57 protein-coding genes and 2 pseudogenes (1 of these 59 running past the window's edge) are annotated in these 57,671 nt (G+C 40.5%); 40 read left to right on the top strand and 19 right to left on the bottom strand.

The features are described 5' to 3' along the window. A protein-coding gene (locus ACFSUO_RS08100) for a nucleotide sugar dehydrogenase (RefSeq protein WP_382392884.1) crosses the window boundary here: on the top strand, positions 1-837 show its 3' portion. 480 nt of this gene lie to the left of the window's left edge; only the last 837 of its 1,317 coding nucleotides appear in the window; the start codon falls outside the window, past its left edge; the stop codon is at positions 835-837. A gap of 347 nt (positions 838-1,184) precedes the next feature. Here ACFSUO_RS08100 and ACFSUO_RS08095 read toward each other — a convergent pair whose 3' ends face one another. Together ACFSUO_RS08095 and ACFSUO_RS08090 are read right to left on the bottom strand one after the other, a co-directional pair. Continuing rightward, positions 1,185-1,574: a hypothetical protein gene (locus ACFSUO_RS08095; protein WP_382392882.1), complete on the bottom strand. Its 390-nt coding sequence runs from the start codon at positions 1,572-1,574 to the stop codon at positions 1,185-1,187. Further along, positions 1,537-1,758 carry a hypothetical protein gene (locus ACFSUO_RS08090; protein WP_382392880.1) on the bottom strand — a complete coding sequence of 74 codons (222 nt, stop codon included), beginning with the start codon at positions 1,756-1,758 and terminating at the stop codon, positions 1,537-1,539. Before ACFSUO_RS08090 ends, ACFSUO_RS08095 begins: the two co-directional genes overlap by 38 nt. 662 nt (positions 1,759-2,420) lie before the next feature. On the opposite strand from ACFSUO_RS08090, the gene ACFSUO_RS08085 reads away from it, so the two are divergent. The 4 genes from ACFSUO_RS08085 (at position 2,421) to tnpB (ending at position 6,395) form a co-directional block, all read left to right on the top strand. Further along, positions 2,421-4,379, top strand: a complete 1,959-nt coding sequence (locus ACFSUO_RS08085; protein ID WP_382392878.1) for a TRAP transporter permease — start codon at positions 2,421-2,423, stop codon at positions 4,377-4,379. 99 nt (positions 4,380-4,478) lie between these two features. Then, the gene (locus tag ACFSUO_RS08080) at positions 4,479-5,471 is read left to right on the top strand and encodes a TAXI family TRAP transporter solute-binding subunit (RefSeq protein ID WP_382392876.1); all 993 of its coding nucleotides are present in this window, start codon (positions 4,479-4,481) and stop codon (positions 5,469-5,471) included. 432 nt (positions 5,472-5,903) lie between these two features. After that, positions 5,904-6,107: an IS66 family insertion sequence element accessory protein TnpA gene (tnpA, locus tag ACFSUO_RS08075; protein ID WP_382392874.1), complete on the top strand. Its 204-nt coding sequence runs from the start codon at positions 5,904-5,906 to the stop codon at positions 6,105-6,107. Between the two features lie 105 nt (positions 6,108-6,212). Continuing rightward, positions 6,213-6,395: an IS66 family insertion sequence element accessory protein TnpB gene (gene tnpB / locus ACFSUO_RS08070; protein WP_382392872.1), complete on the top strand. Its 183-nt coding sequence runs from the start codon at positions 6,213-6,215 to the stop codon at positions 6,393-6,395. Between the two features lie 111 nt (positions 6,396-6,506). Here the strand turns inward: tnpB and ACFSUO_RS08065 are convergent, their stop codons facing one another. Beyond that, on the bottom strand, positions 6,507-6,746 hold the full coding sequence (locus ACFSUO_RS08065) for a hypothetical protein (protein ID WP_382392870.1): 240 nt from the start codon (positions 6,744-6,746) through the stop codon (positions 6,507-6,509). A gap of 939 nt (positions 6,747-7,685) precedes the next feature. Between ACFSUO_RS08065 and ACFSUO_RS08060 the strand changes: the two genes are divergently transcribed. Beyond that, positions 7,686-8,630 carry a glycine betaine ABC transporter substrate-binding protein gene (locus ACFSUO_RS08060; RefSeq protein WP_382392868.1) on the top strand — a complete coding sequence of 315 codons (945 nt, stop codon included), beginning with the start codon at positions 7,686-7,688 and terminating at the stop codon, positions 8,628-8,630. Positions 8,631-8,932: 302 nt separating this feature from the next. Here ACFSUO_RS08060 and ACFSUO_RS08055 read toward each other — a convergent pair whose 3' ends face one another. Both ACFSUO_RS08055 and ahlS read right to left on the bottom strand, forming a co-directional pair. Beyond that, positions 8,933-10,057, bottom strand: coding sequence for a zinc-dependent alcohol dehydrogenase family protein (locus tag ACFSUO_RS08055; protein ID WP_382392866.1), 1,125 nt, complete (start codon positions 10,055-10,057; stop codon positions 8,933-8,935). A gap of 21 nt (positions 10,058-10,078) precedes the next feature. Continuing rightward, a complete protein-coding gene (ahlS, locus tag ACFSUO_RS08050) occupies positions 10,079-10,927 on the bottom strand; it encodes an AhlS family quorum-quenching N-acyl homoserine lactonase (protein ID WP_382392864.1) in 849 nt (282 codons plus the stop codon). Between the two features lie 640 nt (positions 10,928-11,567). On the opposite strand from ahlS, the gene ACFSUO_RS08045 reads away from it, so the two are divergent. Continuing rightward, complete coding sequence (locus tag ACFSUO_RS08045) at positions 11,568-11,759, top strand: hypothetical protein (RefSeq protein ID WP_382392862.1); 192 nt, start codon at positions 11,568-11,570, stop codon at positions 11,757-11,759. Beyond that, the gene (locus ACFSUO_RS08040) at positions 11,749-13,170 is read left to right on the top strand and encodes an amidase (RefSeq protein WP_382392860.1); all 1,422 of its coding nucleotides are present in this window, start codon (positions 11,749-11,751) and stop codon (positions 13,168-13,170) included. Before ACFSUO_RS08045 ends, ACFSUO_RS08040 begins: the two co-directional genes overlap by 11 nt. A 346-nt stretch (positions 13,171-13,516) precedes the next feature. Here the strand turns inward: ACFSUO_RS08040 and ACFSUO_RS08035 are convergent, their stop codons facing one another. The 4 genes from ACFSUO_RS08035 to ACFSUO_RS08020 form a co-directional block, all read right to left on the bottom strand. Beyond that, positions 13,517-14,515 (bottom strand): CobW family GTP-binding protein, encoded by a 999-nt coding sequence (locus ACFSUO_RS08035; protein ID WP_382392858.1) that lies wholly within the window; start codon positions 14,513-14,515, stop codon positions 13,517-13,519. 13 nt (positions 14,516-14,528) lie between these two features. Beyond that, positions 14,529-14,870, bottom strand: a complete 342-nt coding sequence (locus ACFSUO_RS08030) for a hypothetical protein (protein WP_382392856.1) — start codon at positions 14,868-14,870, stop codon at positions 14,529-14,531. Between the two features lie 64 nt (positions 14,871-14,934). Further along, a complete protein-coding gene (locus ACFSUO_RS08025; protein ID WP_382392854.1) occupies positions 14,935-15,813 on the bottom strand; it encodes a polysaccharide deacetylase family protein in 879 nt (292 codons plus the stop codon). A gap of 17 nt (positions 15,814-15,830) precedes the next feature. After that, positions 15,831-16,799 carry an asparaginase gene (locus ACFSUO_RS08020; protein WP_382392852.1) on the bottom strand — a complete coding sequence of 323 codons (969 nt, stop codon included), beginning with the start codon at positions 16,797-16,799 and terminating at the stop codon, positions 15,831-15,833. Between the two features lie 360 nt (positions 16,800-17,159). On the opposite strand from ACFSUO_RS08020, the gene ACFSUO_RS08015 reads away from it, so the two are divergent. After that, complete coding sequence (locus ACFSUO_RS08015) at positions 17,160-18,611, top strand: sigma-54 interaction domain-containing protein (protein ID WP_382392850.1); 1,452 nt, start codon at positions 17,160-17,162, stop codon at positions 18,609-18,611. Positions 18,612-18,851: 240 nt separating this feature from the next. Here the strand turns inward: ACFSUO_RS08015 and ACFSUO_RS08010 are convergent, their stop codons facing one another. Beyond that, positions 18,852-19,382, bottom strand: coding sequence for an amidase family protein (locus ACFSUO_RS08010; protein WP_382393160.1), 531 nt, complete (start codon positions 19,380-19,382; stop codon positions 18,852-18,854). 242 nt (positions 19,383-19,624) lie between these two features. Between ACFSUO_RS08010 and ACFSUO_RS08005 the strand changes: the two genes are divergently transcribed. Both ACFSUO_RS08005 and ACFSUO_RS08000 read left to right on the top strand, forming a co-directional pair. Further along, positions 19,625-20,830 (top strand): ATP-binding protein, encoded by a 1,206-nt coding sequence (locus ACFSUO_RS08005; RefSeq protein WP_382392848.1) that lies wholly within the window; start codon positions 19,625-19,627, stop codon positions 20,828-20,830. 16 nt (positions 20,831-20,846) lie between these two features. Continuing rightward, the gene (locus ACFSUO_RS08000; RefSeq protein ID WP_382392846.1) at positions 20,847-21,689 is read left to right on the top strand and encodes a PD-(D/E)XK nuclease domain-containing protein; all 843 of its coding nucleotides are present in this window, start codon (positions 20,847-20,849) and stop codon (positions 21,687-21,689) included. A gap of 174 nt (positions 21,690-21,863) precedes the next feature. Here the strand turns inward: ACFSUO_RS08000 and ACFSUO_RS07995 are convergent, their stop codons facing one another. Next, on the bottom strand, positions 21,864-22,496 hold the full coding sequence (locus tag ACFSUO_RS07995) for an amidase family protein (RefSeq protein WP_382393158.1): 633 nt from the start codon (positions 22,494-22,496) through the stop codon (positions 21,864-21,866). A gap of 321 nt (positions 22,497-22,817) precedes the next feature. On the opposite strand from ACFSUO_RS07995, the gene ACFSUO_RS07990 reads away from it, so the two are divergent. The 13 genes and pseudogenes from ACFSUO_RS07990 (at position 22,818) to ACFSUO_RS07930 (ending at position 31,266) form a co-directional block, all read left to right on the top strand. Continuing rightward, on the top strand, positions 22,818-24,110 hold the full coding sequence (locus ACFSUO_RS07990; RefSeq protein WP_382392844.1) for a S8 family peptidase: 1,293 nt from the start codon (positions 22,818-22,820) through the stop codon (positions 24,108-24,110). A gap of 119 nt (positions 24,111-24,229) precedes the next feature. Beyond that, positions 24,230-25,171, top strand: a complete 942-nt coding sequence (locus ACFSUO_RS07985; RefSeq protein WP_382392842.1) for an endonuclease I family protein — start codon at positions 24,230-24,232, stop codon at positions 25,169-25,171. Positions 25,172-25,503: 332 nt separating this feature from the next. Continuing rightward, positions 25,504-25,656, top strand: coding sequence for a hypothetical protein (locus tag ACFSUO_RS07980; RefSeq protein ID WP_382392840.1), 153 nt, complete (start codon positions 25,504-25,506; stop codon positions 25,654-25,656). A gap of 4 nt (positions 25,657-25,660) precedes the next feature. Further along, positions 25,661-25,810 carry a hypothetical protein gene (locus tag ACFSUO_RS07975; RefSeq protein WP_382392838.1) on the top strand — a complete coding sequence of 50 codons (150 nt, stop codon included), beginning with the start codon at positions 25,661-25,663 and terminating at the stop codon, positions 25,808-25,810. A gap of 24 nt (positions 25,811-25,834) precedes the next feature. Continuing rightward, entirely contained in the window at positions 25,835-26,143 is a 309-nt protein-coding gene (locus tag ACFSUO_RS07970) for an ATP-binding protein (protein ID WP_382392836.1), read from the top strand. Between the two features lie 89 nt (positions 26,144-26,232). Further along, positions 26,233-27,243 (top strand): hypothetical protein, encoded by a 1,011-nt coding sequence (locus ACFSUO_RS07965; protein ID WP_382392834.1) that lies wholly within the window; start codon positions 26,233-26,235, stop codon positions 27,241-27,243. 1 nt (position 27,244) lies between these two features. Next, a complete protein-coding gene (locus ACFSUO_RS07960; RefSeq protein ID WP_382392832.1) occupies positions 27,245-27,421 on the top strand; it encodes a hypothetical protein in 177 nt (58 codons plus the stop codon). 90 nt (positions 27,422-27,511) lie between these two features. Next, on the top strand, positions 27,512-27,682 hold the full coding sequence (locus tag ACFSUO_RS07955; RefSeq protein WP_156418734.1) for a hypothetical protein: 171 nt from the start codon (positions 27,512-27,514) through the stop codon (positions 27,680-27,682). 362 nt (positions 27,683-28,044) lie between these two features. Further along, entirely contained in the window at positions 28,045-28,338 is a 294-nt protein-coding gene (locus ACFSUO_RS07950) for a magnesium chelatase domain-containing protein (protein ID WP_382392830.1), read from the top strand. 215 nt (positions 28,339-28,553) lie between these two features. Further along, a pseudogene (locus ACFSUO_RS07945) lies at positions 28,554-28,733 on the top strand (DUF4160 domain-containing protein); the annotation flags it as partial. A gap of 13 nt (positions 28,734-28,746) precedes the next feature. Beyond that, complete coding sequence (locus ACFSUO_RS07940; RefSeq protein WP_382392828.1) at positions 28,747-29,055, top strand: DUF2442 domain-containing protein; 309 nt, start codon at positions 28,747-28,749, stop codon at positions 29,053-29,055. A 484-nt stretch (positions 29,056-29,539) separates the two neighbouring features. Next, a complete protein-coding gene (locus ACFSUO_RS07935) occupies positions 29,540-30,292 on the top strand; it encodes an HIRAN domain-containing protein (protein WP_382392826.1) in 753 nt (250 codons plus the stop codon). A gap of 230 nt (positions 30,293-30,522) precedes the next feature. Beyond that, a complete protein-coding gene (locus ACFSUO_RS07930) occupies positions 30,523-31,266 on the top strand; it encodes a YecA family protein (protein WP_382392824.1) in 744 nt (247 codons plus the stop codon). Between the two features lie 180 nt (positions 31,267-31,446). Here ACFSUO_RS07930 and ACFSUO_RS07925 read toward each other — a convergent pair whose 3' ends face one another. Beyond that, positions 31,447-31,803 carry a SpoIIAA family protein gene (locus ACFSUO_RS07925; RefSeq protein ID WP_382392822.1) on the bottom strand — a complete coding sequence of 119 codons (357 nt, stop codon included), beginning with the start codon at positions 31,801-31,803 and terminating at the stop codon, positions 31,447-31,449. A 539-nt stretch (positions 31,804-32,342) separates the two neighbouring features. Beyond that, entirely contained in the window at positions 32,343-33,218 is an 876-nt protein-coding gene (locus ACFSUO_RS07920; RefSeq protein WP_382392820.1) for a LysR family transcriptional regulator, read from the bottom strand. Positions 33,219-33,403: 185 nt separating this feature from the next. Here ACFSUO_RS07920 and mmgD point away from each other — a divergent pair, with 185 nt between their 5' ends. The 3 genes from mmgD to prpB all read left to right on the top strand — a co-directional run bounded on the left by mmgD (position 33,404) and on the right by prpB (position 36,991). Then, positions 33,404-34,513 (top strand): citrate synthase, encoded by a 1,110-nt coding sequence (mmgD, locus tag ACFSUO_RS07915; RefSeq protein WP_382392818.1) that lies wholly within the window; start codon positions 33,404-33,406, stop codon positions 34,511-34,513. Positions 34,514-34,618: 105 nt separating this feature from the next. Continuing rightward, the gene (locus tag ACFSUO_RS07910; RefSeq protein ID WP_382392816.1) at positions 34,619-36,052 is read left to right on the top strand and encodes a bifunctional 2-methylcitrate dehydratase/aconitate hydratase; all 1,434 of its coding nucleotides are present in this window, start codon (positions 34,619-34,621) and stop codon (positions 36,050-36,052) included. 21 nt (positions 36,053-36,073) lie between these two features. Next, the gene (prpB, locus tag ACFSUO_RS07905; protein WP_382392814.1) at positions 36,074-36,991 is read left to right on the top strand and encodes a methylisocitrate lyase; all 918 of its coding nucleotides are present in this window, start codon (positions 36,074-36,076) and stop codon (positions 36,989-36,991) included. A gap of 91 nt (positions 36,992-37,082) precedes the next feature. On the opposite strand, the gene ACFSUO_RS07900 is transcribed toward prpB, so the two are convergent. Beyond that, positions 37,083-37,244, bottom strand: coding sequence for a hypothetical protein (locus ACFSUO_RS07900; protein WP_382392812.1), 162 nt, complete (start codon positions 37,242-37,244; stop codon positions 37,083-37,085). 648 nt (positions 37,245-37,892) lie between these two features. Between ACFSUO_RS07900 and ACFSUO_RS07895 the strand changes: the two genes are divergently transcribed. The 3 genes from ACFSUO_RS07895 (at position 37,893) to ACFSUO_RS07885 (ending at position 40,600) form a co-directional block, all read left to right on the top strand. After that, on the top strand, positions 37,893-38,381 hold the full coding sequence (locus tag ACFSUO_RS07895; RefSeq protein ID WP_382392810.1) for a hypothetical protein: 489 nt from the start codon (positions 37,893-37,895) through the stop codon (positions 38,379-38,381). Positions 38,382-38,647: 266 nt separating this feature from the next. Next, entirely contained in the window at positions 38,648-39,838 is a 1,191-nt protein-coding gene (locus ACFSUO_RS07890) for a coenzyme F420-0:L-glutamate ligase (RefSeq protein ID WP_382392808.1), read from the top strand. Positions 39,839-39,952: 114 nt separating this feature from the next. After that, the gene (locus ACFSUO_RS07885; protein WP_382392806.1) at positions 39,953-40,600 is read left to right on the top strand and encodes a cyclase family protein; all 648 of its coding nucleotides are present in this window, start codon (positions 39,953-39,955) and stop codon (positions 40,598-40,600) included. 281 nt (positions 40,601-40,881) lie between these two features. Here ACFSUO_RS07885 and ACFSUO_RS07880 read toward each other — a convergent pair whose 3' ends face one another. Beyond that, positions 40,882-41,994 carry a class II histone deacetylase gene (locus ACFSUO_RS07880; RefSeq protein WP_382392804.1) on the bottom strand — a complete coding sequence of 371 codons (1,113 nt, stop codon included), beginning with the start codon at positions 41,992-41,994 and terminating at the stop codon, positions 40,882-40,884. Between the two features lie 300 nt (positions 41,995-42,294). On the opposite strand from ACFSUO_RS07880, the gene ACFSUO_RS07875 reads away from it, so the two are divergent. The 3 genes from ACFSUO_RS07875 (at position 42,295) to ACFSUO_RS07865 (ending at position 45,707) form a co-directional block, all read left to right on the top strand. Beyond that, positions 42,295-43,344, top strand: coding sequence for a M14 family zinc carboxypeptidase (locus ACFSUO_RS07875; RefSeq protein ID WP_382392802.1), 1,050 nt, complete (start codon positions 42,295-42,297; stop codon positions 43,342-43,344). 664 nt (positions 43,345-44,008) lie between these two features. Beyond that, positions 44,009-44,857, top strand: a complete 849-nt coding sequence (locus ACFSUO_RS07870; RefSeq protein WP_382392800.1) for a glycerophosphodiester phosphodiesterase — start codon at positions 44,009-44,011, stop codon at positions 44,855-44,857. Positions 44,858-45,137: 280 nt separating this feature from the next. Then, complete coding sequence (locus ACFSUO_RS07865; protein WP_382392798.1) at positions 45,138-45,707, top strand: glycerol-3-phosphate responsive antiterminator; 570 nt, start codon at positions 45,138-45,140, stop codon at positions 45,705-45,707. 2 nt (positions 45,708-45,709) lie between these two features. Here the strand turns inward: ACFSUO_RS07865 and ACFSUO_RS07860 are convergent, their stop codons facing one another. Genes ACFSUO_RS07860 through ACFSUO_RS07845 form a run of 4 tightly spaced genes read right to left on the bottom strand, consistent with a single transcriptional unit; the run spans position 45,710 to position 50,407 of the window. Next, on the bottom strand, positions 45,710-46,492 hold the full coding sequence (locus ACFSUO_RS07860) for an HAD-IIA family hydrolase (RefSeq protein WP_382392796.1): 783 nt from the start codon (positions 46,490-46,492) through the stop codon (positions 45,710-45,712). A gap of 25 nt (positions 46,493-46,517) precedes the next feature. Continuing rightward, the gene (locus ACFSUO_RS07855; RefSeq protein ID WP_382392794.1) at positions 46,518-48,218 is read right to left on the bottom strand and encodes an ABC transporter permease; all 1,701 of its coding nucleotides are present in this window, start codon (positions 48,216-48,218) and stop codon (positions 46,518-46,520) included. Continuing rightward, a complete protein-coding gene (locus ACFSUO_RS07850; protein WP_382392792.1) occupies positions 48,215-49,336 on the bottom strand; it encodes an ABC transporter ATP-binding protein in 1,122 nt (373 codons plus the stop codon). Before ACFSUO_RS07850 ends, ACFSUO_RS07855 begins: the two co-directional genes overlap by 4 nt. 15 nt (positions 49,337-49,351) lie before the next feature. Next, entirely contained in the window at positions 49,352-50,407 is a 1,056-nt protein-coding gene (locus tag ACFSUO_RS07845) for an ABC transporter substrate-binding protein (protein ID WP_382393156.1), read from the bottom strand. 413 nt (positions 50,408-50,820) lie between these two features. Between ACFSUO_RS07845 and ACFSUO_RS07840 the strand changes: the two genes are divergently transcribed. The 7 genes and pseudogenes from ACFSUO_RS07840 to ACFSUO_RS07810 form a co-directional block, all read left to right on the top strand. Further along, the gene (locus tag ACFSUO_RS07840; RefSeq protein WP_382392790.1) at positions 50,821-50,997 is read left to right on the top strand and encodes a hypothetical protein; all 177 of its coding nucleotides are present in this window, start codon (positions 50,821-50,823) and stop codon (positions 50,995-50,997) included. 308 nt (positions 50,998-51,305) lie between these two features. Beyond that, positions 51,306-51,587 (top strand): hypothetical protein, encoded by a 282-nt coding sequence (locus ACFSUO_RS07835; protein WP_382392788.1) that lies wholly within the window; start codon positions 51,306-51,308, stop codon positions 51,585-51,587. Then, positions 51,533-52,552: a hydantoinase/carbamoylase family amidase gene (locus ACFSUO_RS07830; protein WP_382392786.1), complete on the top strand. Its 1,020-nt coding sequence runs from the start codon at positions 51,533-51,535 to the stop codon at positions 52,550-52,552. The genes ACFSUO_RS07835 and ACFSUO_RS07830 overlap by 55 nt, the downstream gene beginning before the upstream one ends. Positions 52,553-52,584: 32 nt before the next feature. After that, entirely contained in the window at positions 52,585-54,015 is a 1,431-nt protein-coding gene (locus ACFSUO_RS07825; RefSeq protein ID WP_382392784.1) for a M20 family metallopeptidase, read from the top strand. A gap of 18 nt (positions 54,016-54,033) precedes the next feature. Then, positions 54,034-55,545: an AbgT family transporter gene (locus ACFSUO_RS07820; RefSeq protein ID WP_382392782.1), complete on the top strand. Its 1,512-nt coding sequence runs from the start codon at positions 54,034-54,036 to the stop codon at positions 55,543-55,545. Between the two features lie 24 nt (positions 55,546-55,569). After that, positions 55,570-56,859: an amidohydrolase gene (locus tag ACFSUO_RS07815; RefSeq protein WP_382392780.1), complete on the top strand. Its 1,290-nt coding sequence runs from the start codon at positions 55,570-55,572 to the stop codon at positions 56,857-56,859. Positions 56,860-57,374: 515 nt separating this feature from the next. After that, a pseudogene (locus ACFSUO_RS07810) lies at positions 57,375-57,632 on the top strand (acetamidase/formamidase family protein); the annotation flags it as partial. Positions 57,633-57,671 lie beyond the last annotated feature (39 nt).

Here is a 57,671-nt window from a genome sequence, read left to right as displayed (position 1 = left end):
AATCCCGGCGATAAAGTCAACCGGCTGACAAGCATTATTAAAATCGTGTCCGGATCGGATGGGGAAGCACTGCGCGAAGTTTCCAATGTCTATGACTCGATCATTGAAGCCGGTGTACATGAAGCCGAGTCCATCAAAGTTGCTGAAGCCGCCAAAGTGATCGAAAACTCACAGCGGGACATCAACATCGCATTCATGAACGAACTCTCGATGGTGTTTAACAAAATGGACATTAATACCAAAGCGGTTCTGGAAGCAGCCGGCACCAAATGGAACTTCTTAAAGTTCACCCCAGGTCTTGTTGGCGGGCACTGCATTGGTGTTGACCCGTATTATTTCACATATAAAGCGGAACAGCTTGGACATCATTCGCAAATTATCCTTTCCGGCAGAAAAATCAATGACGATATGGGAAAATACATTGGTTCCAACATCATTAAAAAAATGATCCATGCCAAACATGAAATCAGCGGCGCCAGGGTAGGAATCCTGGGCATCACATTTAAAGAAGACTGCCCAGACGTGCGTAACAGCAAGGTAATCGACATCATCGAAGAACTGAAAGACTATGGCGTTGACGTCCTTGTTCATGACCCGCACGCCGACGCGGCAGCAGTGTACGACGAATTTAACATAGAACTAGTCGAAAAAGATCAGCTTCATGACTTGGACTGTGTCGTCATGGCAGTCGGTCACCAGGAATTCAAAGAACAGTACGACCTGGACATGCTCGACACCCTGTATAAGAATAACGACAAAAAAGTCCTCATCGACGTAAAAGGCATCATGGACCGTAGCGGATGCGAAGCCCACGGTTACCACTACTGGAGCTTGTAACGCCAGGACGTGGGCGGGATGTGGGGACAAGCTTTTTGTCCCACCAAATTTGGGCAAGTTTTGGCGGGGGTACGAGCAGGATTTTGTCCCGTTAATGAGAATTGAATGATTTTAGCTTTATGACCTCCATGATGGGAGGAGTCGAGATACTCCTTTTCATTATGGAGTTTTTATTTGGGCTGATCTTCTACTAGATTTCTGGTAGCAGAAAAAAAACGGTCGAATTGATCGAACCGGTTGATTCTTGAGTGAAACCGGTCGATAAATGGTAGGAACCGGTTGATACTTGAGTGAAACCGGTCGATAAATGGGTTGACCCGGTTGATACTTAACCGGTCGATAAATCGCTAGGAGTGGTTGATACTCGAGTGAACCGGTCGATAAATCGCTAGGAGCGGTTGATACTTGGGCGAAACCGGTCGATAAATCGTTAAGACCGGTTGATACTTGAGGAAAACTGGTCGATAAATCGTTAGGACCGGTTGATACTTGTGAGAAACCGGTCGATAAATGGTAGGGACCGGTTGATACTTGAGTGAAACTGGTCGATAAATCGCTAGGAGCGGTTGATACTTGAGCGGAACCGGTCGATAAATGGTAGGAACCGGTTGATACTTGAGTGAAACTGGTCGATAAATGGGTTGACCCGGTTGATACTTGATTGAAATTGGTCGATAAATGGGTTGACCCGGTTGATACTTAACCGGTCGATAAATCGCTAGGACCGGTTGATACATGAGGGAACTGGTCGATAAATGGGTTGAACCGGTTGATACTTGTGCGAAACTGGTCGATAAAATCGTTAGAACCGGCTGATTCTTGTACGAAACCAGCTGATAAATCGTTCCGAACGGCCAATACTTTATGGAAGTTAGGAAGGTATTTAGAAGGTATTTCTTTTGCGATGCCCCTTCCTAACATTACATACACTTCTTTCCCCTATAATCGGCTACCAACACCGAAAAGTGCTGCATTTACCGCAAAATTGGACATGGGGGCTTCTCGTTTGGGTTTCGTCCATGTGGAGACTCCTTATCAAATCGGAACCAAGAAGCTTTTGAATCGATTCGGAATACCATTAAGTGTGAGGGAGTACTGACTATAGGAACTATAAAAATTCCTTTTCGTCTAAATTACAAGTGGCACCCAGGGTGATTAAGTCCCTTTTATGAACGGGAATTGCAGACCTGTAATGCATGATAAATGGATATCATTTGTTTGCACTTCCACTTGTTAATTAAGGTCGTTAATAATTATTGTTGAAAGGTGCATGATGCATAATTCACGGGAACACTTCTTTCATCAAGTCATATTTACAATAAAAAAAGTTACTGAAGGAAAGTAATTAATCTGTTGACATTTATCATTGTATTTAGTATTATAAAAATAATCAAAAATATTTCTATATTCTGAAGTTTATTGGTTATAAGTAAGTACTTAAACTTAGATATTGTGTGACCTTTTAGGATTAAGATAATTATTCATCTGACCTATAAAATGTCACTTGTACAAATGAATGTCATTTTATTTAGACTTGAGCATCTTTTTATGAAAGCGAATTCATACATGGAAGGAGCCTGAATATGAAAGGTCAAACAAGCGATAGACCACCAGAAACAGATCCGAAATCCAGTGTTGAGAATTTATTTAATAAAAATGTTCATAAATCAAAGTTGGTTAAATTGGCTTTGATCGCCGTTATTGCTATATCAATGTCAATTTTTCATATGTATACATCGGGTTTTGGTGTCTTTGAAGCATGGCAGCAAAGATCTATCACATTATCGTTTATTTTACTATTAGTACCTATATTGTTTCCGTCAAAATTCAAGATAAGGTCCCTAAACATCATTGTTGATTCAATTTTTTTATTACTAGCAGTGTTGGTTGCAGTTTATTCATTACAGGTGTATCCGGATATTCTTTTTAGAAAGACTATTCCAAATCGTGCGGATACCATTATGGGGATAATTGCAGTGCTGCTGGTTTTGGATGGGACGAGAAGGGCTATCGGAAACTTTTTATCAATCCTAATATTACTTTTTGTTTTATATGCATACTTAGGAAATTACATGCCTGGTATGCTAACACATCCAGGTTTCAGCGTTGAAAGAATCGTTGCTACTTTTTATAACTCTACCTCTGGGATGTTTGGAATTGTATTAGGCGCAATGTCGAACTACATTATCATCTTTATTATATTTGGTGCCTTTTTGCTCAAGTCAAAAGCTGGTCAGCTCTTTATTGATCTAGCTTATTCTTTAACAGGTACAAAAAGTGGCGGTCCAGCTAAAGTGTCCGTCTTTGCTAGTGGTTTAATGGGAATGACACAGGGAGCTGCCGTCTCAAACGTGGCGACAACTGGTACCTTAACAATTCCATTAATGAAACGCGTAGGTTATAAATCGCATTTTTCCGGTGGTGTTGAGGCCGCGTCTTCGGTTGGGGGACAGCTTATGCCGCCTATTATGGGTGCATCAGCCTTTATTATTGCTGCTAATCTTAAAATGCCGTATATATACCTAGCACTATATGCATTAATACCTGCTGTTCTTCATTATTTAGCGGTTTTTTTTATGGTACATTTTCAGGCTAAAAAAAACAATTTACAGGGATTGCCAAAGAAGGAGTTACCGAACTTTAAGGATGTTATGAAGAAAGGGTGGCTCCTGTTTCTTCCAATTGTTATGATTATAGCACTCCTAGCCATGGGATATTCTCCACAGCTCGCCGGTTTTTATTCAATACTCGCTATAATTGTACTTTCTACGCTTCGTAAAAGTACGAGAATGAGTTTAAAGGATGTTCTGGCCGCTTTAGAAATTGGAGGAAAAAATTCAGTTTCAATCGGAGTTATTTGTGCTGCAGCCGGTTTGCTAATTGGAAGTGTCAACCTGACAGGTCTGGGTCTCAAGTTCTCTTCCATGGTGCTGAGTATTACGGGTGAAAGCATACTTCTTTCACTGGTTCTAATTATGGTTGCTTCCATATTATTGGGAATGGGAATGCCAACTGTTTCGGCTTATGTGATTTTGGCAGTTTTAGGGGTGCCAGCTCTAGTTGACCTTGGTGTTAACCCAATAGCGGCACATTTATTCGTGTTCTATTTTGCGATTATGTCAAATGTCACACCTCCTGTCGCGGTGGCAGCTTATACGGCAGCAGCGATTGCTAATTCAGATCCAAATCAGACTGGATTTTCTGCTTTAAAGATTTGCTTGGGTACATTCATAATTCCTTATATGTTTGTGTTTGGACCAACATTGCTGTTACAGGGAAGCATAGTGGATACGGTTGTAGCTATTCTGACTGCTGTAGCGGGACTCTTTGCATTAACGACTTCGCTGTCCGGCTGGATGTTAACTGATATGAAAATATATGAAAGACTTACAGGCTTCATAAGTGCAGTATTTCTAATGTATTCAGGAATCGTTTCAGATGGAATTGGAATGATGATGTTGCTTATTCTTGTCATCATTCAGTTCAATCAGCATAAAAAGAACCCCCATGTCACTCGTTTTCAGGAAGATTTGAGTAGTTAATTAATCTTTTAAAAGTTTTAAGGGGGTGGAAATAGAACAGTTCCAGTTTCTTGCTGAATTTAATCCAGTATCGTTAATCAAGTATGAGGAGGGAATTTAATGAAAAAATTACTGGGAATGACATTGTTGGTGCTCATGTTACTTATTTTGGGAGCTTGCAACGGATCAGAGGAGGAAGAATCTTCTGATGATGGGGATCTTGAAATGTCTAACATTGTAATCTCATCCGGTCCAATTGGTGGCGGATGGTACAATACGGCTGCAGGAATCGCTGAAATACTAATGCGGGAAATACCTGGTCTTAATGTAACAGTAAATGAGGGTGGTGGATATGAAAATATCAAGTTGGTAGACAAGGGCGATGCTCAAATTGGATATGCTTTCACAAATGACGTTATGTCCGGATTAACTGGGACTGGTGTATTTAAAGAAGATGGAGCCACTGAAAACGTCAATACGTTTTTATCATTATATAAGTCTCATTTACAAACGGTAACGCTTGCGGATAGCGGAATTGAAACATATGCAGACTTTGGTGATAAGGATATTCTTCCGGGGGAGGCATCTTATGCAACGGTTCAACATGTTGAAAAAATATTAAATTATTATGATATATCTTATGACTCGATACGGGAGAATGGTGGCAGTGTCTCTTATACCGGCTATTCTGACATGACTGGCTTAGTGAAAGATGGCCATGCGGATGTGGCAATAGGTATGACAGCAGCACCGTCAGGGTTTATTATGGAGCTTAACGCACAAGATGATATTAAATTTGTAGAACTGGAACCTGAGGTACAGGAATATATACAGGAGGAAGTCCCTGGAATTGTACCTATGGATATGCCTGCAGGTACCTATGATGGACAGGATGAGGGGGTATCCACAGTTGGTTCCTATACAAACCTTGTAATGAGTAGCGAGGTACCAGAGGACTTGGCTTATAAAATAACAAAGGTCATAATGGAAAATAGGGATGAATTAGAAGAAGTAGATTCCGTATTATCTGATTTTAATGAAGATACAATGGTAGAAGGGTTGGAGGAACAAGATTTACATCCGGGTGTGCTAAAATACTTGGATGAAAAGTAGAATTTGATTTTTTATCTAGTGTACACAATCGAAAAAATCGTTCAAAGTGACACGATAAAGAGGTCTACTTATCTGTAGGCCTCTATATTATATTTCAACTTTTTTTCCTTAATTAAAAATTTGAATTGGATGTATAACTATTTCAATTAATTGCTTCACCACCGATGACCAACAGCTTAGAAGGCTGTTGGTCATTGAATCTTTTTGGAAATCCTCTCAACCGCTCTCCGCCCAAAAAAGTCTTAAGTCACCGCCCGTATTCATTGGCAAAGGTGCCCGTCACAATTTCTAGCAGCGAGACAGAAGACACCTCCATCCCTTTATCCCGACATTCCAAATTAATTCAGATGTAAGCGTCAAATAAAATACACATAGGAATAAAAGGGCATCCATGCGATAATCTTCTTAGAAATTATTTCAGGAGGTTATGCGATGACCCTAAAAGACAAACGAATAGAATGGAAAGCACGCTATGATGCTTGGAAAGAAAGTGGACTAAGTGTAGCCGAATGGTGTCGTAATCAGGAAATCAAAATCCACCAAATGTACTATTGGGTACAGCGATTCGAGAATTCCGGAAACGGAGCCAACACAATGGCTCGCCGTCCAAGTAGACGAAGAAACCATAGCTCCTGAAGGAAAAGGACCCATCTTTATTCACTTTGACGCCATCTCCGTCGAGGTACGTCCAGGTGCTAATGTTGGCCTACTGTCCGATATCATCCATGTCCTGCAAAACCAATGCTGACGAATTTTCAATTCGAGCGCGTGTACTTGGCACGCGGCAACACAGATCTTCGCAAATCCATCGATGGGCTGGCGGTCATTGTAAAAGAATGCTCTGATCTTGATCCCTTTTCCCCTTGTCTGTTCGTATTACAGCCCACGCCAACTTCGTTGGCTGTTGGATGGTTTGCCAATTGAGCAGAAGCAGGCACACCGGGAAGTAAAAGCACGTACCATTCTATGAAAAATTGAAATATGAAAATACGGGAATTCGAAAAGGCAAATCGGGTTCTTTTTCGTATACTTATTTTATGGAGAAAACAGCGCATACATCAAACAAATCAATTGAATATTATAAAGCGCAAAATGAAAAGCTTGAGATGGAAAACGAGGCGTTAGAGGCAAAAAAATGGTACGAAGAACAATTTCGGCTAAGCCTACCATGAAAATGAGGCCATAAACGAGTAAATCTTTAAATGATAGCGTACGTTTTAATTCTTGTTTGTAGCCAAACTTTCCTATCGTCGTACCATTCGTGTTTTCTGACATACACTTCTCCTCCTTTGACATTGAAAGTTCGATTACACAACACCATTTCAAGAGGTGAACGTCACCTTGATAAAACAATATGCAGGTCAGTGAGAGAATAGACTTGCTTTGTTGTCTATTCCAAAGGGGAGCTATACTTCCGACTGTATTGTATCTTCATCCTTGTAAAGATCAACTGAAGGAGTTCAGAAATAGAAATTTCCGTGCTGCCCCAAACGGTTTAACTAGATTATAGATACGAAGTGTAACTGCTAAACTGAAATAGAAAGTTTCCGCTACATAAAAATGAACACTCCCCGGAATGGTGGAGATAAAAAGTTGCAGTTTCCGGATCCATGCAGTATCACCATGTTTCGTCACTACTACAATCGAATTGGGGGAAGAAAAAGTGTCATGTCCAAGTTCAGCATGACACTTTTTCTATATGACAGTCGATTATGGAAAATAAACGGTCATTTATCGGTCCCGTTCCTATCGTAGCCTGGGAACATTTATTACCTTCGAGTTGTCTGGTTTTGTACCAACGCCCGTTTCAATGACATATTTCCCTAAAATATTGCCCGGGCAATAAGAATGTGAAAAGGTGTCGAAGGTTAAGGTTATTTTCCTCACATTTAGTAGATCATTTGGGGACTATGATTGACCCAAGCGACTGGAAATCTTGCTGAAGCGAGAACGTCTCGGGCATCATACGATCCTCTTTTGAATTAATCTTACTTTTTCATCGATATGGCAAAGTGCATTCTAAAGGATGCTATTTAGATTTACCTTAATTATTACAGACATGATATAGGAATTTTGAGAAAATATGAGTATATGCAGGGATAAAGTTGAAATATGAACGATATAGGCCAAAGCTATCAATAATCACGATTGATAGTTTTAAAATTTATTGGGTAGTATAGAATGTAAATAGTTTAAGGGGTGGATGCATTTTATATGGTAAAAAAACTTCGTGTAATTAGTTTGGTTGTTGTCATGTTTGCTTTTATGCTGTCGGCATGCGGGAACAGCAACACCCAAAACGAGAATGGAAATGATTCTGCAAATAACAATAAAAATGAAGATACAATTGAGCTTGGCCAGGAAGAGCTGTCATTGCCCTATGTTTCTTGGGCATCTACTGTTGCGAGTGTTAATGTTGTCAAAGCCGTACTTGAAGACGTAGGATATGAGATAAACGCACAACAGGTGGAGGCGGGCGCCATGTTTTCAGGGCTTGCCAGTGGATCTGGGGATTTTTCAGTAGGTGCTGTGACACTGCCAAATACACATGCTGATTACTGGGATGAATTTGGCGATCAGATTGATGATATCGGTGTAACAATGGAAGAAAGTGTTACCATGGGCTTGACTGTACCTTCCTATGTCAATATTGATTCCATTGAAGATATGGCGGAGAACAAGAATAATATTGGGGATAATACTGATTGGACCATTGTCGGAATCGACCCTGGTGCAGGCGAAATGAAAATTACAGAAAATGACGTGATGCCGGGATACGGACTTGATGAGTGGACATTGCAAAGCAGCTCCGGTCCGGCCATGACTGCTGCATTAAAAAGAGCTATAGAATCAAAAGAACCTGTCATTGTGACGCTTTGGGAGCCGCACTGGGCGTTCATCGAATGGGATCTGAAATATCTGGAAGATCCCGAAAATTATTACGGCGAACCGGATAGTATACATGCGGTTGCCCGAGAAAAATTGAAAGAAGATGCGCCTGCTGCATATAAGATTCTGGAGCAATTTCAATGGGAATCTGAGGATATGGGCGAAGTGATGAGTATGATTCATAATGGAATGGATCCTGAAAAAGCTGGAGAAAAATGGGTCAATGATAACCAGGATAAGGTGGAGACATGGACGGAGGGTGTGAAGTAATAACCTTTCCTGTTATCAGGACGAACGATTCAACTTTATTCGTGTGGTAGGATATTAGGCCAGACCCTGTAATACTTTAGTGTGTGCCAGAAAGCTACGGAAAGAGCTTGCAGCGAAACGCAAAATGAAAGTGTATTTACTCTTGCCAACAGAATTGTGAATTCCTTCTTTTTTCGTTCTGTACATAGGCAATACAAGGTACATTAAAGTCGACATATTCAATCTCAAACAAATGGCAACCGCACCATCCAAATGAGGGTTGTTGCCATTTGTTTAAGGAGACTTTGCAATTGAGTTACTATTTACATTTTCACTACGAGTCGTGCAACGTCTCCATTCTGTAGTCTGTCGAACCCTTCATTGATTTCATCCAACGTAAGTGTATCGGATAGAAGCTGATCGACAGGTAACCTTCCTTGCTTAAATAGCTCGACGAAATGTGGAATATCCCGCGAAGGAACACAACTTCCAACGTAAGATCCTTTTACAGTCCGTTCTTCTGCTGCAAGGGTCACTTGCGGAAATGAAAATTTATGTTCTGGATGTGGTAGTCCCGTTGTGACAGTAGTGCCTCCCCGTTTTGTAATTTGATAAGCAACTTCCATTGCAGGAACAGCTCCGGCAGTTTCAAACACATAGTTGAGCCCTCCACCGGTTGCTGATTTTATTTGATCCACCACGTCCGAATCACTGGAATCATATACAGCGGTCGCCCCTAACTGTTTGGCTATATCAAACTTATCCGGGTTGATATCGAGGGCGATAACTTCCCGTGCGCCGGCAAGTTTTGCTCCGATCACTGCGTTTAGACCGATACCACCAAGACCAACAACAGCTACACTGCTTCCAGGCATCACTTGGGCAGTATTAATGACCGCACCGACCCCGGTAATAACCGCACACCCGAATACTGCGATTTGCTCAAATGGAATTTCCGGATCAACTTTTACAATCGAATTCGTGGAAACAACCGCATATTCCGCAAATCCTGAAACACCTAAGTGATGATTAATTTTTCCCTGCTCTGAATTGAGTCTCCTGCCTCCATTTAGCATCTCACCATCATTGTTCGATTTGGCTCCACGCTCGCATAATGCAGGACGGCCTTCTTTGCAGGGGAGACATTGTCCACAACTTGGGATAAAGGTGCATACGACGTGATCTCCTTTTTCAAAGTCCGTCACCCCTTTTCCGACTTGGACGATTTCTCCTGTTGCCTCATGTCCTAAAGCCATCGGTGTTGGTCTAGGACGGCTCCCATTGATTACCGAAAGATCGGAGTGACATAGGCCAACCGCTCCTATCTGTATTAATACTTCATCTTGCTTTGGCTCATCCAATTCCAACGTTTCAATCTTTAATGGTTTGCTTTCAGCATATGGTGTTGGTAAACCCATTTCATGTAAAACAGCTACTCGTGTTTTCACATTCTCACTCCTTTGCCGTCATTACTCATAATATCCTTCCGTGGATTTTCTGAATGAGTTAAATTGTTCACTATCATGTCCAAACCAAATTTCTGCATTGGTTTCTTTCGCCAGGCGTTTGATTCGTTCAGCAGATTTTGCCCAACCAATTGAATCATATATAATACCGGGCGCCTTCAGCGGAGGCCCAATACTCTCAGCGGTATAAATAGCATCAGAAGCTAAAATGATGGAGCCAAGTTCTGATAATTCGACCTGTAGGCCGATCATCCCCCAAGCGTGTCCACTTCCAAAGTTAAGTATTTTCACACCATCTACCAATTCTATATTATCTTCGTAAGGTTTAATCGTTTGCCATGTTAGATTGTTTTTAATCCATGCATCAATATCCGCCCAGATATAAGCCCCACTCTTCTGATTTCTTGCATATGTTTGCATGGTTCCGTTCAATTCATCTTCATGAACAATAACTGTGGCATTGGTGAAATATTCAAGGCAACCTGCATGGTCTAAATGTAGATGGGAGGCAACTACGTAATCGACATCTTTTGGATCGACATTTATTTGTTCCAGACGATTATACAAATAACATTCCTCACTAGCTGTGTATGGAAATGCTTTTTGTGTTTGTTCAATCCAGCGTCCTTCTGATCCCATTGCATTTGGGTTGCACGCTGTATCAAAAAGAATTTTTCCTTCCGGATGATCAATAAACACCGTATAAATTGGAAATTCTACCATTTCGTTAGGAGCATTAGGGTTATCAATTGTAGCTTGATTAGAAGTTGCGATCATTAAATTTTTATCCATCTTCATTCGCCCATTATCCAGCACGTAAAGCTTAGGCCTTTCTTTCTTTACATTTGCCACATTAATTTCCTCCCTTGATAATTGAAAACGTTTCTAAAGCCAACTAGAAAATGTAAATATACTTCAATAATTTTGATTTATGGTTAACTTTATGCGCTTTCGTACAAGGTTATGTTTAACGTCTGAAATAATAAAAAATATTGATTCTTGGGTAATTTCATGTTATCCCTCCTTGTAAAGCCCTTGAGGAAAAAAACTCTTTTTAATGGACAGAAACCGATAAGCATTCGATTTGACTCAAGCGGGCTTAATGGAGGATATGTATATTTTGTACGTGAGTCAGGCAGCTGCTTAATTAAAATAGGAAAGGCTAAAGACCCGGAGCAGCGCATGAGTAATGACTTCGGTACACTCATGCCCTATGATTTTGAAAGTAGAATATCCTGAAGGTTAATTAAAAAAAGTAGAATAGTAAACTTTAATTTAACCGAATAAGTTAATTTTAAGTCAGAATAATTAAAATAGATTGACATTTGTTGGTGGTAATGTTAGGTTCATAGTAAGCTTTTGAAATTGCCTGCACATAATACCTATCACAACTTACTAATTTTATAGAGAGAAAAACGCAGAAAATGCAGAAGGCCGGTTTTATTGCTATCTTCGGGCAAGTCGCCTATTGAAGATAAATAATAGTTAAGGAGTGGTTTGTTTGTCTCTTTCAGTTAAACAATTGCTGGAGAACAAAGGAATAAAACCAAGAGAGGAACATCTGGACATTTTAGAAAATCGGTGGGAAGGGATGCAGTCTCTGCGAGGGAATTTGGAAAACGCAAACATAGATGATGCAAACATGAGCTTGCGTAACATACCTGGAGGTGATCATGTTGAGTAAGGAATTGGCGTCAAAATCAGTTGAAGAGTTGGCTCCACTTATTGAGAACAAATCGGTTTCTCCGGTAGAGATTACAGAAGCAGTGCTCGATCAGGCGGTAGCAACGCAGGAAACGGTTAATTCATACATGGAAATATACAGGGAAGATGCACTGGAAGAAGCGGAAAAAGCGGAAACGGAAATTAGCAATGGGATTTATCGCGGCATGTATCATGGTATCCCAATGGCTATCAAAGATATTATTTACATGAAAGATAAGGTAACGACCATGTCTTCCAAAATCCATAAAGATTTTGTATCTGATTATGATGCGACAGTCGTTTCCAAATTAAGAGAGGCAGGCGTTGTTTTTACTGGTAAATTGAGCTTGCATGAGTATGCCTGGGGTATAACAAACAACAATCCGCATTATGGTCCTGTGCGAAATCCGTGGAATTTGGATAAAATACCGGGAGGATCAAGCGGTGGTTCAGGGGCGGCTCTTGCTGCTGATGCAACCGTTGCTTCACTGGGGACGGATACTGCTGGCTCCATTCGAATTCCCTCGTCTGCCTGTGGAACTGTCGGCTTAAAACAGACTTACGGACGAGTTAGTAAACATGGCGTTTACCCGTTAGCATGGACGCTTGACCATGTTGGGCCAATGACGAAAACGGTCAAAGATGCAGCAGGTTTATTGCAGATTATTGCCGGGTTTGATAAGAATGATCCAACGACTGTAAATGTTCCTGTCGATAATTATATGGAACAGATTACCGGTGATGTGAAGGATCTTGTCATTGGCGTTAATGAAGACTATTTCTTCAATCGTGTAGATTCCGGTATTGAAAAACTTGTTCGTGACGGCATTCAGAAACTTGTCGATCAGGGTGCGAAAGTGCAGGAAGTTAAAATACCTGCATTGCAATATGCCGAATGGGCAGAGCTTATCACATCACTATCAGAAGCATCGACAATTCATCACAGTGATTTGCAGACGAGGCCACAAGACTTTGGAAATGACATTCGTATGCTGTTTGAATTAGGTGAGCTTCCTTCAGCTGTGGATTACTTGCAGGCTCAGCAGGTGAGACGGCAGTTAAAGCAGGATTTCCAGAAAGCCTTCGAGCAAGTGGATGTACTCATGGCGCCAACGTTACCAGTGCTTCCAAATGATATTGGTGACGACTTTGCTGACTTAAATGGCGAAAAAGTAGACTTGATTGATAACATTATTCGCTTTATGGGACCAGAAAACTTAACCGGACTCCCAGCTCTTTCTGTCCCATGCGGATTCAGTAAAGGGCTCCCGGTAGGAATGCAAATTATTGGCCCTGCATTTAAAGAGGGAAGAATCCTGAATGCCGGCTACGCATTTGAAAAAACCAATCCGATGCAAGGAAAAAGACCAGGTATATTGGAAAAGGTTTAAAAATGTTCAATAACCCACCAGGCATCTTAACTATGGTGGGTTATTTTTTAGGGGAATTGGGGGGATCATTTCCAGAGTAAATGATTGCGGAGGAAGTATTATAACTCAACATTGGGATGGTCTGATGTACGACATTCTTGCGTGTTGACTTTTCGTTATTTAACATCTCCTTTATTCGTGTCTAAAATCTTGTTCCATTATAGAAATAAGATTATGATTTATCTCAATGCCGGATGTAAATGCAATAAACAGATGAACTTCACCAGCTTGATTTATTTTTATTTATAAGCAGGTGGAAAGGTTTGTACAATCCATAAGGTACAAACCTCATTCCAGACCCAGACCTTCATACACTTTCTTGGTACTCCATGAGCTCTACGTCACTTCCAATATAACGTTGAAAGGTTTCCAGAGAACGGAGGATGGCCATGGGATCAAGATTTCTTACAATGAACACTAAAAACGATTGGGATACGTCTTCCGGCCAATTATCCAAATGTTCTGGTGGATGGATAATATGTTGTACCCCATTCAGATTGGTGGGAGCTTCCTCGCCAACATCCAATATTCCCTTAACCCTTAACACATTCTCGCCGTGTGTATGCAGAAGAAGGCTCAACCATAGCGTAAACGCGGTCCAGTCCAGTACTGATGAAAAAGAAAAAGAAATGGATTGTACTTGTGAAGACACCCCTTTAAAGTATTGGCGTTCAGGCAAACTATGAACAGTGGGCTCAGCAGAACTTTTTTGAAGGACATTTGGATCCACGATGCCATTTAATGCCGTATATATCTGGGCTGATGGATTTATCCCCTTTATTTGCTTCATAACCATTTCTTTCGTATCATCTGTCACTAAATCACTTTTGGTCAGGATTAAATGGTCCGATACACTAACTTGCTTAACAAATTCAGGACTTTTTTCAAATTGCAGTTGTGCATTATCAGTATCGACTGTCGTGATAACTAGTTCAACATCAAAGTGATTTTGCAGCATTGGGTTATTGAGGATGGTATAAACGATTGGTGCTGGGTCGGCAAGCCCTGTTGTTTCGATCATGATGCGTTCATAACCTTCTTCCAGTTGTTCATGTTCAAATAGTAGTTCTTTCAGTTCCTGCTCCAGATCATCACGGGAATTACAACACATACACCCTGAGTTTATGAGTGATATTTTTTCCTGAGATTCTCTTAGCAAATGGTGGTCTAGTCCCGCTTTGCCAAATTCGTTAACAATCACAGCAGTCCTTTTGTTATCAATCTGTTGTAAAAGATAGTTTAAAACGGTTGTCTTTCCGCTCCCTAAACATCCGGTGACAATAGTAATTGGAATTTTTTGTCCCATTCTATATGCTCCTTCACTTCAACTTTTGGAGTAACGTGTCATCTAGAGGATCAATCGGTTGACCAGCCATTTCCTTTGCTTGTTTCCAAATCTGTCCTAAATCGTGGATGACAGCCATTTTTCCTTTATTATTCATCATTATAAACTTACTATTATTCCACTCTTTCAAAGTAATGCCATGAGAACTTAATAGGTCATTGCATATCTTGGTTCTAAGAAGTCTAGAACGTTTTCGCTCCCTTTGGAATTGACCGGAGACAACCGTATCAAGCTGTCTCCTTTCCATATCTGTCCAGTGAATTTGTTCGATAAATTCGCCGCAAAGTATGCACATCACAATGTCACTCCATTTCATAAAAGAACGCCCCAGGAACAGAAGGGTTACGTGTAGATTCACCTGAGGCACTCCATTTATATATTTATTTATTTTGACGGCTCAGAAAGTCGTCGGCAATTTCGTTAAATGTCACCCACTTCACACCTTCATGTGAATTAAAATATTCAATAAGACGTTCATGCATTTTTAATACCTGGGGACGGCCGCTTACGTCGGGATGAATTGTCATAGGAAAAATAGCCCGATCCATATTTTCATACATCCAGTCAAACTGATCCTTCCACAGTTGCTCTATGTCACGAGGGTTTACAAATCCATGGCTGTTAGGAGATCCCTTAATATACATCATTGGAGGTAAATCATCCAAGTACCAGTTTGCCGGGATTTCTACAAGGGTTGTCTCTGTTCCTCGTTTTAGTGGTTTCATCCACTCTGCGGCGGTTTTTCCGTAATCAATTTTTGTCCATTCGTCACCAACGCGTACAAAATATGGTGAGAAGTCATTATGCATCAAACTATGGTCATATTTAATTCCATGCTTATACAATAATTCGTTGGTAACATTCGAGAACTCCCACCATGGCGCAACGTATCCAGTTGGTTTCTTTCCTGTTAAATCTTCAATCAGGCTTATCGATTTGAGTAATACATCTTCCTCTTGTTTTGGTGTCATCGCAATGGGATTTTCATGCGAATAACCATGTGCACCGACTTCGTGCCCGGCATCAACAACCATCTTCATTTGTTCAGGGAACGTTTCAATTGAATGTCCGGGAATAAACCATGTTGTGGTTAGGTTATATTTTTTAAATAAATCCAGTAGTCTTGGAGCACCTATTTCACCGGCAAACATTCCTCGGGAAATATCATCTGGGGAATCCTCCCCGCCGTAAGAGCCTAACCAGCCAGCAACTGCATCAACATCAACACCGTATGCAACAAGAATTTCTTTTTTTGCCATCATAATCCCTCCAGTTTTTAAGGTTGACTTACCCTTTCAACATTTTGTTTCATTTCAGTCCATGATTTGTTAGAAGATAACATCGTACCTAATAAAATACGTGCTTTTTCACCTGATAAATCACCAGCAAACCATGCACCTGCGCGTTCCAGATCTTTTCCACCGCCATTTCCATAAACAGGAAGTACTTCACCACGAATACAGCGTGACGTCACAATAACAGGGATACTGTTGTCGACTAAGCGTTTTACTTCATGGGGAATTGTTTTATGAGCGTTACCGCGGCCAAACGCTTCGATAACGACACCAGAATAGCTATCTGTTATTCTTCTGAATTCTGCACCATCCATACCAATACCTAAGCGGACTAAAGCAACGGGTTTTGGGATGGTTGCTTCCAGACTTGCGGAAGGGCTTACATTTTGGCTGGCAATCACTTTCTGATTATCTACCCGACCAACTGGCCCCCAACCAGGTGAATCGAATCCTTCCAGTGCGTTCGTGTCTATCTTACGAACATCGCGGGCCGAATAAATAAATCCTGCGAATACGACCAACGTTCCAAAATTCGATAGTTTTTCTGACTGAGCAGCATAAATGGCATCCTGTAAATTTTTGGTACCGTCACTGAATGAATAGGAAGCATCGAATTGTGCGCCCGTTAGAATAACTGGTTTTTGGTATGAATTAGTGACTAAAGACAAATAAAATGCTGTTTCTTCAATAGTATCCGTTCCATGGGTAATGACAACACCTGTAACGTCCGGATTTTTTAAAGCTTTCGTGACATCGTTTGCAATTTTAAATAATGTTGAATAATCGAATGTATAGCTGCCGATTGTCACAGATGATGTCACCTTCACATTACTTTCGATTCCTAATTGTGTCATCAAATGCTGACCCGAAAGAGTTGCTGATACATCACCGTTTTCATGGGGAAGGGAGGCAATGGTTCCTCCAGTTGTAATCACCTGTACATGTCCCAAACGAATTTACTCCACCTTTCCTGATGGTGACGTTTCATCATATATTAAATATTGTTCGCCTAATCTAACTTTGAATTTTTTTATCCCCCTTTTAGAGCGTATTATTGACTTCATATTTTATTAGCAAATTTCATGCCAAAATGACCGGATAACTCTAAATAGAATTGATGTACTGTTAAATGGGGATTTAATGGAAAGCAAGTCAATTATTCTAATGATTTTTGTTATTTTTTCATGCATTATTGCAATGCTATATTCCAAATTGCATGAAAGTGTGGAAAAGTTTATAATAATTATATCGAAATCTATAGTCAGGGGCGATTACAATTGAAGCAAGCTTCCTCTCATATATCAGATAGAATGCCCTCATTAAATAACCAATTAAAGCAAGAAGTTGAACTATATCAAACGGCAATTGATGATTTACAGGCAATCTTTGATAATTCATATGATGTGCTTTATGTTGCTGACGGGAAAGGAAAAACGTTGCGTGTCAGTTCGGCTTGCCAGGTATTATGGGGTGAAGAACCTGAGGACTTAATTGGAAAATCAGTCTATGAACTTGAGGAAAAGGGAATTTTTCAGCCATCTGCTACTCGGATTGCGCTTGAACAGGGGAAAAAGGTTCACATTATCCAACGTACAAAGGAAGGCCGGACTTTAATGGTTGTCAGTACGCCCATTCGTGACTCGGAAGACAATATAACACGTGTTGTCAATGCTTCCCGGGATATGACAGAATCTCATAAACTGGAAGAAGAGTTAAATGAGATGAAAATGTTGATAGATGGCTATCGCAACCAGCTATCCAGGCCTGGAACAAATAGCCAAGATAAACTTATTTATCGAAGCAGGTCGATGAATGACATTATTTCAATTCTACCTCGGCTTGGTACGGTTGATTCAACAGTTCTGATTACAGGTGATTCGGGTGTTGGAAAAGAGGTTGTGGCAAATTATATTCATGAAAATAGTCCAGGAGACGATAATCCATTTATTAAAATAAATTGTGCGTCGATTCCCGAAGCATTATTGGAAAGTGAACTTTTTGGCTATGAGCAAGGTGCGTTTACTGGGGCCGGTAAAAAAGGAAAAGCAGGACTTTTTGAATTAGCGAATGAAGGAACACTTTTTCTTGATGAAATTGGGGATATGCCGTTACAACTGCAAGGCAAGCTATTGCGTGTATTGCAGGAGGGCGAATTTATGCGAATTGGTGGACAAAAACCCATACACGTAAAAGTCCGAATTATCGCGGCTACGAATCAGAACTTGGAAGAGAAAATAAAGGAAAACTTGTTTAGAAGGGATTTATTTTATCGGCTCAACGTTATTCCTATTGACATACCGCCTTTACGTGATCGGAAAGAAGATATATTTCCACTTATTCAACATTTTTTGGAAGGGTTTTCATCAAAGTTTAATATGAAAAAAGTTTTATCTCAAGATGTTATTAACCTTTTAGAGGAATACTCATGGCCTGGTAACGTACGTGAATTAAAAAATATTGTTGAGCGAATAGTTGTTATTTCTAATTCACAGGAAATTAACCTGGAAACTATTCCTAGTTATATTAAGGATTCTTTTGTTAAACAGAAGAAATCCCCTCTCATTTTCCATGAGGATAGGGGTTCGAATGGTAGCGAAAGCATTATTCCGTTAAAGGAAGCGGTCATGCAGACAGAAAGTCACTTTATTCAAAGAGCAGCCCGGCAATGTTCCAATCTAACACAGATGGCACAACTATTAGGTGTGAATCAATCGACCGTATCCCGTAAAATGCAGAAATATGGTTTGTTGGATAAGGAGTAATCGTTGTCCATTCCGTGATTTCAAATTATGCTATTTAAGGGGAGTCGAACAGGTGAAGGAGTTCTTTTATTGTATATTTCACGGAAAATACGGACTGAAGTTTGCTGATAGTGGAATTTTGCTAGCAGAATTCCACTATCAGAGTATTCCTTTCTGGTTTTTGGGTTTTATCTTTAATCTAGTGCTAAAATATATTTGGTCGCCAAAAGAATTTATTGAATGCCACTTCCTTATTGAATTCTATACCGTTTCTTTTTGTATTAGATTGTATATGTCATGCCAGGGTTTTATTCTCTCAAATGCGGAACTTGCTGCAAGTACATCTTCATCTGCGTATCTCTTTCCGATAATTTGCATTCCAACTGGTAGTTTACTATCACTCAATTCTTGTTGTGAACGATTGATCCCTAAATCAACCTTCTCGACATGAGCACCCATATCTTCAAAAGCTTTTGCAGAATTTGTTATAACGTTCTTAACCTCTTGATCTACAGGAAAGACATCAAAGTTAGGACTGTAAGCAATTTTCCACCCTTTTATTGAGCGCCCCAGTGCCCTACTAAAATCATAATCCGTATCAAGACTAAAAGGATCTCTCGGATGATAGCCACTTAATGCATTTAATCCAATAGCCGCATCCTCAACATTTCTTGTTAATGTTCCTTCAAATAGAAAAATGTTGCCGGCACCGAATGCATTAGGGCGGGATACGAAAGGAACTCTGCCAAAAGAAGCCTTATAGCCATATAATCCACACCACGATGCAGGGATTCGGATGAACCGCCCCCATCAGTTCCAACTCGATGTGCTCCCATCCCTATGCCACCAGGAAGTGAAAAAACAGCAAACACGCCTATGTGGAGTACTGTGCTAGGTACTTTAGCAATTCATGATTGAAAGGAAGGCTTGAAAAGGTATGTTTAAGGGGGTGTTTTAGCATTTTAGGTTTAAATTCATTGCTATTTAGGGTAAAATGTATTTATTAAGGTCGGAAGGTATATTTAAAGGAGGGAATGGTATTGGGGAAACTTCGCTCAAATGATGTATTCAAACCGGGATCATTTCCTAAATACACATACGTTTCCAGGATGTCTGCGGGTTTTAACTTCACGTACGAATTACGTTTAACACAAGCCATGAATACTCCCGGATATCTGACATCTATTATTGGACCATCGAAAACGGGGAAGACGGTCTTATCTGAAAAAGTAATTGGAATAGAAAACATTGTATCATTAACAGGCAGCGATTTTAAAGATGGAATGGAATTTTGGTCAATTGTCGCAAATAAGGTAGGTTTATCCCTTGAAGGAGAATACTCAGAAACGGCTTCACTGAAAGGCACAGATACCAATCCTGAGGATAAATCGGTCTCTACTAAAGAAAGGTTTGTCTCAAGTAAAGATAAAGTCATTCAGCACTTTGAGGAAAATAACCTTGTATTAGTTATCGATGATTTTCATTATGCGCCTGAAAAATTACAGTTAGATATAGCTTATCAGCTGAAAGATGTCATTAGAAGAGAGTTTAAAGCAGTAGTCATATCCCTCCCCCATAGGGCAGATGATGCAATTAGAAAAAATCCTGATTTGAGTGGCAGGTTAAACTTAATTAATATTGAACCTTGGCAAGAAAACGATTTAAAAGAAATTGCTGTTACCGGTTATGGACAGCTTGGAATTGAAATAAGTGATCAGTTTGCATCCAGAATGGCTTTAGAAAGTCTAACATCGCCTCAATTAATGCAGTCAATATGCTTGAATCTGGCTATTATTTTAAAGACTGATGAAGAAGACATAAAGAAAATAAACGATCAGAAAAAATTAGAGGAATGTTTCCGTTTCACTACCAGTAATTTACCATATCAAGAAGTAGTGAAAAAATTAATGGCTGGACCGCCAACAAGAGGACAAAGAAGGAAAAAATACCAGTTGGAAAGTGGAAATGAAGAGGATATATACTATCTTTTATTAAAAGCAATTGCTCTGGACCCGCCCGTTGTCAGAATTTCCTTGGACGAAATGAAAGAAAGAATTGATCGACTAACAACCGGCTCAAAAGAGAAAATTGAGAGAGCCAAAATTAGGGATACGCTTCAAAAAATACATGATATTATGCTTGCCAATGGACAGATTTATCAAGTTTTTGAATGGAAAGACAATCAAATATATATTCTTGACCCCCTATTCCTGTTTTACCTTAGATGGGGTACGTATTAATTAGAGGGGGGATTTTTTGGCTAAAGTTACATTAAAAAAGGATACAAATACGGCCGTGCAGGAAATAAGCCATAAGTTAGATGATTTAGATAAATTAATAGATATATATGGGAAAAAGAAAGAAATCCTGACTGAATTTGAAAATTGGAGAAACGATGTCAAGAGGACGTTGGACGGAAATTTTTATGACCAATCGATAAGCAGAGATTTTCTGATTGAAACAAAAGTACTTCCGAATAAATTTTCGGATACTGAAAATGTGAAGAAAATCGATGAAGCATTATATAAGGGAAAGAGTTATTTGAGGAATCTGAACACTGACATTCAATTGGATAAATATTTACCGCGGGTCAATCATGATTCAATAGAAAAAACAACAGCTGTAGCAATTATTAGAAAGATACTACGAAACTTTTATAAACATATTAAAGCCATGTATCAAGATGAGGTTCATGGTAACGGTAAAATTAAAAAGGAAGATCTTGATAAGATTAAAATTGGCAACGAATACGATGTTCAGCGCATATTGTACTCCCTGATTCGGCCAATATTTCCAAATGCCAGGTTAGAGGTTGCAGATGACGCTGGTTACAATTCAGTGCGTTATGATATTGCCCTACATGAATACGGAATTGTAATAGAGGTTAAATGTACACGGCCAACCATGACTGAACGTAAGCTGACGGAGGAATTAGGTGCGGATTCTTTTCATTACAAAGCCGATCACCTATTTTTGTTTATTTTTGATAAAGAGAAGTTAATAGAAAACCCCGATGTTTTCGCAAAGTCATTTCAGAGGCAAAAAGCGGATTTTGGGAAAGAACTCGAAACAGTTGTGGTTCAAGAGATTACATTCTGATTTGGTTCTATGTTTTTGTGCATGTCACCATCCGAGTTATAGACCATTAGAAAGGCCATGAAATTGGTAATAAACAATTTCACGGCCCTTTTTGAGCAGTTAAGTAATAGTCCAGCTTAGCGTTGTAAAGTTACTTTGTTAGCCATGACATATTCTACAAACAATACCTAATAATTAAATTTCCGGCCAGTGATGTGCCCATGGTTTAGCTGTCTCAAAAGCTGCAGAAGAACGCAGAACTGTTGCATCATTGAGATGGCGACCAACTATTTGTAATCCTATCGGTAGTCCGTCTTCCGTCCAGCCCGCTGGAACGTTTGAAGCTGGTTGGCCTGTCATATTAAACGGAAAAACAAACGATAACCAATGTGATTCAGAAACATTTTTTCCATCTATCTGTGTTGGACCATTAATACCTACTTCGAATGGTGGAACTGCTAATGTTGGCGTTAATAGAAGGTCATAATTTTCCATGAATTTTCTCATTTTTATATTTACTTCTTGCCGGAGCATGTGTGCATTTGTTAGTTGTTTTGCAGTCCACTCGATATTAATAAAATCTTTCGTTGTTGGTCCCAAGATGTTCTCATTATTCTTCATAGCTTCCCTTAGTCCAGCTAAATCTGTATCGCGGGCAACGAGCGTCCAAAATTCTTCCCCTGTCACTTTAAAACCGGGATTTACTTCTTCTACATGGCATCCAAGCTGCTCAAAGACTTTAACTGCTTCTTCTGTGATTTTTCTTACCTGTGGATCAACAGCGGCATGGCCTAGATCTGGGCTCCAGGCAATTTTAAGTCCTTTAATATCTTGATTCTTAATAATAACAAAAAAGTTCCTTCATCCTGCGCTTTGTTCAATAAAATGGAAACCCACAAATAGCAACTTATTATCTGAATATAATGGACTAATAAATAATTGGTAATTTTGGCATGTTGTTGCCATTATCATCCAGTGCTATTATATTTATAAGGACTCATCCCCTATCAAATCAAACCATCTAACACTTATTTTCTTTAAAACGACCCACATTCTCAAAGAAGAAATGAAAACATGGGGGCTTGTTCTCGTTACTGGTATTCTATTTCGAAGACTTTTAAAAATTTTAAAAGCACAAGGAGGAAGAAAATGAGTAACAGAAAAAGAGTTTGGTTTGAAGAAGCCGGTCGTAGGTTAGATCCAGGTTTAGTAGAACAATTAAGGATGAAACGAAAAGAGGATCCTTACGAGACAAGTAAAGAAAGACTGCCAGTAATTGTATATTATTCAAAAGACTCCGATGACAACAAGAAGAAGGACCTGTTTACAGCTTGCCAAGCAGATAATAACAGCAAGCTAGACAAAGACATTGGTCGAATGGCTTCTAGAGGAAATTTAACCCCACAAATGATCAAGCAAATTAAAGACCATGAATCTGTTGATCGTATCTTTTATGACCGTCCAGTAACCGCCCTGCTTGATGTCGCAAGTAGACAAATTGGTTCCGTTGAACTCCAGGAAAGCGCTGGTTTAACGGGTAAAGACGTCACCATATCTGTTATTGATTCAGGTGTCCACCCTCATAGTGACCTCACTGAGACAAGCAATCGAATTGTTGCGTTTAAAGATTTTATAAATGATGAAGAAAAACCTTATGATGATAATGGACATGGCACCCATTGCGCTGGTGATGCAGCTGGTAACGGCCAACAATCTGATGGACTGTATATTGGCCCTGCACCTGAAGCATCTATTGTAGGTGTAAAGGTTCTTGATGAAAATGGAAGTGGAAGATTATCTACTATCATTGAAGGCATCGAGTGGTCTATAAGTAATAAAGATGAATACAATATTCGAATCATCTCTCTATCATTAGGAGCCCAGGCGTTTGAATCCTTTCGAGATGATCCACTATCCATTTCAGTAGAGGAAGCTTGGCATAAAGGTATAGTTGTTTGTGCTGCTGCAGGAAATAGCGGCCCTGAACAAACAACGATAAGTACTCCTGCCATTAACCCTTTCATTATCACAGTTGGATCTACAATGGATCAAAATACAAAAGAACGTTCAGATGATCATATTGCTGAATACTCAAGCAGAGGCCCAACAGTAGACTCTTTTGTTAAGCCGGACATTTATGCACCAGGTACAGATATTATTTCATTGTTAGCGCCAGATTCTGCGCTGGAACAAGAGCTGCCAGAGCAGGTCGTGGATGAAAACTATTTACAGTTATCTGGAACATCCATGGCAACTCCTATCTGTGCCGGGGTAGTTGCACAAATGTTAGAAGCAAATCCTAACTTAAGTCCAAATGATATTAAAAGTATTTTAAAGTCTACTTCAGAGCCAGTACTCAACGACGTTTGGGGATATATTGAAGCGGGAAGTGCAGTGGAGATGGCGACCAATTATACCGGTTATCAAAAAGCTGCTAAATAAGGTGTCGCTGTTGAATTCCGAACTGCACCGGCTGCGTCATTAGAAGTAAGGGACATCAAAAGTTAAAGTTTGGGTGTCCCTTATTAATTAGGCTGTACTTTTAATTAATCGAAGGAGGAATGAATATGAATTTATTCCCTCAAAAAAAGGAGAAGATGATCCCCGTAACCACCGACCGTCAGCGTATCAATACCATTCTTTCTCAGCTTAGAGAAACAAAAGCAACTATACAGAAAGACAAAAGAGAATATTATGATGAGGAAACAGATAAGCAAAAGATCGAGAAGTATTATAAAAACATCGATTTTGAAAACTCCGGTGATAACGAACTGATTCAGTCATTAAACCAGCTTCTCCGGGAAACCCATACGAACAAGGTAAGTTACGACCCGAGTGAGTATGTTTACCCTTGGGTTGATCTACGCCCAGATGGTACTCTCACCAGTATTTACTCAGGTCAAAAGAGGGAAGCGGAAGAAGTGATTAAAGAGGATTATGCAATCTCTATAAAGCGAAAGGAAGAGATTGAAAAGATAACTGATAAAAATCAAAATCGAATAGATCATAAACTGGATCAGATTGCAAAGGATTTCAAATATAACTGTGAACATTCTGTCCCCCAATCTTGGTTCAATGAACAAGAGCCAATGCGCGGCGATATCCATCATTTATTTACTTGTGACCCTGTCTGTAATTCTATAAGAAGCAATTATCCGTACCATGATTTTAGGGACTATAAACCGGAAGAAATGACATCGAAGCGAGTAGAGGAGCAGTGTGGAAAGGCAGATGAGGGACTATTTGAACCTGAAAATGCTAAAGGAACAGTCGCGAGAGCCATGTTGTATTTTTTAATTAGGTATCCTGACGGGATTGAATCATCTTATAAGGAAGGTATCGATACGAAGTTATTATTAGATTGGCACCAGAACTTTCCACCTACCCTTTATGAAAAACATCGCAACCAGGCTATTTATGACATTCAAGGAAACCGAAACCCATTCATCGATTTTCCGTTGGTGCCTGTCACCACCCGAATCTTGTTGAATTATGTCGAATAAAGTTCTGTTTAAAGATGGCTGCTGGTATGTTGAAACTGGCGGCTTTTTTGTGATGTTTGGTTTTTTTCGTGGATGAAAAAAATTAACGTTTAGTCAAAATGGCATTTTCCCCAGCTCTTTTTTGTTATTTTTGTATTTTATCTTAGTGGTATTTCGGCAAAATAGAATTTTTCACCGTTTTAGGCCCTTAAGAGGCAGTTTTGGTGAATATTATTTAGAACAAATGTTCTTGACTTTTGATAGAATATAGCTTATCTTATACCTAACCAATGACTAAAAAAAGGCGTGAGGGATGATGGCTGTCATTGTGTTGAGCATTAGCCTGAAAGGGATTGAACGGTATCAAGTTGATGTGGAGGTACAACTTTTGCCGGGCGATGGCGATTGGGATTATGAAAGAAGCGGGAGATATCAAGGATGCTATTCCGGATGATGCTGCTTTTCTGGGTGTTTTATCGCTGGATGGCACGATAAAACCGGCTTGATGGGATGCTTCCGGCAATCGTTGCTGCCAAAAAAGAAGGAGTCAAGCTATTGTATTTGCCACCAATGCAGGATACGCCGTTCCCTCAAACAGATGGTATGGAGTTTTATTTTGTTGAAACACTTCACGATGTCGTTGCCTCTTTTTCCGGTTAGCTTTCGTCGTTTGCGCTAACTTCTATGCCCTCCTCTGAAACAACCAGTCCTAAGCCAGTAACCTATGACAAGGATTTTCAGCATATACTTAGCCATAAGCAAGCGAAAAGAGCGTTGGAGATTGCTGCTGCGGGAGGTCATAATGTATTAATGACAGGTCCTCCCGGGTGTGGAAAGAGCTTGCTGGCAGAACCATTTCTCTCGATTTTGCCTCTATTAAGCGAGACAAGTCAATTTGATGTCATGAGCATTTATCAGTTGGCTGGTATGACGAATGAAAATTATCAAATCCCACCATTTCGGGATCCGCACCATTCCGCATCGGCTGTTTAGCTAATTGGCGTATTTAACTTGGTCTCATTGGGATGAAAATATGGTAGTATTTGGTTTACAAGGCTGGGGTTGAAAGGAATGCGACAAAAATGAAGAAATCGACCATATTATATATTTATTCCGGTTTATTTTTTATATTATTTTTTGATTTATGGGTAGAGAATTCAGAACAGGCTAGTAATTTTTTTGGTATATGGATTAAACCGTTTATAGATGAACCTAAATTCTCCTTAGTATGGTCTGTCCTTGCTATAGCTGCAATAGTTGTATTGTTTAAATATATATTAGATGCAAAAGAAGAAGAAAAAAAGGATTTAGAAAAAACATTAGAGTCTGAGATGGGGATTTTAATTATGGCCAATAAGGAGTTGGCTGGTTACAGGTTGCAAGATAATCTTATGAGTATTTTAAATAGGTTTGTTCAGCAAAATTCATACGTCAATGCTGCACAATGGTATCAATATATTGAAAATAATCACCAAGGTGAAACAAAGATTAAGCTGAACTTTCAATACGGCTCTGTAGCAGAAGAGGTTAATTTGAATGCTATTCAACAGCTATATTATTATTGCAATACCTCCACTTTGAGAAAGTTTAGAGAAGTAAAAAAGGCATACACGAACGGTGACGCTGATCCATTAGTAGGCTTTATAATTGATGTCCATAATAGTATTGCTTATAAAAGTGAAGAATCACTTACTCAAGAAGATGCTATTTTGTGTTCATTAATGGTACTATCCTTTGAAATACTTGAAAGAGACTTTGGTATAGTTTTTGAGGATTTTTCGGGTTCAAACGCAGACAAATTTCAAAGATTGATAGATGATAACCGAACGGGAATTTTTAGAGCAGCTCTGATGGAGGATGAGTATTATTCTTTCACGCATACACGTGACAATGAAAAGTTTAATCGACAATATATAGCCCGCTTAGTAAAAATAAGGGATGAAAATGTAGTATTTACTATTGTACTGGATTCTAGCATCTTAGATGAGCAAGAATATAAAAAGATTATGCTTAATATTGCTACAGACTTTGAAAGTCTTTTAAAAAATCTTGAAAGAATGTATAATAGAAGTAGTAAAGGAGAAGGTGATTAACATGCCAATCCGAGAAGAAGTTCAAAGAAGTGTTCAAAATAAAGCGACCCAGAAGTCGATTGAAAAAAGACTAACTAGTGCTGGGATAAAAGTACAATCGGGTAAAAAAGCGCCGAAAAAAGGTGAGTTTTCAGGGATAATTAGTAATAGCAAAAGGGTATTAAAGCTTAAATTTTGATATTTTATAAAAAGACGGCATTCACTGTCTTTTTTTTTGTCTGTATAACATATATATACATTGGGTATAAACAGTAAAAGAGGTGTTCCAATGTTATATAAAAACAATAATGAGTTTAATAAAAAGCAGGCGGAAATCATCGGACGTCTAAATAAAGAAGGGATTAGGGTTCGAAAGGGCAAAAAGGAACCCTTGAATAGAGAATATTCGGGGATACTTGGTTATGAAAGTAAGATATTAAAGATAAATTTTCCAAAATAAATATGGCATGTGGTATTAGTTTGGGTGCCTGTCACTTCCCGGATCTTGTCAAATTATGTCGAATGAAGTTTTATTTAAAGATGGCTGCTAGTATGGTGAAACTGGCGGCTTTTTTATGATGTTTGGTTTTTTCGTGGATGAGAAAAAATTTAACGTTTAGTCAAAATAGCATTTTCTGTAGTTCTTTTTTATTGTTTTGTTGTTTATCTTATTGGCATTTTGGCAAAATTGAATTTTCCACCGTTTTAGGCCCTTAAAAGCCAGTTTTAGTGATTCTGTTTTCGAACAAACGTTCTTGACTTTTGATAGAATATAGCTTATCTTATATCAAACCAATGACTAATAAAAAGGTGTGAAAGATAATGGCTGTTATTGTGTCGATTATTGGTCTGAAAGGGATTGAAAGGTATCGAGTTGAAGTGGAGGTGCAGGTTTTTCCAGGGGTGGAAGGGGTTAATGTTGGTTTGCCGGATGCCTCGGTTAAAGAATCTAAAGATCGTGTAATGGCGGCTTTGTATGCGAATGGCTGTGAGGTTCCGGATAAGAAAGTCGTCATTAATTTGTCTTGGCGATGGTGTACACCCCTTTCTTCATCTTATTACCACGGGACCCGCCGCATCTTCTCCAAATTAATAAGAAATTCCCCTTTCAACTAGCTTCCTACTGTTTGATGATAAACCATTTTCACCTGCAAATACGCTCCAAAGAACAGCCCATTTCTAAAGTTATATCACTAATAAACAAATTGAGCCAAAGCAATAGTTAGTGTTCTGAATGCATATAATAAGAGGTGGAATATGCCAAAAATAACTGAATTCTCTGGTATGAAGATATATATGTATTTTGATGATCATGATCCCCTCATTTTCATGTCAGGGGGCAGAATAAAGCAGAAATATATATCGAAAATGGTCGGTATAAAAATGGATGTTTACCAATGAAGAAGCAACGGGATGTAATCATATGGCTTAATAAAAATAATAGTGATATTATGAAGGCATGGAATGATTGTAAGGACGGTAAAATGCCACAAAAGATTCCGCCACTATAAGGAGGGAAATCTTATGCGTGAGATAATTAAGGCAAAATCAATTCCCAATTTGCATGGTTGGCTATTATGTGAATTTGAAAATGGGGAGAAGCGTTTTATTGATATTAGACCCTCCATGATCGGGATACTTGAGAAATTAAAAGACCCGCAATTATTTAGACAGGTTTATGTGGACGATGACGCAGGTACGGTAGCTTGGCCGGAAGATATCCATATTGATCCGGATACGTTATACAATCGTGGCATTCATTCAGGGGAAATACAACGTTTGGCCAAGATTATTAATTCTGATGAGCACGGTGATTGGTTGGAAAGAGCATGAGTGTCATGGGTGTCTGTCATTTCCCGTATTTCGTCAAATGATGTTCAATGAAATAATCATGTGGGCGGGCTGTTGGTCTATCGTACTGATTGTTTCTTAAATGAAAATTCGTTTGAACCATTGTCATACCCAGCTAACTGTACCATCATCGCTCTATCCGCCAGGCACATTCATAAAACAGCTGAACACCTGGAAACGATAACAATATATTCATCATGAAACATTCTTACTTTCATTTTATTATTTATGCAACACTAGTGATGCAAGGTGGATAATCTCGATAAGATGCTTATCACATGATATATAATGAAAAGAGGTTGATGATGCTGTACATCGATTAACCGTTTTGAATAAGAATAATATTATTGGGATCTTAAATACGATACCTACAACTGTTATGAGTGACATATAAAGAGTGGATAGTAAAACTGTTACTATACCGGAAAGATTGGATTCTGGAATGGAGAAATGAGGTGAGTGAATAATGACTAAGCGTCCATTTGTTTTATGGCTAATTTGGCAAAATACCGAAACACGTCAACGATATCATATCGGGAATTTATCAAGCGTGGATGGAGAATTTACTTTTTCTTATGAGTTGAGCGGAAAAAGACGGACTCTTTTAGAAGCAATGGAAAATGGATATCGACCACATCTTGCTTTTCGGGATATTCATAAAGTGTATAAGTCTAATCGTTTGTTTGATGCTTTTACGAGAAGGCTACCAGATAAGCGGAGGCCGGATTTCAAGGAACTCCTTCAATCATATGGATTATCAAATGATTATACAGAAATGGATGTATTACGTACTACGGGTGGAAGATTAGCAACGGATCCTTACGAGTTTGTTGCACCAATATATCGTTATGATAATCATTTTGATTTTGACTTTTATGTAGCAGGTTGGCGGTATTACGAAGGGGAAAACGCCTTAAATGAGTTAAAAGTGGGGGACGAAGTAACATTTGAGCTCGATGAAATGAATCCAGAAGATAAGAAAGCAATTGTTATCATGACTACCCAATCCGGTTATAAGTTAGGATATGTGCCAGCCTTTTATAGTGGCTTTACGTATGATGTTATGAAAAATAATGGAACATACAGAGCAAAAGTAGAGAGTGTTCATCTAGATGCAAAGCCTCAACAAAAGGTGAATATCTCAGTTGTTGGAGAAACTGATATTATTGAATATCAAGGTGCGGAATTTGATATTATGGAGCGGGTTGAATTAGTTTAAATACAAAAATAAGCTGATGAGGGATATCTATCTCCTATCAGCTTTATTTGTGTAGTGTGCTCTTGAAGCAAACTTTGAAAATGTAAACCCTGATTGGGCTACTGCCTATGTATCTGGTGCAAATGGTTAATCCTGTTACTTTCATTGCTAAAATTAATTCCTGTCTCGCCCGAACATGTTAATATGGTGGTAACAGGAGCAAGAGCAATAAGGAAGGGGCGGGTTTTTTTATGGGATTGGTGATTGACTATGTCATTTCCCTTACACATTTATATGGACTGGTCCACAAAGATAAAGTTGCTGAGATATACAATATGCAAAACGATGAAAACGTTGGAGCAGCGGATGTGGATGATAGGGCAAAGAATCATGTGGATGAACTTGGCAAAAACTTTGTTGAATTACATGGAGACTATTTTGTACATGAGGCCATCATGGAATTTGATGAATTCGAACAGGAATTGGCAAAACGTCAGGGTAAGCCATTCTATATCCCGAAACAAAAAGAACTGTTGAAATACAAAGATGATTTTTATTTTGAACGGACGAAGGAATATAAGGCATTGAAAAGATATGTGCAACGGCATTTTTTCAATGGGGATTCGTACAAAGCGGAGATGTTGTGTGAAGATATTCAAGGTGAATGTCAATTTGGTTTTTCATTGGATAATGTTTTCCAGTCATTTGAAAGGGATGGCGTTGTATTTGAAAGTGAGAATCAAGTGCGCGAAGTGATGGAACTTGTTATGGATCTGTCCAATAATGTCCGGTTGTGGGAGAATAACGGATTTACACCACATGAATTGACCAGTCGAACAGAACGGCCAATGCTGAATCCTTTGCCCGAAGAGGAGGCGTATCATGTGATGGCCAAGCCGGGAATAGGCCAGGAAACCAATGCTGCAACACAGGGCGTGAACAAGAAGGTCGGCAGGAATGACCCATGCCCATGTGGGAGCGGGAAAAAATATTAGAAATGTTGTTTGTAAAAGGCATCGTAATGTGTGCCTGTTGATTTGGTGCCTGTCACTTCCCGAGTTTTGTCATTTTATGTCGAAAATTGGCTGTTGGTTTGGTGGTGGCGCGGCAGAGAGACATACTCATGATATGCTTATTGTCCCATCTTGAACTTAGGTGGGACAATGAGCATGTTTCTATTCTTCACGAAGCCATTCTCTTGCTGCTTCCAGTTCTTCCAGCGGATACTGGTATACTTCCACGCCCGGTATAAGTTTTTCTATATTTTCGTTAAGCCCCACAAACGTTTCATCTGCGACAATAGCGCTTTTCTTTATGCTTTTTAAATGGGTAACAATTTTCCAGCCTTTCAACACTGCCTTCGTAGTATTACCATCAATGTTCTTGAAAACAAATAAAATGTTGAGTGGTTCCTCTTGAAGCTTTTTGGCCTTTAAAGCCCTTTCAAATTTTTGTAAGTCATCCTGCGTTGCTGTACCCTCAGTCGTCACTTCCAAAATCTCGCCTTGTTTTTCACCTTTTATTTCCAGCATCTTCTCATCCTCTCATTTACATCTTTGTATATAGTATTTCACTCTAAATGCGTAATGAAACATTTACCTCTAACGATACTTCCCCAACAAAATCTCCCCTCAATGGCTATTATCATGGTATTCATCACCTTGACAAATTCACCAAAAAGAAAAGTGAGAGATCAACCGCTCATAAAGGTCCGATTCTCTTCAACTAACATTCAGTGGTAAAAAGCGCCCCGCCGCAACTGAATGATGTTTCATTTTATCGTCTTGTACTCGCGTATCCGGAATACATGTAATTTTCAGCAGGCAAAGAGTATACTGATTAAGAAGTACTGGTCTATAAGTGTTCGTGTAAAGGGAAGGGGGATACGAGTGCCATTGCAGTCATACTGCCACTAGCAGTAACATTTGGTTCCTCGCTTGGGCTGCCAGCTCTAACCATAGCCTTGCTCACGATACTAATAATCGGGAGCTTTATGGTATTGTTCAGCGGACTGCTCGCAGCCTATTACTTGAGGGACAAGGGACCTGTCCTGACTTGCCCCTATGTCCCACTACAGTCCTTTCACATCAAGTGTTTTTATGAATTGGACAAAGGCTTTAACGATGTTCATCTGGAGGGAATCTTCATGAAAATACATCCAAGTTTTCCGCGTAATCGGATTACCTGTGGGATGATTTAAATTCTTAATGACAAGGTCGGGGTACGGGCGCACGACAAGGTTAGCCATAATGGCGTATCCAAGACCGTTGATTACCATTTCTTTGCATGTTTCGACCTGGTTTACCTGAATATTAATGTTGGGATGTTCTTCATAGTTGCTGTACCACCAATTATCCGCAATAATTTTCATCTTCTCGTCTGTATGATAATCAATACGCGGCATTTTCGGGAGATCGCCCCATGCAAAATTCCATGGTGATGCAATGCATACTTCTTCTTCATAGAGCAATTCTTTCTGATCATTCCAATTGTAGTCCCCTTTGATGAAACTGATATGGACATCATGATTTAGGATCCGCCGGTGTATGTCGCTGCTCCAGCCGGTAACAACCTGGAATTCCACGTTTGGGTAGGTTTGCTTGAAAAGCCGCAGTATTTTTGGCATTTTATTCAAAGCAAAAAAGTTAGACGCCCCCACCCGTAATGTTCCTGTTACTTCTTGTTTCATATTATTCAGTTTTTCCTCAATTTTCGTCTGCTCCCGGAGCATTCTTTTTGCATGAAGCGCGAGTTCTTCTCCTTCAGGTGTGAACGTGATTCCACGCTGTTTCCGAATGATCAGCTGTACGCCATAATACTCTTCAAGACTTTTTATACGTGTTGTTAATGTCGGCTGTGATAAAAATAAATGTTTAGCAGTTTGTGTGATATTACCTGTTGAATACAGAGCATCAAGCATTTCCCAATTTTGATATTTCAACAACATTCATCCCTTTGTTTCTGACATTGAAAAAATTTATGCTTAATTATTAAAATTATATATTTTTATAATTGTAAATTCAACTTTATACTAGTGTTATAGATAATGAAGCAGAGACACAGGAACAACTAGAATGGGGTATGAAAAGGTTTTCGTCATAAGTAACTCATTAAGACAAGGGGTGGATGACTTTGAAAACAGAAGAAACGTTTGTTCCGGGGCTGAAAGGTGTTATTGCTTGTGAAACGGGTATTTCCCTATTGGATACCGAACGGGAAAAGATTAATATCAGAGGGCACGACTTGATTGATCTATCACAGAAAAAGACTTATGCAGACATGGTTTATCTGCTGTTGGAAGGATCACTGCCGGATGACTCAGAAAGAGAGAAGCTGGAGAAAAAACTGAAGGCGCATTATGATGTTCCGGCAAATGTGACGGAGGTACTGGAAATGCTTCCGGAACATACGCACGCCATGGATGGACAGCGTACTGCAATATCCGTACTGGCCGGATATGACGAAAGGATTGATGACCGTTCCACTTCTGTGAACAAAGAACGTGCTTATGAACTATTGGGCCAATTGCCGGCGATAACGGTCAACAGCTATCGCATTCTTCATGGAAAAGAACCTGTAAAGCCGAATCCTGAGCTGTCATACAGTGCGAACTTTTTGTACATGATTACGGGCAAAGAACCGACAGAACGCGAGGAGGAAATTTTTGACAGTTCCCTGTTGCTGTACAGTGAACATGAAATGCCAAACTCAACATTTACCTCAAGGGTGATTGCATCGACGAACTCAGACATGTATGGTGCATTGTCCGGTGCGGTCGCTTCACTGAAAGGGAATTTGCACGGCGGTGCGAATGAAGCTGTGATGCATATGCTGAAGGAGACAGATTCGGTTTCCGGTTTTGAACAATTAATGAAAACAAAATTGGAGAAAAAGGAAAAAATCATGGGCTTCGGGCACCGGGTATATATGAATAGAATGGATCCGCGTGCATTGGTGATGAAAGAATCTCTGAAACAGCTTTGTGATATAAAAGGTGACAACACACTTCTTGAAATGTGTGAAGCCGGTGAAGATATTATGAAAGAAGAAAAAGGGTTGTATCCGAATCTTGACTATTATGCTGCACCAGTATATTGGATGTTAGGTGTTCCAATTCCATTATATACACCAATCTTTTTCAGCTCCCGAGCTGCCGGCTTGTGCGCGCATATTATCGAACAGCATGACAACAACCGCCTATTCCGGCCGCGTGTAAAATATACCGGAAAAGAATTGGAGTAAAGTCAGCTGATTCCTACTTATAGAGGGCAATCGGTGAATTGCCGGTTGCTTCCAGTTTTGCCGCATGAACACACACAAATATATAAAAGAGAAAGGACGTTGACAATGGAATTGGTAAAAGATCAACGGAAAGTCGATACGGTATTGGAAGAAATAGCAGATTATGTCTTAAATAAAGAAATTACCAGTGAGGAAGCTTTTTCAACTGCACATTATGTGTTGTTAGATACACTTGGCTGCGGGATTCTTGCATTGGATTATCCGGAATGCACGAAACTTTTGGGGCCAATTGTTCCTGGCACGACGGTTCCTGATGGGGCACGGGTTCCAGGTACGCCCCATGTGCTTGACCCTGTACAAGGGGCATTTAATATTGGCGCGATGATTCGCTGGCTTGATTATAATGATACGTGGCTTGCTGCAGAATGGGGACATCCATCAGACAACTTAGGAGGCATTCTTGCTGTGGCTGATTATCTCAGCAGGAAACGCATCCGCAATGGAGAGGGTCCGGTAGAGATTCGTGAAGTGCTGGAGATGATGATTAAGGCACATGAAATTCAAGGTATTCTTGCATTGGAAAACAGTTTGAATCGCGTGGGACTTGATCATGTGCTGTATGTGAAAATAGCGACGACAGCTGTTGTTGCAAAAATGCTCGGCGGAAGCAAGGAAGAAATCATGAACGCCTTGTCTAACGCATGGATTGATAATTCCAGTTTGCGAACCTATCGCCATGCACCAAATACCGGTTCAAGAAAATCTTGGGCTGCAGGAGACGCTACAAGCAGAGGCGTTCGCCTGGCAATGATGGCTGTACAGGGTGAGATGGGCTATGCGACTGCGTTAAGTGCACCTGGCTGGGGTTTTCAGGATGTGCTGTTTCATAAGCAGGAATTAACGATAAGCCAGCCATTCGACAGCTATGTCATGGAGAATGTATTATTTAAAGTAGCGTACCCCGCTGAGTTTCATGCGCAAACAGCAGCAGAGGCTGCAGTACAGCTTCATCCGGAAGTGAAAGCCCGTTTGGATGACATTGATCAAATAACCATCACGACCCATGAGTCTGCTATCCGGATTATCGATAAAAAAGGACCGCTTTACAATCCTGCAGACCGTGACCATTGCATTCAGTATATTACGGCAATTGGACTTTTAAAAGGCAATGTGACAGCAGAGGATTATGAAGAAGAAGCGGCCGCTGATCCAATAATTGATACATTGCGGGAAAAAATGATTTTGACAGAAGACAAAACATATACGGAGGATTATCTAGATCCGGAAAAACGTTCGATTGCAAATGCCGTTCAAATTCATTTTAAAGATGGCACCGTAACAGATAATGTGGAAGTGGAATATCCATTGGGCCACAGGTTCAGAAGGGAAGAGGCAATGCCTGAATTACGGAAAAAGTATTCCTTTAATCTTTCTGCGACGTATGCAAAGAAACAGCAGCAGGAAATTGAGAAAGTAAGTTTTGACTACCAGAAACTTACTGGAATGGCGGTTCATGAATTTGTAGATCTTTTCGTCTAAGTAAAAAGGGGGCAAAAACATATGGCATGGATTGTTGATCCTTCATCAACACAAGAAGAATTAGCAGCACAGTTTAAAGAACGAATAGCAGGCGAGGATATTTTGCAAATCCCTGGTTCCCATGATTCGATGGCCGCACTGATGGCTAAAAAAGCAGGTTTTCAGTCACTCTACCTGTCGGGCGGAGCATATACCGCAAGCCTTGGAATTCCTGACCTTGGGATGATTACGTCAACTGAGGTGGCAGAACGAGCGAAAGAATTGGTCCGCGCCGCAAACCTGCCAGTACTCGTTGATATTGATACAGGTTTTGGCGGTGTGCTGAATGTTGCCCGAACCGCTGCAGAAATGTATGAAGCAAAAGTCGCTGCAGTGCAAATTGAGGACCAACAGTTGCCTAAAAAGTGTGGACACTTAAACGGAAAACGGCTTGTTTCAAAAGAAGAAATGGCACAAAAAATTAAAACGATCAAAAAGGTGGCACCATCGCTTGTTGTTGTTGCAAGAACGGATGCAAAGGCAATAGAAGGTGTAGATGCTGCCATCGAACGTGCTAAATTTTATGTAGAGGCAGGAGCAGATGCTATTTTTCCGGAAGCATTGAAAACGGAAGAAGAATTCCACCTATTTTCGGAAAGAATCGATGTCCCACTGCTGGCCAATATGACGGAATTCGGCAGAACACCATATTTCACCGCCCAGGAATTTCAGGATATGGGCATGAGCATGGTCATCTACCCAGTAACATCAATGCGGGTAGCCGCCAAAGCATATGAACGCATTTTCAAGATGATCATGGAAGAAGGGACACAAAAAGAAGGCCTTTCCGACATGCAGACACGGGAAGAGCTATATGACACCATATCCCATTACGGATTTGAAGAACTGGACAACAATATTGCCAAAACGATTTTGGAAGATATTAAAATTGACTCGTAAAACCTGCTACAATATCAAACAGCCTGCCTTGAAAAATTACAAAGCAGGCTGTTTGTTTTTTGTGGCTAGGAGGTGCCTGTCATTTCCCGAATTATCTCTTGTTTATCGAAAGCGAGAGCAGTCCCAATTCGAGCGAGAGCGGCTGCAACTCGAGCGAGAGCGGCTGTAACTCGAGCGAGAGCAGTCCCGACTCGAGCGGGAGCGGCCGCAACTCGAGCGAGAGCGGCTGCAACTCGAGCGAGAGTGGTTGCAACTCGAGCGAGGAGCGGGTCAACTCGAGCGAGAGCGGTCACAACTCGAGCGAGAGCGGTCACAACTCGAGCGGGAGCGGTCGTAACTCGAGCGGGAGCAGCTGCAAGTCGAGCGAGAGCGGTCGCAACACGAGCGGGAAGCGGCTGCAAGTCGAGCGAGAGCGGTCGCAACTCGAGCGAGAGTGGTCTCAACTCGAGCGGGAGCGGTCTCAACTCGAGCGAGAAGCGGTCTCAACTCGAGCGAGAAGCGGGTCAACTCGAGCGAGAGCGGTCGCAACTCGAGCGGGAAGCGGGTCAACTCGAGCGAGAGCGGTCGTAACTCGAGCGAGGGCGGCTGTAACTCGAGCGATAGCGGCTGTAACTCGAGCGATAGCGGTTGCAACTCGAGCGGGAGTGGTCGCAACTCGAGCGATAGCGGGTGCAACACGAGCGAGGAGCGGGTCAACTCGAGCGAGGGGCGACTGCAACTCGAGCGAGGGCGGCCTCAACTCGAGCGAGAGCGGTGCAACTCGACCAGTAAAGAAACGATATGATTTTTTAACTAGCTGCGTTTATTGTTTCACTTCTGCTCAGAAATGAAACCATATAACCAATTTGGGAATAGACACATATCATGCTGTAGACCATTTTAAAGAAAAGAGGCAATACGCATGATTTCATTTGGATTGTTTACTGGAAAAGTTACGGGAGTACACAATGTTCAAAGCGGGGACTTTCAAAACGGTTGTGTGCAAATGGTTGAACTTCAAAATGAAGAAGGTGCTCTGGCCCATTTTATCGTAAGTCCGGATACGTATGTTCTTCACCAGGAAATGATTTCTGTCGGCGATATCGTAACAGGCTATTACGATGCCAACGCACCTATGATCATGATTTATCCACCCCAATACCCAGCCCTTGTCATGGTAAAAGAGCATGCCGGCCACCATGTGAAAGTGAGTTATTTTAACACAGCGCTTGTAAGCGAGGACAACCGATTAGCATTAAATCCGGATTCTTCTACCCGGATTGTGACAACCAATGGGCAAGCCTTTATGGGAGAACTTGGTGGCAACCATTTGGTCGTCGTCTATGGCCCTTCAACCAAAAGTATTCCAGCCCGGACCATACCTTATCAGATTGTGGTGCTATGTAAGTGATCCAAACGGGCGTTAGAGATGGCGAAGTACTCCATTTGACCGGAGCCAGGTTCATGGTCCACTCTGTTTTATCTCCTGCTAAATTGGTGTTGGCGGCCAAGTTTTTAATTGAGTTAACATCTTCCATATACTGCAGGGGGTGATTATTGCATTCATTCTTGGATCTCCTCACTTAAAAATGTTCACTAAATTAGTTTACTTATTTTAGAATTTCCGTATATAGTACTAGTAGTAACGCTAAACAGCAATGAAGAGGAGAGATTACATTGGGACGAGTAGTAGGGACTGTATCACGTGGCCTTCGTTGCCCGATCATCCATCAAGGAGACAATATTGAGGAGATCGTCGTCGATAGTGTATTGCAGGCAGCAGACCAGGAAGGATTCCCCATTAAGGATAAGGATATTGTGTCGATCACCGAATCGATTGTTGCCCGTGCGCAGGGAAACTATGCAACGGTTGCTGATATTGCTCAGGATGTTCAGTCAAAATTTGGCGATGAAACCATTGGTGTCGTGTTTCCGATATTAAGCCGGAACCGTTTCGCTGTTTGTCTTCGTGGGATTGCCAAGGGCGCGAAAAAGATTGTGCTGATGCTTAGTTACCCATCAGATGAGGTGGGCAACCATTTAGTCAGTCTTGATGAACTGGATGCCAAGGGCGTGAACCCGTGGACGGATGTGCTGACTGAACAGCAATTCCGCGACTATTTTGGATATAAAAAACATACATTTACCGGTGTTGATTATATTGATTTTTATAAATCATTGGTAGAGGAATATGGTATTGAGTGTGACGTTATTTTTGCCAACAATGCACAGACGATTCTGGATTACACCGGCCATGTTCTCGCCTGTGATATCCATAGCCGTGTCCGGACTAAACGTCTGTTAAAGGAAAACGGCGGAGAAACGGTGTACAGTCTGGACGATATTTTGAGTTCTTCGGTCAATGGCAGTGGATACAATGCGGAATACGGACTGCTTGGATCGAATAAATCAACCGCGGATCAGGTTAAATTGTTCCCGCGCGATTGCCAGCCGGTCGTGGAAACTATCCAGCAAATGCTTACGAATAAAACGGGTAAACAGGTCGAGGTTATGGTTTATGGTGACGGTGCGTTCAAAGACCCTATTGGAAAAATATGGGAACTGGCCGATCCAGTCGTTTCGCCAGCATTTACGGCAGGGCTTAATGGCACCCCTAATGAAACGAAATTAAAATACCTTGCTGATAATCAATTTTCCGATTTAAAAGGGGAGGAATTGCAGCAAGCGATCACCACGTTTATTGATGAGCAGGATGATAGTTCATCGGACGCGATGGATGCACAAGGAACGACGCCACGGAACCTGACTGATTTAGTCGGTTCGCTGTCTGATTTAACATCCGGAAGCGGGGACAAAGGAACCCCGATTGTTTATATTCAAGGGTATTTTGATAATTATACGAAATAATTGGTGACGAGCATGGTGCAAGGTGCTGTAGCAAAAAAGGCATAGTGATAAATGGATGGTCCGTGATTAAAAAACAGAGCGACACAGCACGCCTATCAAAGGAGACAATGTATGATGAAACCGAGCAAAATCGTCGACTTAACCATGGATCTCAATCATCAGACGCCCATTTTTCCGGGAGATCCAACGCCACATATATACCCAGCAGCAACGCACGAAAATGATGGGTATAGTGTGCATCATCTTCACATCGCTTCCCACACGGGGACGCATGTGGATGCACCTTACCATTTTTACGAAGATGGCTCTCGTATCGATCAGCTGGAACCGGATATGTTCATCGGGCCTGGCGTTATCATTCCGGTATTCGAAAAAAACGAGCAGGAAGCGATTACGCTCGCAGACACAGCCGCGTTTATCAAGCAGGTTCATCCTGGCAATATCGTGTTGTTTCATACTGGATGGGATCAATATGCCGGGACAGAAAAATATCATCGGCATCCCTACATCCACCAGGAAGTAGCGCGAGCGCTGCTTGACCAAGGAGTTCGTGTTATCGGGATCGATGCGTTGAACCCGGATAAGACCGGTGGTGACAATTTTGGCGTGCATGAGGAAATATTGGGGCGGGGCGGTGTCATTATTGAAAATTTGACCAACCTGGCGGCGATTGATTTTCCGAACCCGATCATTTCAATGTTGCCACTGAACCTGTCCGATGGAGACGGTTCACCGGTACGGGCGGTTGCGATGCAAGGTTAGAGGGGTTCGGTGTGCCTGTTTGGGTGTGCCTGTCACCACCCGAATTTTGTCGAACCATATTGATGTATGGAATTTCAAATAAACAGGCCAGGAAACGCTTATCCTGGCCTGTTCCTATTACATTTTTTATAATTCACCAAAGGGGTAAAATACAGGGATATCTTCGTATTTTAACCTTGTAAATCGTGGAGTAACAGCCTTCTGCTAAATCCCGGTCAATTAAAAGTTGAAACAAGAAGGGTTTTGTTTTGACCTATGTGTAAAGTTGATAAAGTTTGACACTAAAGGTTCCAATACTTGGACTGGATTTCTTTAGCTTTATTGATATATTCTTTCTGCGTACTATATAATTCATCAGTAGGCAGGGTATGCAAAGCTTGAGCAAAAGGATCTTCAACCTCTGTTTTGACCCCACTCATCTCCTCAACAATTGCGTGTGAGCAGAATGGTACATATGCTGAGCTATATCCACCTTCATGACAAGCAACAAATTTACCTTCACAATGCTTGTTGGCAATATTCATCATGAATCTGGTCATATGTTTGAACCCTTCCGCACTTACCATCATCCTTGCAAGCGGGTCAAACATACTTGGGTCTTGTCCTGCAGATATTAACACAAGTTCGGGTTTGAATTGGTCTGCCACAGGTTTAACAATTTCCTTCATCGCATGGAGGTAACCGGCGTTTCCAGTACCAGCGGGAAGTGGTATGTTGATATTGAAGCCACTGCCGGCGCCTGTTCCAGTATGTTCTGCGCTACCACGTTCAGGTGGATAGTTTCGATCCTGGTGCAAAGAAATAAACATAACGTTTGGATCATCGTAAAAGGCTGATTCTGTACCATTGCCATGATGTACATCCCAATCAAGAATTAGTATCCTCTCGAGTCCCAAATGTTTACGTGCATATTTGGCAGCGATAGCAACATTATTAAATAAGCAAAATCCCATTCCAAGATCTGCCTCCGCATGGTGTCCTGGAGGGCGGGTTAGTGCATAAGCGTTATCAACTTCATCATTCATGACTGCTTTTACTGCTGTTATAGCCCCACCTGCAGATAGCTTAGCAATGCCATATGAATCCTTGCCTACCAATGCGTTCTCTCCGGCATCACCGTATCCAATTTCACTTAATTCCCTAATCCTTTCAATGTACTCATAGTCATGATAGAGCTGAATGTCATCCAAAGTTGCAGGGCGAGGTTTAATTTGAGTTAAATGATCCATCAAACCACTGCGTTCTAGTAAATTCTTAAAACGACGTTTCGTGTCTGGGTTTTCCGAATGGACATCTGATTCAATCCACCCACCAGGCGGCATAAATAATGCTCCGTTTCCTGTATTATGCCAAAAGTAGCTTTCATCGCAAAGAAATCCAGTCTTTCTCGTCAAATTTAATTCCCCCATAATAATTTTGAACCTCTATATAGACTATTTATAAGAGAACTTAATTATGACAAGCTAGTTTTTAATAGAAATCCTAGTGGTATGTCAATAAACTTTACAATTTACTTTAAGAAACATCATCTCGGACAACCAGATAAACCCACATGAAATCGAAATAGCAACCGAAGCTACCTGAATTAGATACTCCTTTAGATTCATCTAACTTTTCTATCAATTCATCCAAGCAGGAAGGAGTTCACAGAAAGATATAGAAGCTTATCAGAAGAAAATCAATAGGAGGATTCCATGAAAAAACAATTACTTACGGCAGTGATCAGCGGGGCAGTTATACTAGGGGGTTCCACTTTTAATCCACCTGTTGCAGATGCAGCAGGAAAGGGACCAGAACACCAAGGGAATGAAACAGTCAACACGCAGATTTTGCATTCATACAAGGAAATGATGTCTGATCTTGAGAGACAGAACAAAAAGCAAGAACACATGGAAGTGGAAGTGATTGGGCAGACGGTTAAAGGACGGGATATTCCGCTGGTAAAATATTTGAACAATCCTGACAATCCTACTATTTTATATCTTGCTCAGCAGCACGGAGATGAGGCGTTGACTACCAAGGGTATGCTTGATTTCATTAAATCACTTGGCACTGGAAAAATGAAAGATGTGCTGGAAGGTGTCAACATTTTGATGATTCCGATGTACAATGCCGACGGTGCAATGGCAGATGTGAACTACGAGTTGGAGGGCTATGCAGCAAAAGGGCCGCGTCACTTAACACGCTACAATGCTAATCATGTCGATCTTAACCGGGACCATGCAGAACGCACTCAGCCGGAAACACAAGCTCTACATCAGAATGTGTTGCAGAAATATGATATAGACTACATGATGGACTTGCATCACCAGGGAGCGCAATGGGTGAAGGACGGAAAGTATGTATCCGGTGCTATTTTTTATCCTCACCCTAATCATACCAATGAAGACGTGCTTTACCGGTCAAAGCAGCTTGGAGCAGTTGTATATGACGCGATTGAACCAAAAGGCTGGGGACACCTGGCAAAGTATGCCGGCAAGGGCTCCACATATAGCCCGGGAATCGGTGTGTATGGTATTGCCAATCAGTATGATATTTCCACGTTTTTATTTGAAATGCGCGGAACCGCCGACAATGCCAATGACTTTGAAGTACTCGGTCAAAAAAGTAACGGCTACCTGACGAAACAAACGGTCGTGGCTATGGAAGAAACAGCCCGCTCAATTAGCAGCGGAGCTATTCTTAAGGAAGATATCTCTTTCTGGGGAGATCTGCCGGTACAGGAATCAATTTTGGAAGATTAGAGGGTATGGGTGCTTGTCACAGAGTAACCGACAAAGGTAGAACGAGGAAGAATAGTAATGTCTATAGTAATGTCTTTCTAAGGCTGAGTAACGTGATTCTATTGAATGCGCGCGCCTGTTTTCTAGCCGACCTCTGGATTTTGTAGAATTAGTAGATTTGAGAACGGTAAACAAATACTGAAGTCAGTTAGGAATCCATAGTTAGTCCGAGACATCAGCACCTGGAACTAAAAAAGGTTTTACCGTCATCGATTGCTGATAACATGGATCGAAAAGCAGGGGTTTAGAAAAATGGCCGATCACTAAATAGATAATTAGTCGGCTCTGCTACCGTACTTTTGTACCATTTTCTGCTGGTTTTTCAAAACCCGTTGACGATACATTGTTGTTTTGCTATTATTTAGTAAATTAAATCAACATATTTATGATGAGGGAAGAGTATTTGGAGAAACCCCTTTAAACGTGTGGTTACTGTTATTGTAGCCATAGTTTTTAGTTGGGTTTCTTTTCTGTTTATCTTGAGTTTTGTGTAACTGATAGAAATAGAATACGCCTGTATTTCTGGGCGTTTTCTTATAAACTCCTTAGTAAACTTGACATGAAGAGGGGGGGAGTGAGTTTTGTCTGACTGAGGAGAAAAATGATAACAGGAGGTAAGAAGTGTATGAAAAGGTTATTCAAGCAAACTGCCATTTTGTCGGTTGCCGTTATGGGTTTCTTCTTTCTGTCACCTATCGAAAAAGCACTTGCAGCACAAGATAACAACTATGAAAATACTATCAAAACGATTGCACATAGAGGTTCGTCTGGTCATGCTCCGGAAAATACAATTGCTGCTTATGATTTGGGGTTCGAACAGAAAGCGGATTATATTGAAATAGACGTCCAAATGACAAAAGACGATAAATTGGTTAGTATCCACGACACCACTGTGAATCGTACAACAGACGGTACTGGTAGTGTAGGTGATTACACTTTGGAAGAACTGAGAAACCTTGATGCGGGAAGCTGGTATGATGAGTCGTTTGCTGGTGAGAAAATTCCAACCTTTGAAGAAATACTGGACCGTTATAGGGGGAAAATTGGTATTCTCATTGAGCTTAAGAGCCCGGGACTTTACCCTGGAGTTGAGCAGAAGGTTGCAGATGCTTTAATCGAACGTAACATGCATAAACCAAATAACAATAAAATCATTGTTCAATCCTTTAATCATGATTCGGTAAAAAGGTTCCATAGCATACTGCCTTCCATGCCGGTTGGGGTGCTGGTAGGATATGGCCAGGCAGAAAACGGTGAAATCACCGATGAGCATCTTGAAGGATATGCAGCATATGCGGATTATGTCAATCCAAATAAAAGCTTGCTGGACCATGATACGGTAGACCGTATCCATCAACATGGGCTAAAAACATGGCCATATACAATTGTTGACCAGGAATGGGTTGATCGGTTAATGGGTTATGGGGTAGATGGCATTATTACGGATTATCCAGAACTTATGGATTTCCGTTAAGGGAACAGGTGGATAGTCATTTTTCACCTGGATTACCTAAATTCTTTAATAAAAAAAGGTGGAGATCATTCAGCATCTTCACCTTTTTTGTTGTGTGACAGCACTGCAGTCGTCCGGTTAGTTCAGTGAACAGGCAAGAGCCCCTTAATAATTTGCGAAGCATAGAAAGCATGACTAATGGGCATTTCAATGGTCTTGAAAAGTAGAAAAATTTTGATCAATTAACTCCGAAAACTAATTAAGTATGCTACAATGAGCAAAAAGTCTCGGAGGGTTCAAGATGCAAAGAAGTATTGTAAACATGGTTGATTCACAAGTAATCTCATCTGTAAAACATAAGTCTGATATTAGTAGAGCCATTGAATCGAACACGAACATTACTTTTCTATTGACAGGAAACTTGATTACGGCAAAGAATTATATTGATCAATTGAAAGAGGCTGGAAAAACTACATTTGTCCATATTGATTTTATAGAGGGGCTTTCCAATTCACCAAGCGCTATTAAATATATAGCAGAAGTGTGGAAGCCTGCAGGTATCATTACAACTAAAAGTAGCTTAATCAAATATGCAAAAGAGGAAGGTTTGATGACAATACAGCGGATTTTCTTGATTGACCGCAATGCTATGAAAAGGGGAATAGATATTGCACACTCCTGTAAGCCGCATGCTATAGAAGTTTTACCTGGTATTATGCCAACTATAATAGATGAGTTGACAAAATTAACCCACCTGCCAGTTATAGCAGGTGGGCTAGTGAGCTCCAAAGAAGAGATACTGGGAGGTTTGAAGGCTGGTGCTTTAGCTGTATCTGCTGGGAACCCTAAATTATGGAATTATACTTTTTGATTCTATAGATTGACAATATCCTTGACACTGTTAATAATAATTTTTGGTTTATACAGTGAATTTTTCGCCATTTTTTCGTCAGTGATTCCAGTTAAAACAAGTACAGATTGTAAGCCATAATCATTTCCCATTTTAATATCTGTTTCCAGTCGATCTCCCACTATGAAGCAATCTTCGGGTGGCAACTTAAACTGTTCTGTTACAATAAAATGAGCAGCGATTGTAGAGGGCTTTCCAAGTATTAATTCAACCTTTTCGCCTGTAGCCCCTTCCATCGCACCAATCATGGCACCACAGTCAGGAATTTGCCCATTATAAACTGGACAAGTCCTGTCTGGATTGGTTGCCAGTATTTTTGCGCCGTTGCGCCAAGCCTGAAAAGCGTGATTAAGCTTTTGATATGTGAAATTACGATCCCAGCCTAAAACTACGAATGCTGCATCATGATAGTCATCTGTTAATGGAACATTCTGGCCCAACAATTCATCAAAAAGAGGCTTCTCCCCAATAACCATGACTTTTTCATGATTTTTTAATCTGTTTTTTAAATATTTAGCAGTCAGTAAATTTGAATTGATAACTTCCTTAGAGCTGGCATTAATACCAAGTCTGTTTAATTTTTTCACATAGTGACTGATGCCTTCAATAGACTTGTTTGTAAGAAATACAACTTTGTCGCCTCTGTCTTTTAATTTTTTAATTGCTTCAGCTGCTCCGCTTATCAGTTTGTTATCTAAATAGATCGTTCCATCCAAATCAAAAATAAACCCCTTTTCCTTTTCCACAGTGTGTCCTCCTTGCACCCCTTCATTATGATTCTTTATTTGTAATTCTGTTCGCGATAGCCTGGAATAGTACAACAATTACGACTAAGATAATGGACATTGCTGCTGCAGAGTAATATTCAGCTCTTAGTACATTCTGGAAGATAGCAAGGCTCATTGGGGCCCAATCAGCTGGGGCCATTAGAATCGAAATACTTGTTTCCTTGATAACTGTTACAAATACCAGAATCGAGCCTGCCGCAATACCCGGTAGCATTAAAGGTCCGACAACTGTGATGGCAGCAGTTAAGGTGGAGGCTCCAAGGTTAATCGCAGCTTCTTCTATATCCGCCTTAATGGATTTCATAGTACCGATTGTTGATCTGACCATATAAGGCATTCTACGGATTGAATAGGCGACAATTAGGATAACTGCAGTACCGGTTAGGTTAAGTGGTGCAGTATTGAATGTTTGGATCAGTGCAATACCAAAGGCGATTCCGGGAACTATAAGTGGTACAGTTGTCATAAAATCTAGTCCGGTTGAATTGTGCCTGACTACAAAATAGGATACAAATGTGGCAATTAATACACTCAATATAAGAGCGCCAAGTGCTAATATCAGACTGTTTTGTATATTGCCGAGTGACCCAGTGAAAATATCTTCGTAATGCTGCAGCGTATAGCCTGTAGGTAAGGGATCCTTTCCCCAGGTTGTCGCTACTGATTGCATGAAAACTGTAAGTATGCACAACAGCGGGACAAAAACTATGAAAATCGAAAACGCAGACAGCGGTATGGTTAGTAATTTATTATTATTTAACTTAACTTGTTTAGGTTTTCCTGAAACTGAATCATAATTTTTTCCTTTAAGCAAGTAGTTTTGCAGCCAATAGACAACACCAGCGACTGCAATCATGATGACTGTAAGAATGGCTGCTCCACCCCAATTAAAAAATCCGGAAATTTCACGGTAAGCCTCTACTACAAGCAGATTCAAGTCTGTCGGTGCCAGAATGATAGGCGTTCCAAAGTCGGAAAAGCTTACAGCGAATATGACAAGCCCAGTAGATAGCATTCCCGGAACTACTAAAGGAAAAGTTACAGTGGAAAATGTGAGCCAGCTTTTGGCCCCCATATTCCTAGATGCTTCTTCCAACGAAATATCACTAACTTTAAATGCTGCGACCATCGGCCATAGTGCATAAGGGAAGAAGAAGAATATTTGAACCAAAGCTATTCCCGTCATGGAGTATGGATCTACGAGAAAACCTTCACCGCCCAGTGCTTGGTAAATATAAGTAACCCAGCCGGAACGTCCAAACATAATAATAAATGCGTAACCAGAGATGAATGTGGGTACTACTAAAGGTATTGTACAGAGAGCGCTGATTGTTTTCTTAAATGGCATTCTGGTTCGCGCTATTCCGTAGGCTATTGGGACGCATACTGCCAGCACAACGGCGGATACAACAATAGAAAGCACTAAACTGTTTTTTAACGCTCCAAAGTATGATCCATTGGAAAGTATTGATTTAAAATTATCTAACGTTGAATTCTTGAATTTATCAATTGTACTCTGCAAAGTGTCTACACTTATAAGGGAACCAAAAATATTTATGGGTTCATTTGTGAAACTAACAAGAAAGACAGATATTAAAGGTATAACAAGGAATAAGGCAAAAAAGGCGTAGATTAAAAGCTTAACAATCCCCAGACCTGTCAGATTTTTTTTAACCCATTTCATATTAATAACACCCTTTCAGGTGAGACGCCTAACTTCACCTTAGTTCCAGTGTCCAAGATATTATCACCGGATTCATATACAGTATCGGCTATCAATTGATACTTGCCGACTTTTATATCATACCTAACAGTCGACCCTAAATAAGTTGCGAATTGTATTGTACCTTCAAAGTAGTTGTCATAATTCCTGGAGTTCTCATCTACTAGATCAATACTTTCGGGTCTTATAACAACTTGAACGTCTTCTTTTTCAATATTAGAAAATGACTTAACGGATTGCTCGCCAATTTGAACCACGGCATCACCGTTGTCCCGACTAATAATCTTTCCATCCAGAATATTGGATTTGCCAACAAAGTCAGCGATGAATGGCGATTGTGGATGACTGTATAGGTCAGTCGGAGTGCCGATTTGAAGAATTTCACCATCCTTCATAACAGCCACGCGATCCGCCATGCTCATGGCCTCTTCCTGGTCGTGTGTGACAAAAATTGTGGTTATTTTAAGGTCCTGCTGGATTTGCCTTATTGTGTTTCTCATGGAGTGTCTGAGTTTTTGGTCAAGGTTGGACAGTGGTTCATCCATTAATAAAACTTCCGGTTCCATAACTAAGGCCCTGGCAAGGGCAACTCTTTGTTGCTGTCCACCCGAAAGTTCACTGGTTAATTTTTTGGCATGATCTTCTAATTCGACATATTCAAGAATATCATTGACTTTTTCTTCAATATCCTTAGGATACTTTGCAAGCTTGCTGTTCAGCATTCTGGTATAAATACCCATCTTTTTAAGTGGGTTGCTGCTTTTAAGACGACTGACATTTAAGCTGTAGGCAACATTATCAAATACATTCATATGTGGAAATAGTGCATAACTTTGAAAAACCATTCCACAGTTTCTATTGTTAGGTGCAATATCGTTTACCGTTTCATCACCAATTTTAATAATCCCATCTGTAGGTTGTTCAAAACCGGCTATGCACCTCATCGTGGTAGTCTTTCCACAACCGGAGGGACCCAAGAGAGCGAAAAATTCGCCCTCTTCAATGTCCAAATTTATATTCTGAAGTACAGTGACACCTGAAAAGTCTTTAACAAGTTGTTCTACTACAACTGCCCCCATTATATCAGCTTCCTTTTATTGTATTTTTGACTTCCATTCATCCCGAATGCGGTCATAATTTTCATTTACCCAGTCTATATCCAAATCTACTGCGTTTTCCTTCAATTTATCCACTGATAGCGGTGTTTTTGATTCTACATCCGGATTGATTGGGATATGGTACCAATCTGCCAAGACCTTCTGAGCTTCCTCACTAAGCATGAAATCCATGAATTTTTTACCGCCCTCTGGATTAGGCCCGTCTTTTACCAATGTTGCGGGATTTACTAGGATTGGCGTGTTTTCCGGTACGATAAAATCTACGGTTTCTCCATTGTTTTGATGCTCATAGGCCATAAAGTCGAACCCAACTGCAACGTGGGCTTCTCCCAATGCAGCCCCTTTGGTGGGTCCAGAACCTGAGTCAGGAATGGAGTTTGCTTGATCAGTCAACTTTTGGAAGTATTCCCAGCCTTCCTCTTCTCCATTTTGCATCATATAACTTAAAACCATTAAAGTAGCTGTACCTGATGCAGCAGGATTAGGGAACTGAATCTTGCCTTCCCATTTTGGATCTAATAAGTCATCCCAGGTTTTAGGCGCTTCTTCTTCGGAAACTAATTCCGTATTGTAAGCAAAGCCAAGAACGAACATTTCAGTTCCAACATAATAACCATCTTCGTGCTTCATTTTGATACCGTCTTCAACAACTTCCCAGTCCTCGGCACTTTCGGGTATATATGAGGTGATGATATCTTTATCAACAGCAGCCTCAAATGGAAGAATGCCTCCCCCCCCATACCATACATCGGCTTCAGGATTATTCTTTTCCGCCATCATTTGATTCACTAATACGTTTGTACCAGCATAGTGAACACTAACATCACCGCCATGAACCTCCTCAAATTTCTGAGCAAGTTCTTTGGAAAGCTCAGGTGTCTCTGGCGAATATAGTGTTATTGATCCAATATCGCCACCATCACCATCACCGCTTCCAGATGACGAGTCATCGCCAGCACATGCGCTTAGCAACAAGATGCTAATCAATAAAGTGATTGCTACAAAAATAGACCTCTTTCTCAAATTCCACACCCCTTTGTTCTTTTTTGAATAAACCCTAAAAAAAGAGAAAAGACATAAAATAAACACACCCCTTCCTATAAAAGCCTGGGGCTATCATTTACGTTCTCTTCTCCTGCTCTCTTAGAGATATTCAATTAGTACTTATAATCATAGCAAACGCTTTCATGTTTGTAAACAAAAATGTTAAAAAATTTTAATTATTTGTTATTTGAGTTTTAAATTCGGTCATTGAACCTTTTGTGTTTTTAAATTAAGGTATCATAGTAATATTTGAAAATTCAAAACGATATAATGATAAGGAATATAAAAGGATAAATTCCTTAAATGATGACAAAACAAAGAGGGATGTGGTACAAAGTTAGTTATTTTAGAAATTTTGGTGGTGGACGTCTCTTGCATATAAATTTATTGTTCGTGATCAATTGTCAGTTGGTGTTGTCATTGGCTATGGTGAAAATGTTTCCCATGCTGAGCAAAATGTCCGTCTCGGTTTAAGAAAAATGAAAGAAGATGATAAGGCATCGATTTTAGTTATTGATGAACAACAATCCATAACAACTAAACTCCCCAATTATGAAAAGCGGTTTTTTAAACGTTGAATATATAAAACGGGTTTTAAGGTAAAGTTTGTGGAAGAAGAAATTAATTTTAGAGATGCTGTAAGACTTATTATATACGCACGAAAATATAACAGACAGGAATTCACTGCTCAGGACGTTTCGAGGTGGTTGCAGAGTACAGACCGAAATGGAAGAAGGATATTGGCAAACTTGGAAAATGCCAATTTAATAGAGAAATGCGGAATGACAAACTTAAAACAAAAGGGAAGGCCTAAAATCACGTATAAGTTTGTAAAAGACATTCCACTTTCGTTATGACTTTTATAAAGGAAAAAGAGGTTATGTAGTTGGATAATTTAAAAGAATGGTTGGAGCATAACTTATGCAAATTGAATAATGTTGAAAAAATGGATGACCCGCATGCCTTTACAAGATTGGGATTTACAAATGAAGAAGCAAAGTCGCATCAACAATTTATCGATATTGCAAAGGAGCTGAACATGCAAACATATCGGGATCAGGCAGGTAATCATTGGGCTATTTGGAAAGTCGACAAAAAAAATCAACTATTGCAATGGGATCGCACCTTGATACCGTGTATAACGGTGGTGGTTATGATGGTGTTGTAGGGGTTTTGTGTGCATTGGCAACTATCAAAATGTTAAAAGATGCCCATTTTAAACCACAAAAGAATATCGCTGTTATTTGTTTTGTATCCGAGGAATCATCACGTTTTGGTATTTCCACGATTGGGAGTAAGGCAGTTTCAGGGGAATTGGATTTTAATGAGTTAAAGGGCGTTACAGACAAGGACGGAATAACAGTCAAACAAGCGGTAGAAGACATGGGTGTTCATTGGGAGGAGCTGGAACAGGCTGTTTTGCCATCGCATAAACTGGAGCAATTTCTTGAGGTTCATATCGAACAGGGGGACAAATTGCAGGAAAGTCATTCACAAATTGGCATTGTCACTGGAATAGCCCGTCCAACACGACTAATTGTAACGACGTATGGGACATCGAACCACACAGGGACAACACCGATGCACAAGCGAAATGATGCACTGGTAGCAATAGCTCCGCTCATTTCATATGTACAGGAGGAGGCGTTGAAAATCAATCAGCAGAAAGATCCTTATCTTGTGGCCACGGTGAGTACAATCAGCGCAAAACCAAATTCCATTACGAGTATTCCTGGTGAAGTCCAAATGGGAATCGATATAAGGAGTATTAACGATGGTGCCAAACAGAAATTGGTAGAAAAAATCACAAATTATTGTCAGCAAATAGAAGGACAATACAGTGTCCATGTTCAGCTTCATACACTCGTTGATAACAAGCCAGTCAATCTTGATCAAACGATTCAGACGAAATTATCTAGATCAAGTCAGAATCTTTCGTTTAAAACGGAGAGTATGGTTAGTGGGGCGGGGCATGATGCAATGAATATGGCAACAAGGTGGCCAACAGGATTAGTATTTATACCTTGTCGTGATGGGATCAGTCATCAGCCTCAAGAGTATACTGAAATTCAAAATATGGAAAATGCGACAAAGGTATTATCCGAATACCTTCAATCAGAAGCACTGCTATGAAACAACAACTATCTTTGTACGGAGGAATTAACATGAAAACATTCGTGGAAAATTACTTAAAGGATAATAAGTCCTATTTTAAAGAAGTGAGTTCATATATTTATCATCACCCGGAAACCAGATTTGAAGAATATTCATCCTCTGAATTTTTGGCTAATGAATGTGAAAGACAAGGGTTTACAGTAGAACGTAACGTTGCAAACATTGAAACCGCATTCACTGCAACCTATGGGTCAGGGGCTCCCGTAATAGGATTTTTGGGAGAATTTGACGCCTTATCAGGATTAAGTCAGGAGCCGAATGAAACAACGTATAAACCTTTAGAACGTGATGTTGGTCATGGTTGTGGCCACAATTTACTGGGAACCGGTGCTTTTGCAGGAGCATGCGCAGTAAAAAAATACCTTGAGGAAAATAATATTTCCGGTACTGTAAAATTTTTCGGCTGTCCAGGCGAGGAAGGCGGTTCAGGAAAAACATTTATGGTCCGGGAAGGAGTGTTTGACAGTGTAGATGCGGCTCTGACATGGCATCCGTCCCCAGCGAACGCCATTATGAGTTTATCAAGTCTGGCAAACTATCAGGTGAAGTTCCGTTTTAGAGGTACATCAGCCCATGCGGCAAACGCTCCTCACCTTGGAAGAAGTGCACTGGATGCAGTCGAACTCATGAACTCTGGTGTCAATTACCTGAGGGAACATGTTATACCGGAAGCTCGGATGCATTATGCTGTTACAAACACCGGTGGAATATCACCAAATGTGGTGCAGGCAAATGCGGAAGTCCTCTATTTAATCCGGGCTCCAAAAGTTCATCAGGTTGATGAGATTTATCAGCGGATTTTAAAGATAGCTGAAGGGGCAGCGATGATGACGGAAACGGAAGTAACAATAGAATTTGACAAAGCATGTTCCAACTATATTCAAAACCGTCAATTGGAAAAGATCCTACATGATAGTTTGCAAGATATAGGTTCTCATACCCCGACTGACAGTGAAGAAGAATTTGCTAAACAGATATGGTCCACATTGACAGACGCTGAACAGGAAAATTATTTAGATCCTATGAAAGGGTTCGGCTACATTGGAGATGGCAGTGAATTTGCAGGTAAATATCTAGCAGATTCTATTTCGCCTTATCATGAATCACAGGAAATACTGGCAGGCTCGACAGACGTGGCCGACGTTAGCTGGGTCGTTCCAACAGCACAACTGACGGCTGCTACGTCAGCTCTCGGTACGTCGCTGCATACGTGGCAAATGACTACACAAGGGCTAAGTGAATTTGCAAATAAGGGACTGCTACGAGCAGCTGGAAGTATGGCGTTAGCCGGCATAAAGTTGGTTGAGTCAGAAGAGGCATTAATGAAAGTGAACCAAGAGTTTAAAGACTTCCGTGAAAAAAATAGTTACACATGTCCGATTCCAGATGGTGTGTATCCATCTACACTGAACGAACGCTAAATTAAAGTGAGGTGTATTATGAAAAATAAAAAAGGTATTTTTCAAAGGTTCTTAGATATAATTGAGCGAGTCGGCAATAAACTCCCGGATCCTTTTGTTTTGTTTGTCGGTTTAGCTTTATTAATGGTAGTTGTCTCGTATATTTTTAGTTTGTTTAACGCTTCCGTCGTTCATCCGGGAAGTGGTGAGGAAATTCCGATTAAAAATTTATTATCCGGTGATGGGTTACAATTCATACTAACATCAATGCTGGATAACTTTACCGGATTTGCTCCATTAGGTTTAGTGTTGGTCATGATGTTGGGGATTGGACTGGCAGAAAAAGTCGGATTGTTGGATTATGCCATCCGGAAGACGATTTTAAATTCTCCGCCTGCGCTTATTACGTACACGATTGTTTTTGTTGGTATTCTTGGGAACTTGGCGTCCGACGCTGCAGTTGTTTTAGTCCCGCCATTAGGTGCGCTGGTTTTTTATAAAATTGGACGCCATCCACTTGCCGGTTTGGTTGCCGGGTTTGCCGGAGCTGGTGCCGGGTTCACAGCAAATCTATTTATAGCGGGTACGGATGCATTGCTGTCCGGGATTTCTACTGAAGCTGCCGCTATTATAAATGATTCCGTTACGGTAACACCAGTGGATAACTGGTACTTCAATATCATTTCTGTATTTGTATTGACCATTGTCGGTGGACTTGTAACCTCCAGATTTATTGAGCCGAGATTAGGCAATTATGAAGGTGAAGCTGTAGAAGGAGACCAAGAAGAAGAACTGCCAAATGCAAAGAAAGGGTTTATCAATTCCATTATTGCTGCTTTGGTATATCTAGCGATCATTGTGATAACAATTATGCTGCCAAACAGTCCTTTACGTAATGAAGATGGAGGAATTGTACCGTCCCCATTTCTCGATGGAATCATCCCCATTATTTTCTTGCTTTTCATCGTAATAGGTGTAACCTTTGGTCTAACAGTTGGTAAGATTAAGTCCAGTAAAGATGTTAGTCATTACATGGCTGAGTCTATGAAGGATATGGCGAGTTATATTGTTCTCGTGTTTGCCATTGCCCAATTCATTGCATTTTTCAACTGGTCTAATCTAGGTACATGGGTTGCAGTAAATGGTGCTGAATTTTTACAGAATATAAACTTTACTGGTCTAGAGTTGATTATTGGATATATTATTTTCACAGCATTGATGAATTTCCTGATTACATCTGGATCAGCAAAATGGGCAATCGAGGCTCCCATATTTGTTCCGATGTTTATGCAATTGGGGTATGATCCCGCCTTTACACAGGTTGCTTATCGTGTAGCGGATTCTTCAATGAACATTGTGACACCGTTATTTCCGTACATGGTTATCATTCTTGCGTTTATGCAACGGTATGACAAGAAAGCGAGCATCGGAACGTACATCTCATTAATGCTGCCGTATTCCATTGCTTTCTTAATCGCATGGATTGTCATGATTATCGTATTTTACTACACGGGAATCCCTTATGGTCCCGGCGTCACTACGTATTTGTAAAAACAATAATTAAGGAGAATGTTAATGGTTAATAATCATTTAGCTGAAAAACTAGTTGAGTGGAGAAGAGATTTTCATCAATATCCGGAAACAGGATTTCTTGAAATGCGAACTGCATCTATAGTTGCTTCTATATTGGATCAACTGGGCTTTGAATTACAAATGGGAAAAAATGTAATGTCACCTGACCACTGCATGGGGAAACCGAATGACACGGTGACGAAACAACACCTGGAATGGGCGCGAGAAAATGGCGCACACCAAGATTATATTGACTATTTTTCCGAAGGTTATACTGGCATCGTAGCGACGTTGGATACAAATAAAAACGGACCAACGGTAGCTTATCGATTTGATATGGATGCACTGCCTATTAATGAATCGGATAAACCGGAGCATGTTCCTTTTAAAGAAGGGTTCCGTTCAATATTGGCAGATAAAATGCACGCGTGTGGACATGATGCGCACACGTCCATCGGGCTTGGATTGGCTTCATTAATAGCCGAAAATAAAGATAATCTTTGCGGCCGAATAAAGTTGATATTTCAACCTGCTGAAGAAGGCACACGTGGAGCAAAGTCTATGGTGGAGGCAAATGTCGTTTCTGATGTTGATTATTTTATAGCTTCACATGTTGGTATTGGGGTACCGCAGGATCATGTTGTTGCTGCTAACAATGGGTTTTTAGCAACCTCAAAAATAGATATTTCATTTAAAGGCAAAGCTTCACACGCTGGTGGAGACCCTGAGAAGGGGGATAATGCATTACTTGCTGCTGCTACAGCTTCTCTGAATATGTCGGGTATATCACGTCATTCCGAAGGGAGCACCCGAATAAATATAGGGGAACTGCATGCAGGCAGTGGCAGAAACATCATTCCCGATTCAGCTGCATTAAAGGTTGAAACACGCGGTGATACTTCAGATATTAATTGCTATGTTAAAAAACAGGTAGAGTCTATTGCAGTTGGGGCGGCAACCATGTATAACGTGGATTATAATCTTGAGGTAGTTGGCGAAGGAAAAAGCTGTAACTGTTCAAGAGAAGTAGCATCCGTTATTCATGAATGTGCACAGGAGTCGGATAAGATTACCGAAAGCGTCCTTGAAAGTAATGATAGCGCAGGCTCAGAAGATGCTACCTTTTTTATGGAAGAAGTACAGAAAAATGGTGGTTTCGCAACATACTGTGTATTTGGAACGGAACTAGCTGCTGGACATCATAATGAACAATTTGATATTAATGAAGATACACTTTTGCAGGCGGTAGAGATACTTTATGAGTCTTGTATGAAATTAAGTGACTTGAATTAGGCTGTGGTGTCACTACCTGTTTTGTCGAACATTGTCGAATGCAGTGAAAATCCTGCTAATATCTCAATGTTGCTTCACTACTACAATCGAATCGGGAGAAGAAAAAGTGTCATGTACAGTTCAGCACGACACTTTTTCTGTTTGGTGGTCGATTATAGAAAATAAAAGGTCATTTATCCCGATTTAACGGGCAGCAATACCCTATTACTTCAATATTTCAAGGAAACCGAGAAAGATATGTAGGGGGTCAGCTGCCCGCAAAGGTCGGACACTGATTGGAATCATGATTTTGCAAAGAATAGGGGCTATCAACAATAAAGCAGAGGAGATGTTTGATCGGTGCCTGAGGATGCTGTACAAAAGTGAACAGCATATACTTCAACAAAAAACGCATCCGCAGTTAAAATACTGTCCCGAATCGTCGGCTAATTAATTCGCTCCAGTTCAAGTAATTACCAAGCAATCTATTAATAAAGCGTTTTCAATCTATGGTAAAATTAACACGCGAATTAAGTGCCAAATGGGGAGTTGAACTGGAAGAATCGTTCCCAATTTCATTTGTGGGAAGTGGTGCAACATTAAATGATGCAACGACAAATGGGATGGAACGGGCGGCGAAACTATTCAATACTACTGTCCCGGAAGTGATGAATCGTGCTACTATCAACGGAGCAATCGAAATTGGCAGGAATCCGGGAGTTGTTACGGTTACATTCCTCGCACCCAAGCAATATTTAAAAGATAAACCTGAATTATTCATACTTCCAAACTAAGTCCTTTTAACTTTAAAACAGGATGTTCTTTTGGCCTTC

Origin of the sequence: Lentibacillus juripiscarius, assembly GCF_042685205.1 — a bacterium.
Lineage (GTDB): Bacteria > Bacillota > Bacilli > Bacillales > Amphibacillaceae > Lentibacillus > Lentibacillus juripiscarius.
This window is presented reverse-complemented; position numbering and strand designations above follow the sequence as displayed.

Bases quoted from the DNA above. Each gene is read 5' to 3' on its own strand.
- ACFSUO_RS08095 (WP_382392882.1), bottom strand. From the start codon at position 1,574: ATGTATCAACCGGTCCTAGCGATTTATCGACCGGTTAAGTATCAACCG.
- ACFSUO_RS08090 (WP_382392880.1), bottom strand. From the start codon at position 1,758: ATGTTAGGAAGGGGCATCGCAAAAGAAATACCTTCTAAATACCTTCCT.
- ACFSUO_RS08085 (WP_382392878.1), top strand. From the start codon at position 2,421: ATGAAAGGTCAAACAAGCGATAGACCACCAGAAACAGATCCGAAATCC.
- ACFSUO_RS08080 (WP_382392876.1), top strand. From the start codon at position 4,479: ATGAAAAAATTACTGGGAATGACATTGTTGGTGCTCATGTTACTTATT.
- tnpA (WP_382392874.1), top strand. From the start codon at position 5,904: ATGACCCTAAAAGACAAACGAATAGAATGGAAAGCACGCTATGATGCT.
- tnpB (WP_382392872.1), top strand. From the start codon at position 6,213: ATGCTGACGAATTTTCAATTCGAGCGCGTGTACTTGGCACGCGGCAAC.
- ACFSUO_RS08065 (WP_382392870.1), bottom strand. From the start codon at position 6,746: ATGTCAGAAAACACGAATGGTACGACGATAGGAAAGTTTGGCTACAAA.
- ACFSUO_RS08060 (WP_382392868.1), top strand. From the start codon at position 7,686: ATGGTAAAAAAACTTCGTGTAATTAGTTTGGTTGTTGTCATGTTTGCT.
- ACFSUO_RS08040 (WP_382392860.1), top strand. From the start codon at position 11,749: ATGTTGAGTAAGGAATTGGCGTCAAAATCAGTTGAAGAGTTGGCTCCA.
- ACFSUO_RS08035 (WP_382392858.1), bottom strand. From the start codon at position 14,515: ATGGGACAAAAAATTCCAATTACTATTGTCACCGGATGTTTAGGGAGC.
- ACFSUO_RS08030 (WP_382392856.1), bottom strand. From the start codon at position 14,870: ATGAAATGGAGTGACATTGTGATGTGCATACTTTGCGGCGAATTTATC.
- ACFSUO_RS08025 (WP_382392854.1), bottom strand. From the start codon at position 15,813: ATGGCAAAAAAAGAAATTCTTGTTGCATACGGTGTTGATGTTGATGCA.
- ACFSUO_RS08015 (WP_382392850.1), top strand. From the start codon at position 17,160: ATGCCCTCATTAAATAACCAATTAAAGCAAGAAGTTGAACTATATCAA.
- ACFSUO_RS08005 (WP_382392848.1), top strand. From the start codon at position 19,625: ATGGTATTGGGGAAACTTCGCTCAAATGATGTATTCAAACCGGGATCA.
- ACFSUO_RS07990 (WP_382392844.1), top strand. From the start codon at position 22,818: ATGAGTAACAGAAAAAGAGTTTGGTTTGAAGAAGCCGGTCGTAGGTTA.
- ACFSUO_RS07985 (WP_382392842.1), top strand. From the start codon at position 24,230: ATGAATATGAATTTATTCCCTCAAAAAAAGGAGAAGATGATCCCCGTA.
- ACFSUO_RS07975 (WP_382392838.1), top strand. From the start codon at position 25,661: ATGCTTCCGGCAATCGTTGCTGCCAAAAAAGAAGGAGTCAAGCTATTG.
- ACFSUO_RS07970 (WP_382392836.1), top strand. From the start codon at position 25,835: ATGCCCTCCTCTGAAACAACCAGTCCTAAGCCAGTAACCTATGACAAG.
- ACFSUO_RS07965 (WP_382392834.1), top strand. From the start codon at position 26,233: ATGAAGAAATCGACCATATTATATATTTATTCCGGTTTATTTTTTATA.
- ACFSUO_RS07960 (WP_382392832.1), top strand. From the start codon at position 27,245: ATGCCAATCCGAGAAGAAGTTCAAAGAAGTGTTCAAAATAAAGCGACC.
- ACFSUO_RS07955 (WP_156418734.1), top strand. From the start codon at position 27,512: ATGTTATATAAAAACAATAATGAGTTTAATAAAAAGCAGGCGGAAATC.
- ACFSUO_RS07950 (WP_382392830.1), top strand. From the start codon at position 28,045: ATGGCTGTTATTGTGTCGATTATTGGTCTGAAAGGGATTGAAAGGTAT.
- ACFSUO_RS07940 (WP_382392828.1), top strand. From the start codon at position 28,747: ATGCGTGAGATAATTAAGGCAAAATCAATTCCCAATTTGCATGGTTGG.
- ACFSUO_RS07935 (WP_382392826.1), top strand. From the start codon at position 29,540: ATGACTAAGCGTCCATTTGTTTTATGGCTAATTTGGCAAAATACCGAA.
- ACFSUO_RS07930 (WP_382392824.1), top strand. From the start codon at position 30,523: ATGGGATTGGTGATTGACTATGTCATTTCCCTTACACATTTATATGGA.
- ACFSUO_RS07925 (WP_382392822.1), bottom strand. From the start codon at position 31,803: ATGCTGGAAATAAAAGGTGAAAAACAAGGCGAGATTTTGGAAGTGACG.
- ACFSUO_RS07920 (WP_382392820.1), bottom strand. From the start codon at position 33,218: ATGTTGTTGAAATATCAAAATTGGGAAATGCTTGATGCTCTGTATTCA.
- ACFSUO_RS07910 (WP_382392816.1), top strand. From the start codon at position 34,619: ATGGAATTGGTAAAAGATCAACGGAAAGTCGATACGGTATTGGAAGAA.
- prpB (WP_382392814.1), top strand. From the start codon at position 36,074: ATGGCATGGATTGTTGATCCTTCATCAACACAAGAAGAATTAGCAGCA.
- ACFSUO_RS07895 (WP_382392810.1), top strand. From the start codon at position 37,893: ATGATTTCATTTGGATTGTTTACTGGAAAAGTTACGGGAGTACACAAT.
- ACFSUO_RS07885 (WP_382392806.1), top strand. From the start codon at position 39,953: ATGAAACCGAGCAAAATCGTCGACTTAACCATGGATCTCAATCATCAG.
- ACFSUO_RS07875 (WP_382392802.1), top strand. From the start codon at position 42,295: ATGAAAAAACAATTACTTACGGCAGTGATCAGCGGGGCAGTTATACTA.
- ACFSUO_RS07870 (WP_382392800.1), top strand. From the start codon at position 44,009: ATGAAAAGGTTATTCAAGCAAACTGCCATTTTGTCGGTTGCCGTTATG.
- ACFSUO_RS07865 (WP_382392798.1), top strand. From the start codon at position 45,138: ATGCAAAGAAGTATTGTAAACATGGTTGATTCACAAGTAATCTCATCT.
- ACFSUO_RS07855 (WP_382392794.1), bottom strand. From the start codon at position 48,218: ATGAAATGGGTTAAAAAAAATCTGACAGGTCTGGGGATTGTTAAGCTT.
- ACFSUO_RS07850 (WP_382392792.1), bottom strand. From the start codon at position 49,336: ATGGGGGCAGTTGTAGTAGAACAACTTGTTAAAGACTTTTCAGGTGTC.
- ACFSUO_RS07830 (WP_382392786.1), top strand. From the start codon at position 51,533: ATGGGATCGCACCTTGATACCGTGTATAACGGTGGTGGTTATGATGGT.
- ACFSUO_RS07825 (WP_382392784.1), top strand. From the start codon at position 52,585: ATGAAAACATTCGTGGAAAATTACTTAAAGGATAATAAGTCCTATTTT.
- ACFSUO_RS07820 (WP_382392782.1), top strand. From the start codon at position 54,034: ATGAAAAATAAAAAAGGTATTTTTCAAAGGTTCTTAGATATAATTGAG.
- ACFSUO_RS07815 (WP_382392780.1), top strand. From the start codon at position 55,570: ATGGTTAATAATCATTTAGCTGAAAAACTAGTTGAGTGGAGAAGAGAT.